This is a genomic window from Mucilaginibacter sp. (assembly GCF_041663085.1).
Classification (GTDB): Bacteria; Bacteroidota; Bacteroidia; order Sphingobacteriales; family Sphingobacteriaceae; genus Mucilaginibacter.
Genome location: NZ_JBAZRC010000006.1, coordinates 1 through 57671, shown reverse-complemented (window position 1 = coordinate 57671; position 57671 = coordinate 1). Strand labels below are relative to the sequence as shown.

The following is a 57671-nucleotide window of genomic DNA, read 5'->3' as shown; positions in this document are numbered from 1 at the left end:
CTGCAAAATCGTTGGCTTGATTTCTGTGTATGTAGTAAAAATTTTAAACCGCATGAAACTTATCTCGCCAAAGCTGCACGGCATTATCGATTATATACTGATCATATTCCTTTACACGTCGCCAACGTTTTTTGCCATGCAAAAAGATGTGGCTACTTACGTTTACCTGCTGGCTACAGCGCAGTTAATACTTACGGTTGTTACCGATTATAGTTCGGGGATGTTTAGGATGGTGCCTTTAAAGCTGCACCGGTTTATAGAGTTAGCCATTAGTTTAGGGATGATGGTTGCCGCGTTCACGCTTTTTCAGTACGATGAGCGCACCAAACCATATTTTGCCGGCCTGGGGATATTTTGGCTAATAGTGGTAATATTTACCGATTACAGTAAAAAACGCGATGGGGTTAAAGCGCCAATTCTATAGCCGGGTCCCAAAAAATATCTTTAAAGTTTTGCACCTGGTTATCTATAACCTCAATACCTTCGCTTTGCAGCATTTGCTCCATAGTATCACCCCCAAAATGGAATTTACCGGTTAGTAAACCCTGTTTGTTTAATACCCGGTGTGCAGGTACGGGTGGGTTTGCAGTGCCGCAAGCCATCATGGCGTAACCTACTATGCGCGATGATTGCTTCGAGCCCAGGTAAGCCGCTATAGCACCATAGGATGTTACCCTGCCCTTAGGGATCTGCCTGACCACATCATAAACGTTGTCGAAAAAGTTATAGTCGGGCATGGCGGTGGTTAAAATGAGAACTTAAGGTAGTTGATGTTCTTATTATGCTGAAGGTATTTTTTCTCATAATAGGTTTTGATGGATAATACCTCATCAGCATGTTCAGAATGATAAAGGTCTTCGGTCTTAACAAAAAGCTGCAGGTTAAGTTCGGCTATCTTTTCGGCGGTATAAGCGTGCAGGCCGTCGTTATCGGTTTTCAGGTTCATGTAGCCGCCGGGTTTCAATACAATGCGGTACATATCTAAAAAGCGTGGCGAGGTAAGGCGTTTCTTTTCGCGGCTTAATTGCGGCTGCGGGTCGGGGAAGGTGATCCAGATCTCGTCGACCTCGCCGGGGGCAAAGTAATCAACCAGGTTCTCTATCTGCATCCGCAAAAAAGCCACATTGTTTACGCCTTCTTCCAGCGCGGTTTTTGCCCCGCGCCAAATGCGGTTACCCTTATAGTCTATCCCGATAAAATTTTTACCGGGAAACATCTGCGCAAGGTTAACGGTGTATTCGCCTTTGCCGCAGGCCAGCTCTAATACAACAGGGTTGTTGTTCTTAAAAAAACCTGCAGCCCAGTTGCCTTTAAAAGGTTTCCCGGCATCTAACTGTAAAACATTGCTGAATGTTTCTATCTCGGCAAAGCGCCTAATCTTATCTTTTCCCATAAAAATGCAAAAATAAGTATTTGCCGGATAACATGAATGTTTTTTAACCACAGAGGGCAAAGCGCAGAGTGCACAGAGGTTTAGAATTTGATTATGATGTGGGGTGGTATGTGCGATTCTTCCCAGCGGGAGGGTGCAGGGAGGGAATCGAAAATAAGTTTAATAGGCACATCATAGCAAAATCCCTGCGCCTCTGCGTGAAAACCTCTGCTAACTCTGTGGTTAAACCCAAACCCCGGCTAAACTAAAAAGGGATAAACCCTGTAGGTCTATCCCTTCTCCATTAAAACTGTGTTTCGCAACAGGGTTTTAAGATTTTTAATATGGCTGATATGCCGGTACGTCATCTTTTTCAAGCACTATCCCGGTTTCTTTATCTTTTTTATCTTTCTTTTTAAAAAGGTTGTTAAACAAACCCTTTGCCTTGCCCCAAATACCACTAACATTGTCTTCGCTGATGTAATGCGATGCCTTTTGCGACAATATGCCCACCAGTGTTTTAACAATGAAGTTAGAATGCCTGAACAATGTTTTGTTTAAGGCCAACGGCAACGCAAACCTCGATACAAGGCCTAACAGGTCCTGGTTAAAAAAGCCTGCGCCTTTTATGCCGTCAACTGTTGGCGATTTTGGGAACAGCGAGAGTACTGTTGTAAAAATAGCCGATGGCCCGCTAAACCGGGCTTTTAAGGCCACAGCCTGCTGGGCTTCTAAATTTTTCAAGCGGCCAATTTCGCCCTGCAACTCCAATATATTTCTGATAGGTGTTCCCATACGTTATTTAAAAAATTTTCTGACCATTGCGTTTATAATTGGCCTTTCAAAACTGCGCTTGGCAAATGCTATTATCGTTGCAATAAGTGCATACAAAACGGTAACTGATGCAAAACCCTGCCAGTATGAATGCAAAACATCGGCCATGAATAACGCCAGCGTGAAACTTGCGAATAAAAAGGTTAACACCAATACCACTATAATGGCCAAATCGGTTATAACATCGGCTATGATAGACGTACTGCGCTCAATAACTTCGTATTTTAAGAGTTTAAAGCGTGTTTCAGCATACTCTTTTAGCTGGTCAATAATCGGGCGTGTTGGTTCTTCTTTTTCGGGTTCCATATATTATAGTTTGTTGCGGGTTAATTGATATATACCTGCAACGGTAAATTATGCGTGTTCAAGGTCGTCCTGGTATTCTTCTTCGGCGCCTCTAACTTTGGTTTTTATATTATCAACCACTTTGTCTTTTAAGCCAACCAGTTTATCAATTTCTGCAGCGGCTGTTTCTTTTATCGAATCGCCAAGGTTAATTAATGATTCTGAAAGCTTGTCGCGTGTTTCGGTGCCTTTGTCAGGTGCAAATAAAATTCCTAATGCCGCTCCTGCCGCTAATCCTGCCAGCAACGCGACAACCACTTTTGTGTTATCGTTCATATTGTATTAATTTATTAGTTGAATATTTGTTTTTATAATTATTAAATAAGTTTATTTCTTGTGTGTTTATTGCGTTTCGGGCCCGGTTCGTATACGCTCCAACCTGTCGGCGGCCATGCGGTTGGTTTCATATATCTCCAATAATAGCAAAAAATATGACAGCAACACAGGCCCAAAAACCAAGCCAAGAATACCAAACAGCGGTAACCCAATAAATACCCCTATAACGGTTATAATGGGGTGGGTATTGCCAATACGGCGATTAATGACCATGCGCAACACATTATCAACATTGCCAATAAATAATATACCGTATAATAATAATATTACGCCTTGTACCTTTTCGCCATTGGCATAAAGCATAATACTGGCGGGAATGCAAAGGGTTGGCGCGCCCACTACCGGCAAAAACGATATAAAGGCGCCTATAACGCCCCAAAAGATAGGGTCGGGGATGTGGAAGATCCAGAAACCGTTGGCCAGTAAGGCGCCTTGTACTAATGCTATTATACCCTGCCCCAGTACGTTTGAGTAGGTAGAATTGCGCAGCTCGGTGGCGAACTTTAAAGCGTGCTGCTCGCGGAAAGGCGCATATTTAAGCAACCCTATTTCAAACTCGCGCATCTGCACAAACATAAAGTACAGCAAAAAGTACATTACAAGCAGGGTAAGTATAATGTTGGCGGCGCTGCCTAATATTGATGGAAAAAGATCGGCGGCGTAGGCCCCTAATTTTTGCAGGGTGTTTTCGGCAAAGTGCGGCTGGTTAAGGTTGGCGCCGGTAAACGCGTCAATTTTTTGTGTCCATTTATCAATATTAAGTTCCTCGCGGTTAATGCCTGATATTTTGCCTATCACCATAATACTTAACGACAGGAACGGGATAACAATAACGACGAGCGAAATAAGAATTATGATCATCGCCGAAAGCGCCTTGTTAAACCGGCGCCGCTCTACCATATACAAATAAAACGGGCGGAAGATAGTGAACAGCACGATGGCGCCCAGTATAGAGCTGAACAGCTCGCTTAAGGCATACAGTAAGAAACAGCCAAGCACAACTATGCTTACCAGTATAATATTATTGCGCTGCTTATAATTAAAAATGGACATTGGTTACCCCTTGAAGAGCTAAATTGTGATACTAATATATAACAAAAAAGCACCAATAAGTTTTGGCGCTTTTGTATAAAATTTATTCAAACCCATCCAGCAGCTTATCTATTTTTTTGGCCGATTGTGCCAGGCTGTCAAAGTATAAATTCAAATCGCCTTTTGAATCATCAACCTCATACTTAAGGCCTTCTAAAGCCAGTTGTATATTTGATAACTGGTTGCGGATATCGTGCTTCAGTAAATCAAAAACCTTGCTGTTTGCCGGGTTGGTTGCATCATGGTGCGCCATAATTATTTCAGGTTGATGGCTTTCATTTTATTGTAAAGCGTTTTACGGTCGATGTTCAGGATCTCGGCGGCCTTGGTTTTATTGAAGTTAACCTCGCGCAGCACTTTTAAAATAGTTTCGTGTTCGGCGCCAAGAGCGGCGTTCTTCAAATCGTGTTTGGGCTCTTTAGCATCGTTTGCAACAGAAGTATTTGCCGGCTCAAACGATGAGGACACTTTAAAATTAGAGATCTCAAGCGGAAGCGTTTTCATGCTTATTTCGTTACCCTCGCTAAGCAAAGTAGCGCGGCGTACCACGTTCTTCAGCTCGCGGATGTTGCCCTGCCAGCGGTAGTTCATAAAGCACTCTACTACTTCGGGGGCAAAGCTGGTTACGTTACGGTCAAGCTCGTGATTGGCAATTTTCAGGAAATGCTCTGCCAGCATCATAATATCGTTACCACGCTCGCGCAGGGGCGGCATGTAAATACTGAACTCGTTAAACCTGTGGTAAAGATCTTCGCGGAAACGGCCTTTTGAGATGCCATCCTGCAAATTCTCATTGGTGGCTATAATGATGCGCACATCCAGGTCAATCTCTTTTGTACTGCCTATGCGTTTTACCTTGCGTTCCTGCACAGTACGCAGCAAGGCGGCCTGTATCTCGTACGATAGGTTACCCACCTCATCCAAAAACAAAGTGCCACCGTTAGCCATTTCAAAGTGGCCTATCTTGGTATATAACGCCCCGGTGAAAGATCCTTTCTCGTGCCCGAAGAACTCACTTGCGGCCAGCTCTTTGGTAAGCGACCCGCAATCCATAGCTACAAAGGGCTGGTTATGGCGGGGGCTGTTTAAGTGGATGCTTTTAGCTACCGACTCTTTACCCGTACCGCTTTCGCCCAGTATAATAACGCTGTAGTTGGTTGGTGCAACCAGCTCAATCTGTTTCAGTAATTCTTTTGATGCCCGGCTGGTGCCTACCACAAACTCGCCCGATAGTATTTGCTTTTTACCTTCTTTAGGTGGTTTATCAAGCGTGGTATAATCGTTTGCGGCCATTTCCTGCAGGGCGTACTGGGTTTCAATAGCCTTGTTAATGGTGTTCAGGATCTCGTCGGGGTATAGGGGTTTGGTAATATAATCATAAGCCCCCATCTTAATAAGTTCAACGGCCATCTTAATATCCGAGTAGCCGGTTATAATAATAACGCCAGTTTTTGGATAAAGCGCTTTGATGTTTTTAAGCATCTCACGGCCATCGGTATCCTCCAGCCTAAAATCGCACAGTACCAGGTCGAAGTCGGTTTTTTTCAAAAAATCCATCCCTGTGCCACCATTTGCAGCCGTGCTTACCTCAAAACCATTACGTACCAAAAATTTTGATAGCAACAATCCAACATTAACTTCATCATCTATGATGAGTATTTTTTTCATAGCAGCAATTACTGTTTACAGGTAAATATATTAAGCAGGTTAAGGTACAAATATTTGCTAATTTATCAGAATTATTATTAACTACGGGTAAAAATATGGCTTATAAACAAAAAAAGGAGGCCATAAGCCCCCTCTTTTTTAATGATGTTTTTAATAGGCAAATGCCTTGGTTTTAGAAACCGTAAGCCACGCGTAAACCTAAAAAGCTTACTTTGCTATCATCTATACCAGTTCTGTATTTGGTAGTAGCTTCGTAGCGTACACCTGCATCAATAAAGTTACCGCTTGCGCTAACCGGGAACTGAACACCTACCTGCGGAGCATAAACAAACGCGGTTGATTTATTAAATCCTAAATCGTTTTTGTTTAACAGGAAAGCTGCACCGGCTTCGCCCTGTACGTAAAAGTTTGGTACAACAAAGTATTTTAAACCTGCTTTTACCGGGATCAACTGCATGTTTGGTACATCTGCACCGGCAACACCTGCGTAATCCTTTTTGCCAAATATGTTGTTGTAACCTGCGTTAACAGTTACGAATAATTGTGACGCCACAGGGATATCTGCCTGTACCGAACCACCAAGGTTCCATGTGTGGGTGTTTTTAAGGTTGCTTACAGGGATGCCTGCTTCAACGCCAATGCTGTAACGTATACCGTCTTTAGTTGTAGTAGAAGTAGAAGTTGTTGTTTGGGCTTTAGCGGCTACAGATAAACCTGCGAATGCTAAAACAAGAGCTGCGATTTTTAATGATCTTTTCATGATATAATAATATTTAGATAACGTGCTTTTTTGTATTGCACAGGGCAAAGTAAAGCATGAAATCATATATTATTTTTCATCCAATTGTCACGATTATTCAATCAGTTGATTGATAGCGAATTAAATTTGACCCGATGGCGCAAATGGTCAGGATAGTGTAAATTATATGTTAAAAAGTGCCCTGTAGTATGAAATTTGGATGAAAATGCAAGAATGCGGTTTTTTACCACAGCGGCCACAGTGAGGAAAAATGCACAGAGGGAGCGAAGGTTTTTGGGTTTTTGGCGGCCTCGCTAAATAAGACGTCATTGCGAGGTACGAAGCAATCTCCTGACTATGCCTAAACGCGTTGCATCTTGACAGCCTATCGGGAGATTGCTTCGTACCTCGCAATGACGTTTGGATTTTACTTCCCCTTAAACTCAGGTTTCCTTTTCTCTAAAAAAGCCGAAACCCCTTCCTTAAAATCTTTTGTGCCAAAGCAGCGGGCAAATTCCTCAATCTCGGTATCAAAGCCGTTAGCGCCATCGGCATGGGCATCATTCACCGCGCGGATGGCCGCTGCAAGGGCCAGCGGGGCGCGGGTTAATATTTTGTTTAGCAGCTCTTCGGCTTTTGGTAATAATTCATCCTGGGTAACTACGTGGTTAACCAGCCCTAAGGCAAGGGCATCGGCAGCCGTAACCATATCTGCGGTCATGATCATCTCCAGTGCTTTGCCACGGCCAACCAGCTGTGTTAACCTTTGCGTGCCGCCGTAGCCCGGTATCAAACCCAGGGTAACCTCGGGCAGGCCCATTTTAGCGTTATCAGATGCTATGCGGATATGGCAGGCCATGGCCAGCTCTAACCCGCCGCCCAGGGCAAAACCGTTTACCGCCGCTATTACCGGCTTATTGCCGCCGGCTATCACATCAAACACGTTCGATTGCCCGTCGTAGGCTATCCTGCGGCCGCTGTCAACATCCTTACCGGCAAACTCGCTGATATCAGCCCCGGCTACAAAGGCCTTGGTGCCCGCGCCGGTAATAATGATACCCCCAACGTTGTTGTTGCTAAAAGCCTGTGTTAAGGCGGTGTGCAGCTCGGCAAGGGTAGCCTGGTTAAGGGCGTTAAGCTTGCTTTCGCGGTTAATGATGATATATTGAATGCGGTCTTTATCCTGTATAAGTATATTCTGAAAACTCATTGTACGGTAGTATTAAAAATTGCGGTTGGTATGTACCCAGTTGGTAATATAGGTAACAATATCGGCAGTGCTGGTACCCGGCGGAAAAAGCTCGCCCACGCCTATCTTCTTCAGTTCGGCTATATCATCGGCAGGGATAATGCCGCCGCCGGTAAGCAGTACATCGTCCATCTTTTTCTCTTTGATCAGCGCCATCACCTTGGGGAAAACCGTCATGTGCGCGCCTGATAGGATGCTGATGCCAATAGCGTCCACATCCTCCTGCAGGGCCGTGTTCACCACCATTTCGGGGGTTTGGCGCAGGCCGGTGTATATTACCTCCATACCCGCATCACGCAGGGTGGTAGCAATAATGCGCGCGCCGCGGTCATGCCCGTCAAGGCCTACTTTGGCAACTAAAACACGTATAGGGCGGTTAAATTGGTTCTCGCTCATATTTAGCAAATGGCGTTAAAAGCTCATCAAAGTTAGTAGAAATTAGTTAATTGGTGAGTAGTTAATTAGTGATTAGTTGGGTGGCGGGGCAAATCAAATCCCTCCCTTGGGAGGGGTGCGATGGGCAGTATGGTGGCAGGGAGGGGTTGTTGGTGAGGCATAGTCGCCTAAACCCCTCCCTGCACCCTCCCGGGGGGAGGGAATAGCGCCGGCTGAAGCTTTATATTTAACCCTGCCCTACGTGAAGTTATTCCCCTCTTGAGAGGGGTTGGGGGTGTGCTTAAGCGCAATGCCCCCGCAGTCACCAATAAACTAATGAACCAATGAACTAATGAACTAATGAACCAGCCTACGCCACCATTTCGGTGTGGATATCAAACAGCAGGCTTTGGTTATCCATGGCAATATCATACGGGTATTGCAGGTTCATATAATCGTAATGCAGGCCTTTGGCCATGCCCTGCAGGGTTTTAAAGTACAGGGCATCTATGGCTTCTATACTTTGCAGGTAAAAAAGTATGGCACAGTCGCGCTCAATGGCAAGCGCGTAACGTTTATGGCCGCGCTGTAGGCTTCCAGGTTCATGGCTTTAGCCGCAATAATATGCCTTTCGGTAATATGCTCGTTAATTGAGCCAAACATGGCGTAAATGTTATCTATCTGGCTCAGGTTATCGGCGCCGGTTTCGTCAATAGCCAATAGCAGGGTGGGGTTGGTGGCCAGTTCGCGCATCTCTAAAAAAACCGACTTTAAATAGCTTTTGTTACTATAAACAAGGTTTAAATATTCGATGAATATTTTTTTGCGCGTGGCAAAACTTACAGGCTGTAACATAAAGGAACGGATTTGAATAACAACGTTGTTACCATATACAAGGTATGGTTAATTAATAGTATAAAGGTAGAATGTGCGAATTAAATATAGCTGCACGTTGTTTGCGGGGGTGGTGCGGGTGCGAAGAGCGGCTTTTATTCCCCTCTTGAGAGGGGTTAGGGGTGTGTTAGCCGCCATGCATCACCGCCCTGTTATGGTGAGCCTGTCGAACCATTAACCTATTTGTAAAGCAAGGCCGGTGGTGCTTAGGCCACGGCAGCCCCGTTATCCGCTCATACGCCCGCAGGCCTTAGGCACAATGGCCGGTATCCGCTGCTACCGGGTTTAGGGTTGATGGGGCAGCTCAACTACTCACCAATTCAACCATTCACTGCTCACTAACCCTTGTCCGTCCGCTTAGGGGTGCGGACATGGTGGACAGAGGGCTTTGTTTGCAACCATTCTCACCACCCTGTCATTTCGAACGAGGTACGGGGAGAACCGACCGTAGCGAGCTCATCGCAGATAAATCTTGTTAGAATGACAGGCGGCAAACTTTGCATAATGAACAGGATTTCTCCTCTCGCCCTGTCGCAACCCACCCCTTGTTCGTTCGAAATGACACCGTTTATTAAGCACACGCGGCACGCGTGCGCCAGCGGTGGAGAGACTAATTAAAATAAGAAAAACGGACCAACCCGGAATAATACGCAGAAACACAGCTATTTGGCAATTATCTACTTTTAGGTAATGTTTTAACTGCAGCAATATTTAATTATAACGGAAGAACACGACTTGCCCCAATATGCGGTTTCGGCTGTATTTATATTGCCGGGGTTTATTTGGGGTGGGGTTGGTAGGCGGGTTTTAATCTATAATTAATTGAAAATCAGGTATTTTTACGTATTGTTAACAGAGGCTGTTATTAATAAATTTATGCTTTAAAACTTCTTTAAAACATAATAATGAGATTACTACATTTTTCTGATTTTCATCTTGATAATAATACTCTGATTAAGGATGGGTTATTTACCATTCAACCTTTCCTAAATTCGATTGAAAAAATAAATAATGAACAGCAGGTCGATCTCGTTGTTTTTTCGGGGGATTTAATAGACCAAGGGGGGAAATCTTTTAACTCTCCAGAACAAGCGTTTCTATCATTTTATGATAATGTGATAAGAAAGATATGTAGTAAACTAAATATAGGAGATGATAAATTTATTATTTGTCCGGGAAATCACGATGCAGTTAGAAACCTTGATACAGAAATAACAGAGGCAGGGTGCTTAAATATATTAAAGAGTTCTGTTAAAGTAAATGATTTTATAAAAAAAATACGTAATGGCGGAGACATGTCGGGTGCACTCAGAATGAAGCCTTACAAAGACTTTTTAGATGTATTATATACTCCCTCAGAAAATTTATATGTCTCTTTTTTTGAATCTGGGTTTAAATACAAGTTTGACAATAAAAAAATTGGTATAATATCTTTTAATTCTTCTTGGAGATGTTATGGTGACACAGATAAGGGAAATTTATTGTTAGGTGAAGATCAATTAATAAATGGGATTGATTATCTGAAGGATTGTGATTACAGAATAGCGGTTATGCACCATTATACCGATCAATTATTTGACTCAGATAAATTGATTAGTGAGAAATTATTACAATCCGAATTTGATATGATGCTTTGCGGTCATGTTCATAGCGCAAGCAATAGGTATATAATTGAACCGCAGGGTAAATTGCTAACACTAATCGCTCCCGGGACTTTAACGGCAAACATAAATACAGACTACAAAAAATATTCTAATGGCTTTTCAACTATTGATTTAAATTTTTTGGAATCAAAAATTTTTATAAAATTTTATGAGTATACCTTCCCGAATTCAGCTTTTAGTATAAATACGGCTATGGGAAAAGATGGGTTATGGATTTTAGATTTGCCGAAGTCCGAAGAAATTGAAAAGGAAATAGAAAGACAAAGTTTAATAAAAACCATTAATGAAGAGCACATCTGTAAAATGGATATGCACATGTTGACATACAGCACAGATACTGATGCGCCTAAAAGTTTAATAGAATTATTTGTTCAACCAAAATTAGCTCTTAAAGCATCAATTAATAGCGATAAAGAAGAGGTTGTGGAAGACCTAAACACATTATTAAAAAACAAAGAAAATTATTTACTCTTTGGCACTAAAGAATCGGGTAAAACAATTCTGTTGGATAAACTTATACACGAATGCTTAAATCCGTTAAATAATGCGAATTATATACCGGTGTATGTTGAGTTTTCAAAAATATCTTCAGATCTAATTTCTAACATCAGAGACTATTTACTTGTATCAAAAGAAGCGACAAAAGCAATTTTAGATACACATCCTATCCTATTGCTTATTGACAATTTAAAAGCATCAAATGATTTTATCGATTTATTAAAAATAAAACAATTATATGATTTGGCTGCAGAATATCCCAAGTTAAAAATAATTGCTACTTATAATATTTTGTATGCTGGTGAAATCCCAGAGCATTATACTTCACTCGATAAATTTAAATTCAATAATATTAACATAAAAGATTTTCAATCAAAGCAGATAAGAGAACTTACAACTAAGTGGTTTAAAGATAAAGATTTAATTGATAAGCCTCAGAAAGTAGAAACTCTAATTAATGGATTTTTGGCTTTGTCTTTGCCCAGAACCCCCTTTACTGTCTCCATGTTTCTTTGGATTATCGAAAAACAACAAAATTACAAGCCTATTAATAACTCTACTTTAATCGAAACATTTATAGAAAAGTTATTAAATAAACATTCTAAATCGGGTATTTTATCAGAGACTTTTGATTATCAAAATAAGGTACGGCTACTTTCAGAAATTGCGTATAAAATGTTAAAAGAAGATGGTGAAAATTACTCAGATACTCACGTCAATATTTTTCAATTTATCAACTCTTACTTAAAGAAAAAAGACTTTTCTTATAACGTCGAAAAAATTTTAGCTGAACTAATTGACTCCGGAATTTTTATTAAAGAAGATAATTCCATTAGATTTAGATTCACTTGTTTTTTAGAATACTTTTTAGTTAAAAAAATGGGATTTGATCCAAAATTTAAAAGCGAAGTATTAGATGAGGCTAATTATCTAAAATTTATAAACGAAATAGATTATTTTACGGGGTTAAATAGAGACGATGTTGATATATTGAAGTTAATAGTTGAGAGGTCAAGTGCTGAATTTAAAGAAATTAAAGAGAAAATTAGGGCTCTCGGTCACTCGGTAGACGATTTTTTTAAACAATCAGTTTCTAAAATAAAAATCCCAAAGAACGAAGTCACAAGTCTTGTTTCTGATTACAAGGCTACGGAGGAAGATCTTATTAACATGGACGATGCAAAACTTTTATCTCAAAAGACAGAAAATGGGATTCAAAAAAAAGCAAAAGATACAGCACCGGATGCAATAGCTAAAAGTTTTATATTGTCTTTAAAGGTCTTAAAAAACAGTGAAGAAGTTGAGGAGCAAAATCTAAAACTTAATTCATTAAAAAGTATTTTAGATAATTCGATCTATTTTGCAATTTTCTACAAAATCTTTGTTTCGCAGCTCATCGAAAATAAATTGATACCAGATAATGAAAAAGAAGAACAAATTCAAATTTTACAGTTTTTACCTTGGTATCACCAAGCACTAATGAATGATAACATGGGTACCCAAAAATTATCACAAACGCTTTATAGAAAAATTCAAGAGGATAAATCTGATAATAGAATATCAGATTTTGAAAAATTCCTCTCGGTTTTTTTATATGCAGATGTAAAAGGTCACAATTATTTTGATGTTTTGGATGAGTATATAAAAAATACTACCAAAAAATATATTTTAGATATGAGTTTTATTAAAATAATGAACTATTACAACATTCGTTCAAAAAATCCAGATTCTGACTTAAAATATTTAAATATGATAGGCGATATTCTTATAAAAGCGAAAGGTTATTCAAAGGAAGATAAGAGTAATCTCATGGCTAAGTATAAAACGAAAAAACCGGAAAAAGACGTTTAGTATAATATTCCCAGTTGGCGCAAACGTGCCTTTCTACTTAGTAAACAATCATTTCCAGGCACATAAAAACAGGCCAATTTCACTAACCCGATAGCAGCATTAAACACCACATAAGCCACTCCATAAATCTGAGCATCCGGCTTACAAAAGCCTGTTCCATTTTCGTTCCATTCGGGAAAAAACGGAACAAGCCTGAAATTCTTAATTGGCTATAAATCAGTAATTTAATATAAAAAATACCTTTTTATTTACGGCTACCCTTGCCGCCTAAACAGGCCGAACTGAGGCCGAAAAAAGGCGAAAAAAATGCTGTTTTGTTGGCTTTGTACCGGCTTATTCCCGGGAAAGCCGGACAAAATTTCAGCCCTGCCCCGTTTTGTCCCATTTCTAAAAAATGGAACAAAATGCCAATTTTATAAAATGCTGTATATGAGTATTTAAAAGCAAAACCGCAAAGCTTTTATTGAACTACTGACAAGATATTGTCAGTAATAATACGCTCATTATCAATGCGTTCCGTTTGTCCCATCTGTCCCGTTTCCAAAATGGGACAAGGTGGTTCAACAGGCTCACCATTACAGGGCGGGTATTTTGCACATCGGCAAACACACCCCTAACCCCTCTCAAAAGGGGAACCAAACCCATAATATGATGGGGCAGCTAAATTCCCTCCCTGGGGAGGGGTGCGATGGTAATGTGTTGTGGCAGGGAGGGGTTTATACGTGAAGCATGTTGCATAAACCCCTCCCTAACCCTCCCGTGGGGAGGGAATTGAATTGTGTAACCACTCACCAACACCTAATTAACCAGCTTGCCGGTAATATCAACCGTGCGGGCAAAGGGGTTAAAAAAGCGGTTGGCCAGTACGGCAAACTCGCGGCGTGTGGCGGGGCGTTTGGGGTTAAAGGGGGTGTTAAAGTGGTAATACGTTTTCCATGTACGGCGGGTGGCTTCCTGTAGTTCGGTTGGGTCGCGCAGGGTAATTTCGCTGATGTAGCTGAGCAGGTTGCCCAGGGTAAAGGCATCGCCCGGTTTTTCTTTACCAAACCATATAAAGGCCCGCGAGTACAGCTCGGTAAGAAGCGGCTGCACCTCGGCTGTACGGATGGCGCTATCGGGCATAAACAATACCTGCGCTGTCTGGCCGTCGGGTTTTTGTATGCCTTGCAGCATACCTGTAGCGGCCACCTGCTGTATAGCGCGGAAGTGGCGGTCGGTTTGGGGGATATCGGCAAAGGGCAGCAGGCTGCCTTTATGGTCCAGTATCTCGCCCTGTATGGTGCGCACATCAAGCTGTTTAGTAGTGCGCTTAAAAAATATGCAGAAGGCCGCGGCAGCCCCTGCCCCCTGCCCAATGGTCATTTGTACGGCGGGGCTGGTAACAGCGCCATTCACCAAATGCGTTACCGAAAGGGCTTTTTCTAAAACCAGCAGGTTCTCCTGGTCTTTAGCCACCACGGCACCCAGCGGCACACTAAACGCCGGGAAGGGCGGGTAGGCAATATGCGGCACACCGGCTACGCTGTAATGCTGCCCGGGCAGTGCATCGGCCACGCCAATACTGGTGCGGTACAGTTTGCTTTGGCGGTTGTAGGGGGTGTAAATATCATCAAGCACCATGCGCACCATGCCTGCGGCGCGGCGGTTCTCGCGGATGTAGGGGAGGTACGGCAGGTGGTGGGTGGTTTTAAAATCGTCGGTAAGGCTAAGGTTTTTGTAGCCCAGGGCGGTTTGCAGGTAATAGATGAGCCCCAGCGTACGCAGTCTTGCCTTAGCGAAAGTGGCTTCGCGGTTCTCGGGTTTCAGGTCGTCGGCGGTAACGGAGTATTGGTTGCCGCAGTTTTCCCAGTTTATCAGGTATTTATCATTCGGCAATACGGCAGCAGCAAGCAACTTTTTTACGTCGGCAGCCTTCAGGCAGGCGTACAGGGTGGCGTTATAGCCTTCGGGTTTGGTAATGGTGCGGTCGGCAGCTTTACCAAAATCTTTCAGGATGGCCAGGTAGCTGATGTCCTGTATCTGGTTGGTAGCGTTCCCGGGCGCAAGGGTTTCTTTGGTATCATCGCGACTATCAAACCCCGCGGTAAGCAGCACACCGCTGGCAGCGGCTACATCGCCCAGCTCGGTAGCATCAACTACTATTTTTGCTTTGATGATGAGCGGTTTGCCGTTGTCCATCACGGTAACTACCCAGTCGGTACCGTCTTTTTTGATGGATGTAAAAGGCGTGTTAAGTTTTACAGTAAGGTTTTTAACGGTATCGGTTATTTTTTTGAGGATGGATGCACCGGTGGAAGGCTCAAACACCAAAGGGGCATTACGGGTGGTATCGTACCCTAAACGGGGTTTGTAAAACTCGCGGATATGGTTCCTGAATTCGGCATAGATGCCCGATGCAAAATTGCGGTTCTCGGGCATAATGCACATGCCGCCGCTGGTAGCGCTGCCACCCAGCCAGGGGCCCTGCTCAACCAGTAAGGTTTTTATTTTGCTGCGGGCGCTTTGTATGGCCGCGGCAACCCCGCCTGCGCCGCCGCCAACCACTAAAACATCCGTGCGGATGGTTTCGGCAAAGGTTGTGGTACATTTAAGCAGCAGGCATATCAGCAGTAACTTTTTAATCATCAGTAAACCAAAATAACTGTAAAACGCTAAATTAGCCCAATTCCTTACGGAACAATAAAATTTAACATTTTAAGCACCATGACAGACGAACAAATGCGCTACCCGATAGGGAAATTCGTACAGCCGGTATCATACACGGAAGATGATATGCGCCGCTGGATCCACGAAATAGCCACCCTGCCGGGCCGTATCCGCGAAGCCATTATCGGTTTAACATACGAGCAGCTGGATACCCAGTACCGCACCGGCGGCTGGACCCTGCGCCAGGTTGTACACCACCTTGCCGACAGCCACATGAACTCGCTTTGCCGCTTTAAACTGGCCATTACCGAAGATAACCCAACCATAAAACCATACGACGAGGCCGGCTGGGCCATACAGCCCGATTACCGCCTGCCCGTTGAGCCATCCCTAAAAATGCTCGACGGCATCCACCAGCACATGGTTGCCCTTTTTGAAACCTTTAGCGAAGACCAATGGAACCGCACCTTCATCCATCCGGAGAGTGGCAGTGTAACGCCTTTGAAAAAGAACCTGGCCCTGTACGCCTGGCACGGTAACCACCATTTGGCGCATTTAACAGAAACGGTTAAGAAGATAAGGAAGTAGTAGGCTTTGGGCGATCTTCCCTTCTCCGAGTGTCATTGCGAGGTACGAAGCAATCTCCAGATGGACGGTAGCGCATGTATGGCGTTTATGCATAGTCTTGAGATTGCTTCGTACCTCGCAATGACGCGTGGAGAGAATTGTCCACCCATGTCCGCACAAAAAAACGGACGGACACAAACATAATTAAAACCAACACCCTACCTTTGCCCGCATGGAAACCATTACTTGGAACGATTTTGAAAAGGTTGAACTGCGTGCCGGTACTATACTGGAGGTGGCCGACTTTCCCGAGGCGCGTAAGCCTGCGTATAAACTGAAAGTTGATTTTGGGCCGCTGGGCATTAAGCAAAGCAGCGCGCAAATCACTAAACACTACACCAAAGAAGAGTTGCCGGGCAAACAGATCCTGGGCGTGGTAAACTTCCCGAAGAAACAGATAGCTACATTTATGTCGGAGTTTTTGGTGACCGGTCTTGCCGACGAAAATGGTGATATTGTACTCACCGCGATAGATAAACCCGTACCCAATGGCAGCAAACTGATATGATATTTGCAAACTGGATAGTTGGCCCACACCTGATAGGTGTAATATTCCTGCTGGCGGGGCTTATACAAAAGCGCTATCCGCCAAAAGAGATCAACAGTCTTTATGGTTATCGCACCACGCTATCAATGAAAAACCAGCAAAACTGGGACGAAGGCAACCGCTACTCTACCGCACTTATTATCAAATGCGGATGGGTGCTGGTGATAACGGGCATAATTATTACAGCATTATTTATGCTGTTACCGATAAGCCCCGAAGCACGTACCCTTACTAAAATTGTTTTAATGCTTGTAGGTGCTTTTGCCACAGTAATTATACTTTTTAGGGTAACCGAAAAGCATTTAAAAAACACATTTGACCAAACCACCTGATGCGATATATAACTTTTGGCGATGAACAGCCCGCCATCTCTCCCGACGAGTTTTTCATGAACGAGGCCCTTAAAGAAGCCCGCCAGGCACTGAAAGAGGATGAGATACCCATTGGCGCCGTTGTGGTTTGCAAAGGGCAGATCATTGGTCGTGGCCATAACCTTACCGAGCGGTTGAACGATGTAACCGCACATGCCGAAATGCAGGCGCTTACCGCGGCCGTAAACTCAATGGGTGGCAAGTACCTGCCCGAGTGTACCTTGTATGTTACCATGGAGCCTTGTGTGATGTGTGCAGGGGCAAGCTACTGGTTCCAGATAGGGAGGATAGTTTTTGGGGCTTATGATACCCAACGCGGTTTCGGCAGGCTTAACCAAAGCATCACTCACCCAAAAACGCTGGTAACCGGCGGCATTAATGAGAATGAATGCTCGCAATTGGTAAAGGACTTTTTTAAAGGGAAGAGAAAATAGCAGATGGTTAATAGTTCATAGACGAAACTACCATGAACTATCAACAATGAACTATCCCCTTAACAAAAACTTGACATTCATATAGAACAATTACCTGCTTCAACCCTTATATTTGCTACATCACACGAAACAGTTTAACCTTAAATTTTAAATATTATGGCATTTACACTACCGGCGTTATCTTACGCTACCGATGCTCTGGAACCACACATTGATAAACTTACTATGGAAATTCACCATGGTAAGCACCACCAGGCTTATGTTACCAACCTTAACAAAGCTTTAGAAGGTAAACCAGAGGCTGATGGTAAAATTGAAGACATCATCAAAAATATCTCAAAGTTTCCGCCTGCTGTACGTAACAATGGTGGTGGCCACTATAACCACTCATTATTCTGGACGCTGTTATCACCAAACGGTGGTGGCGAGCCTACAGGTGCGTTAGCCGATGCTATTAAAAGCACTTTCGGTTCATTCGCCGATTTTAAAACCAAAGTATCTGAAGCTGGTGCAACCCGCTTTGGATCAGGCTGGGCCTGGCTTATTGTTACTGCCGATAAAAAACTGGCTATTACATCAACCCCAAACCAGGATAACCCTTTAATGGATATTGCCGAAGTAAAAGGCACCCCGGTTTTAGGTATTGATGTGTGGGAGCACGCTTACTACTTAAAATACCAGAACCGCCGCCCTGATTACCTGGCTGCTATCTGGAATGTTATCAACTGGAACCACGTTTCAGAATTGTATACAAAAGCTATCGCTTAATTTAAGCAGGCATTATATATTTTAAAAGCGGCAGATAATTATCTGTCGCTTTTTTTATTTTTACAATTACCATTACTACTGTGTCATTGCGAGCGATAGCGCGGCAATCTCGTCGCATGCTATACGTTCATGCATTGGCTACGAGGTTGCCGCGTAGCTACGCTCCTCGCAATGACATGGTGGTTTAGAACATTACACCATGAAAGCCATCGTCCTTGAATCCGCAGAAAACCCTTTGGTTATAAAAGATGTTGCCAAACCCACACCCGGCCCGGGCGAGGTACTGGTACAGATAAAGGCAGCAGCCCTAAACCGCCGCGACTGGTGGATAACCCAGGGCAAGTACGCCGGTATCAAATACCCAACCATCCTTGGTGCCGATGGCTCAGGCATTGTTGCCGAAGCTGGTGAAGGCGCAGGCGACTGGCTCAACAAAGAAGTGATCATTAACCCATCGCATAACTGGGGCGAGCACCCGGAGTTTCAATCAAAAGAGTTTAAAATATTAGGGCTGCCCGAGGATGGCACTATGGCCGAATATGTATTGGTAAAAGCCGAATACCTTTACCCAAAACCGCCCCATTTAAACTGGGAACAGGCAGCGGCATTGCCTTTGGCGGGGCTTACGGCATACCGGGCATTGTTCACCAAAGCGCATATCAAAAAAGGCGACAAGGTATTAGTGGTTGGTGTTGGTGCAGGTACCGGATCGTTCACCTTACAGTTTGCAGTAGCCGCCGGGGCGCAGGTTTTTGTAACATCGGGCACGGGCGAAAAGATAGACCGGGCTAAACAACTTGGGGCTTGCGCCGGTGTAAACTACAAAGCGCAGGATTGGGCGCAGGAGCTGAAACACTTTAGCGGCGGTGGTTTTGATATTGTGGTGGATAGCGCCCTTGGGCCTGATTTTGCCAGGATCCCGGATATTTGTAACCCCGGTGGCCGCATCGTGTTTTTTGGTGGCACAGCAGGTAATATCCCCGAGCTGAACGCAAGGCCTATCTTTTGGAAACAACTGCAGATATTGGGTACAACCATGGGTACGCAGGATGATTTTAAAGCCATGCTTGCCTTTGTTAATCTGCACCAAATAGTGCCTGTGGTTGACGAGGTTTTCCCGCTGACAGATGCTAAAAAGGCTTTTGATAAGATGGGAGCGGCTAAACAGTTTGGGAAGATTGTGATAGCGTTGTAGATTAAATCTTTTGCAATCGCTCGGCTCCTGCCGAGTGATGATTATGATAAGGCCTCCGGCCGCCAAATTAATTTATGACTGCGGCGGGACGCCGTATAATAACGGTCACTCGGCGGGAGCCGAGCGACGGCCATGGTAGATAGTCATAAAACCCTCACGTTTCTCCCTTGCAATCAGTATTCATTAGGCTTTCAAAAATAATCTACTAATTTTGTAGGCTTAATTGTAGTATGATCAAAAAACCTATCGAGCTATTGCTCCGGGAGTCGAAAGAAGAAGGGGAGCACTCATTAAAACGTTCGCTTGGCCCGGTTAACCTTATCCTTATTGGTATAGGCATTATTATTGGCGCGGGCTTATTCTCATTAACCGGCATCGCCGCAGGCCAGCATTCCGGCCCGGCGGTAACCATATCATTTTTAATAGCCGCTTTGGGCTGTACATTTGCAGCCTTGTGTTATGCCGAGTTTTCGGCCATGATACCTGTGGCGGGTAGTGCCTACACCTACTCATACGCAACCATGGGCGAGCTTTTTGCCTGGATAATAGGGTGGGACCTGATGCTGGAATATGCAGTTGGTGCTGCCACTGTGGCCATTAGCTGGTCGCAATACCTCACCAAGTTTCTTTCGTGGTTTGATCTATACCTGCCTCCGCAGCTTATCCTGTCGCCGTTTGAAACCTCAAAGGCAGCCAATGGCGATGTGGTGCGTGGCATTATGAACCTGCCTGCCGCTTTAATTGTGGTGCTGGTTACCAGCGTTATCATTAGGGGTACAAAAGGCTCGGCGCTCATCAATGCCATCATTGTAAGTTTAAAAGTTGGCGTGGTGCTGGTGTTCATCGCGGTGGGCTGGTCGTTCATTAACCCGGCAAACTATCATCCTTACATTCCGCAAAACACAGGCGTTTGGGGCGATTATGGCTGGTCGGGCATACTGCGTGGCGCCGGTTTGGTATTCTTTGTTTTTATCGGTTTTGATGCCGTATCAACCGCTGCTCAGGAGGCCAAGAACCCGCAGCGTAATATGCCTATCGGGATTATCGGTTCGCTGGTGGTATGTACCATCCTGTTTGTGATCTTCGCGCATGTGATGACGGGGATGGCTAATTATAAAGAGTTCATTGGCTCGGGAGCACCGGTTGCCATCGCTATAGAAAAAACACATTACCAGTGGTTAAGCAAGGCCATTGTACTGGCTATATTGATAGGTTATACCTCGGTTATATTGGTTGATCTGCTGGGCCAGTCACGGGTATTTTTCTCCATGTCTAAAGATGGGTTGTTGCCAAAAGTATTCTCTGAAGTGCACAGCAAATTCCGCACACCATGGAAATCGAACATCCTGCTTTGTGCGTTCATCGCTATTTTTGCGGCATTTGTACCCATAAAGGTAGTAGGCGAAATGACCAGCATTGGCACCCTGCTTGCCTTTGTGATGGTATGCGCGAGCGTACTTATTTTACGCAAACAGCAGCCCGATGTACACCGGCCGTTTAAAACACCGTTTGTGCCTTTGGTGCCTATATTAGGGATATTAACCTGCTTTGCCATGATGACATTTTTACCGGGCGATACCTGGTTAAGGCTGATCATATGGTTAGCCATTGGCTTAGTCATCTATTATACCTACGGTAAAAAGAATAGTGTATTAAGAAAAAGGATGGCGAAAGAGTAAATTTGCGCATGCTTCAATTACGGGTTGACGGAATTAAATGGGAATCGCCGGATACGGCTACTTTTTACCTGGTTAGGGCGGTTGGCAGTACGGTGCCTTATAAAGCAGGGCAATTTATTACGTTGGTGTTTAACCACCATAACCAGGAGGTACGCCGTTCTTACTCGTTAAGTTCATCGCCGGATGATGAGCGTATGGCTATTACGGTAAAACGGATCAGCAATGGCGAGATCTCGCGGTTCCTGCTCACCAAAGTTAATGTAGGCGATGTGCTGAACGTTGTTGAGCCTGCCGGGGTATTTACAGTAAAAGAGTATGCAACACCAAAAGACATTTTATTTTTTGCTGCCGGGAGTGGTATCACACCAGTTTTCTCCCAACTCAAATACATCCTGAACCGCCCCGGCGAGAGCAAGCTGCATTTGATATACAGCAGCCAAAGCCCCGAATCGGTATTGTTTAATAACGAACTAAATGAGCTACTGGCAGGCTATCCCGACAGGTTTACTATTACCCACCTGCTAAGTAGTGAGGCCAACAGGCTAACCAATATCCAAGTAGAGCAACTGGTGAACGAGCAGCTGTCATTTTCCAAAGATAAAGCCGAATTTTATCTGTGCGGCCCATTTGTGTATATGCGAATGATCAGGCTTACATTGCTTTACATGGGGATTGATGCGCAACAGATCCACAAGGAAAACTTTGTGCTGGAGACCGTACCGGTTACGGGCAGTCAAACTAATTATCCGCCAAAAAATATCCGCATTAATTTTAATAACGAGCTGCATGATATTGCTGCGGGAGAGAACCAATCCATATTGCAGGCCGCCTTGCAGAATAACATTCAGCTACCTTATAGTTGCCGTAGTGGCATTTGCTCGGCCTGTGTTGCCTTTTGTAAAACCGGCAAGGTAGAGATGGCCAAAAACGAAGTATTAACCGATGAGGATATCGCCAAAGGCTGGATCTTAACCTGTACCGGCCATGCTTTGACGGATGATGTGGAAGTGGAGTACAGATAGCCATACTAACCGTTCACGTTCACTGCCGTGAACACTTTGAATTTTTATAAGTATCTTATAATAAGTGATTTAATTTTGGCCCTTGTTGGTGTTGTCACCAACAAGCCGCCATGCATCCAAGTTTTGCAAGTTTTAGCCGTCCTAAATGTTGTTGGTGACAACACCAACAACGGCCGGGATAAACCAAAGGCCACAAAGAGTAAATCTCCGTGGCCTTTGTGGTTCTTTCTTTGTGCCCTCTGTGGTTGAAAAAATCAGGCTTGTTGCACTACGCGCTTATGCGTTTTATGATGCACCGCATCCCGCACTTTCTTACCTTTCGATTTTGATTTTTTGCGTTTGCCCAGCCAGATGATAAACCCGGTTATGGGTAAGCTGGCGCAAATTAAGCTGGCTAAAAACGCGATAATCTTGGTGGTTAAGCCACCTATCTGGCCCACATGGATATCATAGTTCATCTCGTTCAGCTTCAGGCCGGGGCTTTTTTTATCATATATATATGATTTAAGCAGCTTGCCGTTGTATTTATCAAACTCGAAACCATTGGCATTTGAGTAGTGCAGCGATTTGGCGTAAGCGCCAACGCCAATAGCACCTGATAAAGCAGGGTCGTTATGGATCAAAAACATTTCAGCCTCGGGGGCTTGTTGCCTGGCGTATGCAAATGCAATATCAACAACCGGCTTATTGGCAATCCCGGCCCTTTTAAGCGAGTCGGACTTCGGCTCGGTTACTTCGTCCTCGTATTTAATATTTCTGCCAATATTTGCAGTGTTGTAGATGGCTTTACTTACCGGCTCAAAAGCTATAGCCAGGCCGGTTATAGACAATATAATGGCGATGGATGTTGCATAAAAGCCAAGCACATTATGCAGGTCATAATTAATCCTGCGCCAGCGGCCGCCCCATTTAATGGTGAAACTACGTTTGCGGTCGCTTTTGCGTTTAGGCCACCAAAGGATAAGGCCTGTGATCATGATCACCATAAAAACAATAACCGATACACCAACTATCCACTTACCAATGGCCGGCGGCAACAGCAGGTACAAGTGAATATATTCTACAATGATGAAAAAGTTTGTTTGCGGTTTTTCGTGGTAAGTTATCTTGCCCGTGTAAGGATTTAAATATACAATTTCATACCCATCCTTACCCAGGTTGGCATATACGCCTGCAGGTCTTTCTGTGCCGAAGTAATAAATAAAATCGGGGCTTGCCTTAGGGTAAGCTTTTTTTACCTCGTTTATCAGTTGCGATGGCTGTACGTATGGCTTACCGGTATTTTGTACGGAACGGTGATCGTGTATCGCATCCTGTATCTCATCCTGAAAACAAAAGATACAACCGGTTATGCTTACAATAAACACCACAAGCCCGGAGATAAATCCGAGCCAGCGGTGGCAAAAAAGCAGTACTTTTTTAAATGGGGTCATACTTACAGTTTATATGATGCGCTTAACACAAACTGACGTAACCTTTGCGGGTTAATGGTTGTGTAACCGGTATAATAATGCTTATCGGTTAAGTTGTTGCCGCTTAAGCCAAAGCGGTACTTAGGCCTGTCCAGATATACCGAAGCATTTAACAAGGTATATGATGGTAACTCAAAAGTGCCCTGGCTAACACTGTTTATTATTTTATTGCTACTGGCGTAATTGCCACCAACACCAACGCCTAAACCTTTAACAAAACTTTGTGGCAAACGGTAACTAACATAAACGTTGGCCAGGTAAGGCGAACCTGCGGTGTTTGGGCGTAAGCCTTGTACATCGGCATCGGCTTTGGTAAACTTTGAATTGTTGTAAGCAAAACCGGCTACAATGTTTACTGCAGATACCGGGTTAGCAACAACTTCTAACTCAAAACCCTTGCTTTTTTGCGTGCCATCCTGAACAAATGCGGTATTTGACCCGGGTACGTTCCTGATGATATTGGTTAAGTTAATATCGTAATAACTAATTGTACCGTTCAATTTTCCATTAAATAAGGCTGCTTTAACACCTCCTTCAATTTGGGTTGCATTTTGCACTTTAGGTGTAACGGGCAGATTGTTTGCATCTAAGAAAACCTGGGTGTTCTGGAACCCGTTTTGGAAGTTGGCAAATAACGAGATCACATCCTTAACCGGTTGAAAGATCAGGCCGAATTTTGGCGAGAAAGCAGTTTGGCCGTATGGCTTGGTTGATTGTGTGCCATCAAGCAGGTAATTTCCCTTATTCTCAAAACGGTCGACACGTAAACCAACAGAAGCTATTAACCTGTCGGTAAGGTTTACAACATCAGACATGTATGTGCTGTAGGTGTTGGTTTTGTAAATGTAAGGATAGGTATTAGCCGCAGTAAGCGGGTTGGCAGCATTTGTAGCATCAACCAATGCTTTGTTAAACGATCCGTAATCATAGTTAGGGTCATTTATTGGCGCTATACCATAAGCGTTACCAAAATATATCTGGTGAGAGTTTTGATGTTGATAATCTAAGCCAAATACAAAACGGTGGCGAATTGAACCGGTGTTAAAATCACCGTTAATGTTCTCCTGTATCTCGGTAGCGCCAAATTTACTGTTAGAGGTAGATTGGTCGTTACGGTAAATATAGTTATGCTCGCCTGCAGGGTCTGGTAATGTTATGCCATCAGCAGCTGCAATGCCAATTGCCCTTGCATCGGTAACCAAATAGTAGTATGGGCTTGGCCCGTTAGAGAAACTATTTGAATTTGAGAATACCGTTTGCGAGGTAAACTTATCAGATATTTTGTAATTGGCTTGCGCAAAGTAATTTAAACTGCGACTATACGAAGTAATGTCGTCGTTTGAATAAGCGTTTTTATAGTCGATGTTTAATTGACTAACCTTGGTTATACCCAAAGCTTTCGGCGAATCGTAGAAAAAGAAGAATGGCTTAGCGGCGTTACGGCCATAAAACATTTCGGCTTCTAATAAGAACGATAATTTGTCGTTAGCTTTAATTGACAAGCTTGGTGCAATTGCATACGTGCGGCTCTTACCATAATTTTGAAAACTGCCCTCGTAATTGTAAGCAGAGTTTAAACGAAAGGCAACTTTTGAGCCGATTGGTGTATTGAGGTCAATAGTAGTACGGTTAAGATCATAACTGCCTACCGATTCTCCAACCTCAAGGCCAAACGTTTCATAAGGTTTTTTAGTAACCCTGTTTATCAGGCCACCAAAAGATGTTAAAGTACTCCCGAATAATGTAGCAGACGGGCCTTTTATCACTTCAATTTTATCAATGTTAACAGCATCAATGGTGCTGGTAACTAAGCCGGCAATGCCATTACGTAAACGTGTTTGCGTAACAAAACCGCGTAGAGTAAAGTAACCACCGCCATCGGCTACGCGGTTGGTTGCATCCCACATTTTTTGGATGCCCGGGGCATTTCTTAAAGCCTCATCAACAGAAAATATTTGTTGCTCTTTGATAAGCTCGCTGCTAATGGTAGTATAGCTTTGTGCGTTTTCCAGATTATCCAAAGGGATCTTACCTACATCGGTACTCACTTTGCGTGCAAAACGATTTGACCTGCTTGCGATAACATTAACTTCTGTTAACTGCGACAGGTTAGCATTAATGGTAATAGTAGGCACAACGGTTGCCTGATTTGCAGTAACAGTAACAGGTACTTCAACAGTTTGTACACCAACATATGATATGATAATGGTATAACTACCGGCAGGTGCTTTAAATGAGAAATCGCCATTATCTGAAGTGCTGGTACCTATGCGGGTGCCGCTTAGGCCTATAGAAACATTAGCGGCAGGCTCATTTTTTTGGGTTACCACTTTACCTTGTAAGGTGCCCCTGTTTTGTGCAAACAGGCTTGCGGGGTTTATCAGGGTTAGCAGCACTACAATTGCCGCGAATAGCTTAAATAAATTAGGGAATGATGTCTTCATTATATGAATTGAGTTAGGGATATTAAAATTTATAGCCAACGCTTAAACGTACTGTTGTTGGTGCTTCGGCCTGCCAGCTGTAAACGGTTTTGCCCGTAGCGCTCAGGTAATCTTCATGACCGCCGGAGTACAGGTAGGTATTTAAAACGTTGTTTACATTTACCGCGAAGCTCATTTTCCTGAGCTGGTAAGATGCACCGGCGTCTAAACGGAAATAGTTTGGTAGGTCTGAAGTGCCGGTGCCAAGGCTCCACGGCAAACGGTCTATCTGCCATTGGTATCCGCTCGAAAAACCTAAGCCTTTTAATACACCGCGTTGTATGCGGTAGGTTAACCATGCATTGGTTACCTGCTTAGCAAAGCCCGGTACCGGGTTGCCTACGTTTGCAGGGTCGGCATCTTTAGAGATCTTAGAATCCGTGTAAGCGTAATTGATCATGAAGCTTAAACCGGTAATGATCTCGCCGCGGGCATCAAACTCAATACCCTGTGTTTTAGTTTGGCCTAATTGTACAACTTCATTTGTGTTGCCCGGCACGCCAACTAACTGGTTGTTCTTAAGTATCCTGTAAGCAGATAATGAAGTGCTCCATTTACCATCAAACCAATCGCGCTTAACGCCTAATTCGAAATTGTTACCTGTAATTGGTTTAACCTTGCCGCCACCGGCAATATTTCCGTTTTGCGGTAAAAATGCCTGGTCATAAACACCATAAACGCTGGTTGCCGAATCAACAGAATAGCTTATACCAATACGTGGTGTTATCTTTTTGTCGTTAGTGTTTTTAAAACCCTCAGCAGCGCTGGCGTCAAATGTGGTAGCATGGGTAAACCGTCCGCCAATGGTTAAGCGCAGTTTATCATTAAAAAAACCTAATTCGTCCTGTACATATACAGACTGGTATTTCTCTGTGGTATACCAATCTTTGCCACGTTCGCTAAGCGGGGTATCTCTGTCAAATACAGGTAAGGTAACCGGGCCGTTATTAGGGTTATGAATATTAAACATATTAGCCGGGTCAGGGTCAAGCGAGCCTGATTGGATATAATCGGGGATGTAGTATTTATCGCCAATATCTACACCTCCCAAAATACGGTGATTAATAGCACCGGTTTTTACCTCGCCGTTTACAAATGCCTGGGCAAATTTATTTTTGTTAATAGCATCCCATAAACCAAGGTTCCGGTCAATATCGCCATTGTCGGCAATGCTGTTTATCCAATAGCTGTAGCCCTTTTGTGCATAGTTAAAGTAAGCGCCTTGTGCGGTTACCTTCCATTTATCATTGAATTTATGTTCGTAAGTTAAAAATGCGCTATGGTCTTTGATGTTGGTTGCCGGAGAATTTGATGGGGCATTGGTAAAGTTACGGGGCAAACTTGCGTAACCATCGGTAGAGAATAAGTACGCCGAACCAAAAGCATTCATGCGCTGAAACTGGTAGGTGTATTCGGCAGTTAAAGTATTTTTATCATCAAATTTATAACGCAATACGGGTGCTATGGCAACGCGGTTCGTAAAATCGTACGGGCGCCATGATTCTGACATTTGCCCCATCAGGTTTAGGCGGTATTGTAATTTGCCATCACTGGTCAGTTTGCCGTCAAAATCGGCCGTGGCGCGGTAGTTGTTAAAGCTGCCCGCAGTAAAATTGAACGATTGGCTGGTTAAACCTGTAGGTTTTTTAGTAACCACGTTGTAAAAACCGGATGGGTTGCCGTTGGCCAGCATAAAACCTGCCGGGCCTTTTACAAACTCAATACGGTCAACAAACGACATGTCTTCTGTCAGTGGCCCCCAGGTTGCCTCAATATTCATCCCGTTACGGAAAGCTGCAAGCCTGTCGCCACGGCCGTTAACACGGGCGTAGTTACCCCAGTGCTCCTGCATGGTTAAACCACTTACGTTGCGCGATACACCTTCAAGCATGTTAAAGATCTGCTGCTCTTGCAACTGATCGCCGCTTACCACCTGTATATTTTGCGGAATTTGTAACAGCGGTTCGTTTAAGCGCAGCGTTGGCGATGGGTTATCAATTTTAAACTTGCGCTTATTATCTGAGATGGTAACTTCTTTTAACTGACTGGAGTTTTCCCTTAAGCTAAAATTAACAATAGTGGTGTTGCCTGCAGTAACTGTTACTGATTTTTCTTCACTTGCCAAACCTATTGCCGATACATGTATAATGTAGGTGCCGGGTTTTAGTTTAAATTGAAAATCGCCATTAATATTGGTCATAGCACCTATCGAAGTGCTTTTAACCCCTACAGATACTGCTTGGGCCGGTTGACCGTCGGATGTTTTTATTGTTCCCTTAACAATAGCATTTTGTTGTGCCAATGTAATGGTTGAAATAGTAAAGAATAGGAAAAACAGTAAAGCTGATTTTGATAAGAGGCAGGTATTCGTTATCTTCATTCTTATTAAGACTAATTATAAATAATGGCCAAAAGTACATTCTAATGACTTGTTATCCAAATTATTTAGAATAATTATAAATAAGTTACTGATTTAAAGACTTTATATTTGTGTACTAATGACACACTATGAAGAGAATAGCTATTGATATGGATGAGGTGATAGCTGACGCTAACCATCGTTTTGCAGAATGGTACAAGCGCGATCACAACATCGAATTTACCCTCGAAGAACTTAACTCTAAAAAATTTTCAGAACTACTGCCACATGATCATAGGTACCTGATACAGGAATATGTATATCATGATGACTTTTTTAAAGACCTGGAGGTTATTCCCGGTTGCCAGGAGGTAATTAAAGACCTGTATGAAAAGTATGAGATCTTTATCACCACTGCTGCTATGGAATTCCCTAATTCCCTGTTGCCCAAACTGGATTGGCTGGGCAAGCATTTTCCGTACATTTCGTGGAATAACATCGTTTTTTGCGGCGATAAAAGCATCATCAACGCCGATTACCTGATTGATGATAACGTAAAGCATTTTAAACGTTTTATTGGGCAGGGCATATTATTTACCGCCAGCCATAACCACGATGTGGAGTGGGATATACGCGTTGATAACTGGGCGGATGTACGTAAGATGCTACTATAGCAATACTATTTTTTGGGGATAATACTTACCCTGGCGGCATTATCTTTTACAAATGCCTCCCAGCCCGAGTGGCTTTTTTTACTGGTGACCTTGCCCCCGCGTGATACCTGTATTTTTTGAAATGAGTGGCACACGGCTACGGCCAATCCGTCGGTAGCGTCAAAAAAATCGGGTGTTTCGGAGAACTTTAAAAGGGTTTGCAGCATGGCCGATACCTGCTCTTTGGTGGCGCTGCCATTACCGGTGATGGACTGTTTTATTTTACGGGGTGCATACTCGGTAATAGATACATTGCGCGATAGTGCAGCGGCCATACAAACACCCTGCGCGCGGCCAAGCTTTAGCATTACTTGTATGTTTTTGCCGTAAAAAGGGGCCTCGATGGCCAGGCAATCGGGTTTGTAGTTATCAATAAGGGCAACGGTTTTTTCAAAAATGCGTTGCAGTTTCAGCATGTGGTCGTCAATCTTATCCATCTTAACCACACCCAGGCTTATCAGTTCAATTTTGGGGCCTTTCTCCAGCACCAGGCCGTAGCCCATTACTGCTGTGCCCGGGTCAATCCCTAAAATAATACGCTCTTTGTGATTTGCCTGCTCCATCTGTTTACAAAACTAATGTTTAGGCAACGGTTTTATGCAGTATGCTGAGATAATCTTCGCGGGGTATCATACGCGCACCCATGCTCTCCAGGTGTTCTGTATAAACCTGGCAATCTATCAGCTTATATTTACCGGTATTGCAAAGCCATATCAGCGCGGTTTTTGAGGCGTTACTCACCAGGCTAAACATACTTTCGCCGCAAAATACATCGCCGGCGTGTACGCCATAAAGCCCGCCAACAAGTTTGCCATCAAGCCAAACCTCAACCGAATGGGCGTAGCCCTCGCGGTGTAGTTTGGCATAAGCGGCCATCATATCATCAGTTATCCAGGTGCCGTCCTGTCCTTCGCGTTTTGCAGATGAACAGGCAGCAACAACATCGCTAAAACAGGTATCGGTAGTAACAGTGAATTTATTTGAACGTAAAACCTGCCTCATTGATTTTGATACATTCAATTCGGCAGGGTAAAGCACAAACCTTTCGTGCGGCGAATACCACAGGATAGGGTCGTCGTCGCTATACCATGGGAAAATACCATTCTGATAGGCCAGCAGCAAACGCTCTGTAGAAAGATCTCCGCCTACTGCCAACAACCCATCCTCTTCGGCAAGCGAAGGGTTGGGGAACAGTAAACGGTCATCAAGCCGGAAGATCATGCAGGCAAAATTAAGCCTTCTTGCGTATCACCAGCTTTTTATTTTGCGCTTTGGCAATGTTATCCATGTATTGCTGCATTTCGTTGTATTTGGCAGCAGGTATTACGTGGTTTGTTAGGTTAAATTTAGTGGTGCTTATTACCTGGTTTTTTACAGCGTCGTAAACGTATTTTACATCATAGCTGCCATAAGTAAAAGTTAAATTTTGATTAACAGGCAGGGTTTCTACCTCAAAGCCGGCAGGCAGGTCAATAGTAGTTACGCATGATTTTTGCATAGGGTGCGAAAAGTAAAAATCGTTTCTTCTTTTCTCCAAAACAGGTATGGTTGTTCCCCACAGGTCGAACGCGCGGGGGCGGTAAAACATTTTATTGCCTGCGGCTATGTCGCAAAACTTATCGTATTCCAGGTCAATGCCTATCTCTTTGGTGCCGTCTTTATCGGTAGCGGGTTTAACATCTATTATGGATGGTTGCTTCATGTTCAAAGCCCTTATCAGATACTCTTTCTGCTCATCAGTTTTTAAAGATGCCAGGCCAATATAATCATCGCGATAGCCGCCAGTGCTTAAAATCTTCACTTCGGCTTTCGCGCCACCTTCCGGGTTAAGTGTAAGGTGCACCTCGCTGTTAAACTGGTTGTCCTGCATAGTGCTTTTTGGGGTATTCATCAATACACCGCCGTTTTCGGTAATAAGCAGGGCGTTGCGGTTTTCGGTAAACGATCCAAGCTTACCAAAAGGTTTGGTGTTGCTGGTACATTCCAGCCAGGTAGTATCGCCCTTAAAGGGGATACACAAAATAACATGGTTAAAAGGATCTGACGGGAACGAGGTTGTAGCGGGTTCCTCATTTTCGCCGGCGCGGATCATGGCATAGTATGACGGGATGTTCACCGCCTTTAACAAGGCCGACATGTAATTTGACAAAGCTTTACAATCACCATATTTTTTTTGATCAACAAAAGTAGCGGGGAAGGGTTTAAGGCCGCCAATACCCAGCTGTATGCTTACATAACGCATGTTTTGCTGCATGTAATTGTACAGGAACCGGGCCTTTTCCTTATCGGTTTTTAAATCGGCGGTCATAGCCTTTATCTCTTCAACACGCTGCGGAGTAAGTGTACAAACGTCGGCATTTAAGGCCTGCTGCCACTTGCCGTAACTTTGCCAGTTGCTTATATCGCCGGGCAGGCCATCAAACTGAAAATATTTGGTAGCAAAAGCAATGTGGGGAAATACCTGCCAGTTAACCGCATCCTTTTCGGGTTTTATAGCTTTTAGGCTACTAACTTTCCAAATGTATTTATCAAAGCCGTCTTCGTATGTTTTTTGCGGTTTTATAGTGGTATTTTTATTGATATATCTAAAGCCGCTTTCGGGAGTTGTGCGTACAATGTATTCGGCATATTGCACTGCTTTTTCGGGTTCCAGGTATTGCCACTCTCCCAAATCAAGATAACTGTTCCTGCTGGTTTCGTAAGTAACCTCAATGGTGGCCGGGTATGACGCTACAGTGTGCGATAATGCAAGCAAGCGGTAATCAGTTATGATAGACATGCCATCAATAGCTGCCCTATCGTACATATCGCTTTTGTGGTATTTTTTTAATTGCGTACCCGCAGCGTTATACGCCACTACCTCTACACTATTTACGGTATTGAATTTTTTGTCGTAATACAAGATCAACCGCGATTCATCATCCCCTTTTTCATTTAAAATGGTAATAATGCTGTGGTGCCTTGTGATAATTTTATCCTTGCCTTTGATGTATAATTCATCAGATGAATAACGCACCACAGAGTTGGCCTTATCCTTTAAAGAATCGGGTATAGTAGCTGCAATATAAAGGTCTTTTGATAGTTTATCTTGTGCAATAACATAGCCGCTATTAAAAAACATGATAGTAGCCGCGCAAGCCAGCAGCTTAAGAATGGTGTGTTTCATTTTTAGGTTAAGATTTTTTTAACACAACCTGCTCGTTCAGCATCTCATACATCTTTTTATAAAACTCACGGAAATCCGGGTAGCTATCTTTAGGATAAAGGGTGCTTTTATGATCAATAACATAGCGTACCATTAAAGTGCCGTTCTCTGTGGCCACATAGCGTTTAAAGGTAATGCTGCCATCGGGCATGGTCATGGTAGCGCTTTTTGGCAGCGCATCAATTTTATAATTTGCGGGTAATGTATAGGTGCCTATAATAGAATAGCTATTACGGTAACCAAATTCAATATCAGTGCGCCTGTTTTCGCTTAAAAACGGATTGGTGCGTAACGAACTAAAGATATTTGGTACAAAGTAGATGTAATTATCATCAGAACTGGTCAGGTCGAGGTTGAAATTAATGTTTTGCGTTAACGGCAGGGTATCAATTTCCATGTTATCAAACTTAAGCGATGTTACCTTCAGGTTATTGTTATTCTCCCTTAAATAGTCGGTATATTTTTGCTCGCCATCTGTTTTGTAGCGCGATAGGGTATGGATACGGTTATAGCCAAAGCTGCTTATTTGTGCCGTGCCGTTCATTTTTCCATCCGGTTTAACTTCGCCCCTTACAATCACTATCTGCCTAACGGGGTCTTTCCTTTCCAGGTAAACCATATCATACTGTTTCTTTTCCTTGTCAATATACAAAGCGTCAGAGTTCAGCAGGTTGTCGGGCAGTTCATTATAAATATTATACTTGTTTGTTGCATCAAGCACATAGTTGCGGGTACTATCTATGGGTATATAAACCACCGCCCTGTTAAACTGGTATAAAAAAGTATAGTAAGGTACTACCTTGCCATGTTCGCGCGTGCTTACTACCATTGGGTAAGCTTTAACGCCGGCCTGTTTTAATAAATGGTATAGTATCAGGTTAACTTCGGCCGAGTTGCCGGTTTTCTTTTCCCAGGCTTTTGAAGTGCCGTCATTGGTGTACCAGCGGTCAACGCCATCCCATTTCATGGTGTTTTTTACTTCGCCAAAAATGTATTGTATCTTTTGGTCGTCGGTTTTAAGTGCCTTGGCTTTTGCAATGATGGCTTCCTCGCCGGTTAGTTTTCTTTTTAGCTGAAGGCCAAAATCTTCATCATCGGCCAGGATGCCCCCAACCTTTGCCCAGGTATCAGAAAAACTTTTGATGATACCCATGGTTGGCCTGATAGAGGTTAACTGGTATATAATAGACTGCAAATTATCAGTAGTAGCAGTCATGTAGGGTTCATCCGTTAATGATGGTACATTTGCCATTCCCCTTGTGTTTCTTTCAAGGGTGTAAGGTACCATGTTGGTACCAGTGCCCATACTACGGCCTTCGTCTTTGCGGGTGTTTACAATTAGCGGCTGTACTATATTTGCTTTTTGCTTAAAGTACAAAAAGTCGGGAATAGAGGTGGTAAGCTCGCTGTAACGTGTTGGTAGTTTGTCCTGAAAGTACCAATCGGGGAAATTGCTCAGCGAGTTGGTGTTCCAAATATATTTGTATTCAATTATAGACCCCTCTTTTACATTGGGCATACTAAAAACAAGGGCCGAGCGCATTTTATCAATACGTTCTGTAAACACCAGTTTTTTATCAAGCTTGGTTATTTCGGGCTTGCCGTTAACTAAGTTAATGGTTTGTGCCTGTAGCCCGGTAATATATTCCACATGGTTGCCGCTATAATATTCAATACGGATATTGGCGTTATCTTTTCCATTGGTATTATATATTTTTATTCTTTTATGCCTTTCCATCCCAAGGTCAAGGTTGGCATCATAATATATCTCAGCTTTATCAAAAAGGATCTCAGCGTTAGCATCTTTCTCAAAATCGCAGCTTTTTGATTCAAGGTCGGCAGCATCAACTTTACCGAAGGGCTGGGTAAGGGGTTTTGTTTGTGCATTAGCTAATGAAATACTAAGGCACAATACCAGGGCAGTAAAAATCTTATTCATTTAAATTAAGGTTAGGCGACACGAATATAACACTTGTTGGGATGATTTTAATAGTGAATTAAAAAAATTGCCGTTAGGGATTAAACCACTCCCCGGCATGGTTGTCATAACTATAATGGATGGCATAAAAAAAATAGCGCATTTGTATGCAAGGGCGGGTTTTGGGCTGCGCTTTGCAGATCTGCAACAAGCGCAGCACCTCACTGTAAAACAAACTACCGACCAGCTTTTTAAAGCTTCCGGAGAAATAAGACAGCTTAATGTGGTGGCTACTAACAGTAGCTATAAAGATGCTGATGATGCATTAACCAAAAAGATGTTTTTGCAACAACAACGCCAGCTGGAGAAAGATCTGAACATTGCCTGGGTAACTCAAATGAGCAGCGGCGATAGCCAGTTACGGGAGAAGATGACCCTTTTTTGGCATAATCATTTTGCCTGCCGTACACAAAACCCCTGGTATGCCCAGCAATTGAATAATATACACAGAGAGCATGCTCTTGGTAATTTCCGCACCATGTTGTTGCAGGTTTCGCAGGCCCCGGCTATGCTCCAGTTTTTAAATAATCAACAAAATAAAAAGGGCCACCCTAATGAGAACTTCGCCCGCGAGTTGATGGAGCTTTTTACCATTGGTCGAGGAAATTATACCGAGCAGGACATTAAAGAATCGGCCAGGGCTTTTACCGGATGGGGGTTTAACAATAACGGCGAATTTGCTGAACGTAAGTTTTTGCATGATGCCGGGCCAAAAACTTTTATGGGTAAATCCGGGAACTTTACCGGCGCTGATATTATTGATACCCTGCTGCAAAAAAAGGAAACGGCAAATTTTATTTGTACTAAGTTGTATAAATACCTGGTTAATGACACCCCCGACCCTAAGCATATTAACACCATGGCCGATGTGTTTTACAATAGCAATTATGAGATAACCCCGGTATTGAAATTGATTTTTACTGCCGACTGGTTTTATGCGGATAAAAATATAGGGAACATTATTAAATCGCCTGTTGATTTTATTGTTGGGCTTAGCAGGCAGTTTTATGTTGATTATAAAAACCCGGATGTGCTGCTGCAGTTTCAGCGTACTTTGGGGCAGGTGCTGTTTAATCCACCAAATGTTGCCGGTTGGCCCGGTGGCAAAAGTTGGATTGATAGCTCATCGCTCATGTACAGGATAAAGATACCATCAACGGTTTTAAGTGATGGTGTAATTGATTTTAAAGGCAAAACTGACCCGGAAGACGAAGCGGTACTGGCTGCTATACCAAACACTAATGCCCGTAAGGATGTAAATACACCGGCGCAAAGCCAGCCAAACTGGGATGATTTTTTGGCGGCTATACCACCCGGCACCTCTAAAGCAGCAATTGCACATGTATTGTTGGCTACGCCGATAAGTAACAACTTAATGCAGATGATCAATAAGGCCACCAATATAAAGGCAATGGCTATTGAACTGGTTTCGACACCCGAGTATCAACTATGTTAATTGGATAAAGTGATGAAGAGAAGAGATTTTTTAAAAAGCACAACGCTGGCATCGGGCGCGTTTTTAATACCATCATTTTTAAAGCCGTTAGAGGCTATGGCATCCGCCGATATGACCGGGTATAAAAACCTGGTGATCATACAGCTATCAGGCGGTAACGACGGGCTGAATACCATTGTGCCTTATGGCAACGATATTTATTACCAGAAACGTAACACCATCGCCATAAAAAAAACGGAGATAGTTACACTAAATGATATGCAGGGCCTTAACCCCAACCTCTCGGCCCTAAAAGAAATTTACGATCAGGGCTGGATGAGTGTGATCAATTCTGTAGGTTATCCCAATCCCGACAGGTCGCATTTCCGTTCGATGGATATATGGCAAACCGGGAGTGAAGCTAATCAGTTTTTAACTACCGGCTGGATAGGCCGGTACCTGGATGCCAATTGCGCTGTTAATAAAGACCCATACACCGCCGTTGAGGTTGATGATACCTTATCACTTGCCATGAAGGGAGCTAAAATGAAAGGGATTGCGGTGCAAAACCCGGCGAAGCTATACCAAAACACCCGGGAGCCTTTTTTTAAAGAGCTGGTTGATGAACACAACAGCGCACATCTGAATGAGGATAATTTAGGTTACTTATACAAAACCATGATAGAAACCTATTCATCGGCTAACTATATACAGCAAACCTCAAAAACATATAATACTACTGCAGAATATCCGCAAACGGCGTTTGCAAAACAGCTAAAAAGCGTGGCTAAGTTTATAAATTCAGGATTAAAAACAAGGGTTTACTATGTATCATTAAGCGGGTTTGACACCCATACCCAGCAGCAAAACCAGCAAGGGCGCCAGCTTAAAATTTATGGCGATGCGGTGGCCGCCTTTGTAAAAGACCTTAAACAAGCCGGTAAGCTTGATGATACCCTGGTAATGACCTTCTCTGAATTTGGCCGCCGGGTAGAGCAAAATGCCAGTAATGGCACCGACCATGGCACGGCAAACAACGTTATGATATTTGGCGGTAAGCTTAAAAAGGCGGGTATCTACAACAACGCCCCCAACCTGGCCCAATTAGATAACGGCGACCTGAAATATGAGATAGATTTTAGAGATGTTTATGCCACACTGCTTGATAAATGGCTCAATGTAAATAACAGCCGGATATTAAACAGGGACTTTGCCGGGCTTAATTTTGTATAAGTGTTAATAATAAGGCAGATGGGTAAAATTAGAAATGCCTATTAATCAAACTTATATCTTCTTAAATTGTCGTATATTGGGTTACCGTTTAGCATTATCCAATACCCCTGATTGATGGAGAATATTTATAAGATCATTCTTGAAGAAACCCTTGCGGGGTATTGGGATTGTTATCTGCGGGAAGATAAGGTGATCTATAGCAGTGCCTTTAAAAATATATTTGGCTACCAGGATGATGAACTGCCAAACACTACCGAAACATGGGCAAACCTGATCATACCCGAAGACAGGCCGCGCATGGATGCTTGCCTTCGGCAACATTACGAAAGCCACGGTAAAAAACCATTTAATATTGATGTAAGGTACACCCACAAAAACGGCTCGACAGTTTGGATAAACAGCACAGGCCGTGTAATTGAATGGGATAATGATGAGCCGGTACGTATGGTAGGATGCCATATTGATATCAGCGATAAAAAACTCACCGAACAAACCCTCGAAATAAGCGAAGAAACATTCAGGAACGCTTTTGTGTACTCGCCTATTGGGATGGTGCTTGTATCGGTAGAAGGAAAGTTTTTAAAAGTAAACAAAAGCGTATGCGATATGCTGGGCTATACGGCCGATGAACTGATAACAAAAACTTTCCAGCAGATAACGTACCCTGAAGACCTTGAGGCTGATCTTGCCCTCCTGCAAAGAACGCTGAACAAAGAGATAAGCGGGTACCAGTTGGAAAAAAGGTATTTAAAAAAGGATGGAGGGGTTATTTGGTCATTGTTAAACGTAGGTATTGTACGCGACAAGTCTGAAGTTCCGCTGTATTTTGTTTCGCAGATAAAAGATATTACCGGGCGTAAACAGGCCGAAGCAGAATTAAAAGAAAGCGAGCGAAGGTGGATCTTTGCTTCTGAAGGGTCGGGTGGTGGCATTTGGGACCTTGACCTGGTTAATAATACTGTTTTCCACTCAAAACAATGCCTGAGTATGATAGGCCTTGAGGAAAATGAGTTTAGCAACATCCCCGGGCAATGGACAAATAGGGTGCACCCTGACGACCGGGATAAATATGTGGCAGATGTTAGGGCCTATATAAGCGGCAAGTCGGATTTTTACTCGAACCAGCACCGGGTTTTGTGTAAAGACGGTACCTACAAATGGGTGCTTGACAGGGGCAAGGTTATTGAATATGATGCAAATAACAAGCCTGCGCGTATCATTGGCACCCATACAGATATTACCGAGCAAAAAGAGCAGGAACAGCGCCTGCGCGCAACTTTAGAAGTAGTAAGCGGGCAAAACAACCGCTTGCTTAATTTTGCCTACATCGTATCGCATAACCTGCGCACCCACGCCAGCAATTTTAAAATGCTGATGGATGTACTAACCGACCCGGTTACAAACGAAACGGAAAAGCAGGAACTATCTAATCATCTGGCAAAAGTTTCTGAACAGTTAAACGAAACTATTACTAACCTTAATGAGGTAGTATCTATACAAACCAACCTCAATATTCAAACTGCTAAAGTTAATTTACTAAACTATTTTAATAGGGCTATAGCGTTACTGGCAAATGATATTAAAGCATGGGATGTAGATATCGAGAACCTTATCCCGGCCGAATGTTCCCTCATTCACAGCCCCGCTTATTTAGAAAGTATCATCTTTAATTTAATAAGCAACGCTATAAAATATCGCCCTGCTACTACCCGGCCTAAAATAACCCTGAGCTATTTTAAAGATGCCGGTGACAGGGAGGGGTTTATAGTTGCTGACAATGGCATTGGCATTGACCTGCAAAAGCATGGCAGCGACCTTTTTGGCATGTACAAAACCTTTAACGGTAACCGCGATGCGAAAGGCATGGGCCTTTTTATCACCAAAAACCAGGTAGAGGCACTGGGCGGTAAAATTGAGGTTGAAAGCCAGTTAGGCAAAGGCACAACTTTTAAAGTGTATTTAACGTAAGTATTATATGATTATAAACCGGTACTAATAATAGAATATATCTTTAAGCATCTAATAACTATTGATAATTGCATGGCTAAAACCAATAAACAAAGTGAAGTAAAATTAAAAAAGGTTTTAGGTATTGTATTCGGGGTATCAATAGTTGTGGGTAGTACCATTGGCGCCGGTATTTTGCGCGCCCCGGGCAGCATTGCCGCGCTTTTGCCCAATAAACTGCTTATACTTAGCTGCTGGCTTTTAACGGGCATGTATATTTTATTATGCGCAAGTTCATATGCCGAACTAACCGCTATGATGCCAAAGGCCGGTGGCGCATTCAATTACATAAAAAAAGCTTTTGGTACATATATTGGCTTTGCCGCCGGCTGGTTTGATTTTATATTGAATGTAAGTGCTCCCGCATTTTTCTGCATTGTTTTAGGCGAATATACCACCTTGCTTTTCCCGCAATTACAGGGGTATGATAAGGCCGTTGGTATAGGGTACTTAACCGCATTTACATTGCTTAACTTGCCCGGCATAAAAACAAGCAGCGCCACGCAAAAAATAACAAGTATTTTAAAGGTTATTTTACTTTTATTTTTGGTTGCCGGTTGTTTTTTGGCAAAGCCCCAGCAATCATCAGGCTTATTGGTTCCAGAAACTATTGTATTTAATGGAGCGCTGATAATTGCCTTTTTTAAAGCCATGCAACTAATTTTAGGTACTTACGACGGTTGGATGGCAGTTTCCTTTTTTGCAGAAGAAGATGAGAACCCCGGTAAAAATATAGCCCGGTCTTATTTTATTGGTGCTATTACCATCATTACCCTTTACCTGCTTATTAACGGGGCCATTTTATATGTGCTTCCGCTTAGTTCAATCGCTAAATCGCCATTGGCTGCTTCTGCCGCCGCCGAGGTTGCTTTTGGCAGCTGGAGTTCTGTCATCATCAATATAATAGCCATCTTTTCTGTCATCAGTATATTAAATGCGTACATGCTGATACCCTCGCGGATACTTTTTGGCTTAAGCCGCGAAGGCTTTTTTATAAAGCAGGGTGCCTTATTAAACAAGGGGGGCACCCCATACGTTTCTTTGCTGGTTTGTTATGTATTAACGCTTATTTTTATACGGTATAATACTTTTGAGCAAATCTTCTCCCTTGCGGCGGTAATGTTAACCGTTGTTACCGCTTTTTCTTTTGCATCATTATTAATGCTGCGGAAAAAAGAACCGGATCTTCATCGCCCGTATAAAGCATGGGGCTATCCTTATTTAACTATTCTTGCGCTTACGGTTAGCCTGGTGTTGTTTGTTGGCTTTGCAATAAGCGATACCAGGAGCTTTATATTTGTTGTGGCCCTTTTCCTGGTATCGTACCCCTTATACAGGCTTGTAACCAAAATAAATGGTAGCCCGACTAAAGGGCTATAATTATCGTTTGCTATCCGGGTATAAAATCACTCATCTAAATGATTACTACCAGGCGCTGTCCGCCCGGTACGTCAAGGTTCCATAGTTCGGCAATGTCCTGTAATTTAACTTGAGTAGTTTCTATTTTAAGCGCGCCTTGTGTTGCCAGCCGGAACATCTCTGGTAATATCTCACTTATAAGCTGCCCAACCTGCTGTTTAGACCAACTGCCAAGGCCTGAGCCGGTTAATTGCAGATTGACACTCCTGAGGTTTGCTGCCGATAGCTGGATCAGGTCACCGCCCATGCTACCTATCGATACGTATCTTATTTTGTTGGTGAATGAGCCATCTCCTTTTATGCAGGCCAATATCATTTCGGCGGTATGGCTCCACAGGTAATCGATTATAATATCAATCGGGGTAGTTTGATGAATTGCAGTGATCTGCGCTTTGAAGCTTTCGTCATCCTGCAATACGGATATAATTTCATCTGCACCAAGCAATAGCAGGTCATCCAGCGATTGTTGGTTGCGGCCGGTTACTATCACCTTTTTTGCGCCATAGTATTTGGCTATCTGTACCGCAATGCGGCCGGTAAAGCCGGTAGCGCCGTTTATTAGTACTACATCGCCTGGTTGTATATCCGCTTTAAATTTTAGCCCCATGGCTGCGCCCATAACACCATTTGGCAGGGCGGCCGCTGTAGCATCGTCCAACCCATTGGGCACAGGTACGGTATAGCCTTTACGGATGGTTGCTTTTTGGGCCAGCATGCCGCTTACGCCAATAGCATAAACTCGTGTGCCATCGGCAAGCAGGCAAACGCCATCGCCACCAATTATACGGCCATTGTCTTTTGGTGCTTCGCTTGAGTAATGACTGCCGGCAGCTACGCCTTTATCAAAGTGTTTAATAGCCACTGCCTTTACGGTAACTAAAACTTCATCATCGTTCTGAACGGCTGGCTCCGGGAAATCGATATATTGAGGTAATCCTCCCTTTTGGTATATTACTGCTGCTTTCATTTTCTTCTGTCTTTTTGTTAAGACAAAAGTAGGGTAGCGCTAAGCCCCTGTACGATAACATATGTTATCAAGTTTAGAAATGCGCGTTGCCTTTGGCTATTTTACTTTTTATACGGCTAAGGTGTACGGTGCTTACACCCAGGTATGAGGCGATGTAATGTTGTGGAACCCTTTGGATGATATGAGGCCGATTGTTCAGCAGGTTTTGGTAGCGTTGCTCGGGCGTATCGCGGATAAAGGAGAAAAACTCGTTCATGTAATGCATTTGCCGCTGTGCAAACATGCGCAGCATTAGTTGAACAAACTCCGGTTCGCGGGTTAACTCTTCTACCAGCCGGAGGACGTGTTTTTTAGGCAGTAAATAAACAACCGACGGCTCAATAGTTTCGATAGTTATTAAACTGGGGACGTTGTTTGTAAAACTATCAAAGGAAGTAAGCCCTTCGTTCTCGAAAAAGAACTGGACGGTTTTATCGTCGCCGTTATTGTTAAAGAATGCCCTTACGCAGCCTTTTTCTATGAAGATGTAGTTTTGTGACACCTTGCCTTCTTCCAGCAAAATTGTTTTGGCCGGGATCTCCAACCGTTCTTGATAGGGCAGGTACTTGTCCCAAAAGAAATTGAGCTGCGGGAACTTGTTTCTGAAATGGAAGATCATAGCTTCATCAGTTTTTAGGGAAATATAAGATTTCGCTTTTTAACCTGTTTAAGAGTACCACCTCATTATTAAGGTTTATGGCCACATGGCCATTGGCCGCTATCCATTTATAGTTTTTAGAAAGTACAGTAACTCCTTTATTGTTTATGATGTTATATAGCCCACGTGTTTTATAAATAAACACATCATCTGTAAATGAAAGTGGTTTGTTTTTGTTTTTAAATAACAATGTGCCTTTGTTGAAATAATACCAGAATAAGCCATTTTTAAGCGCGTATAAACCGTTGTATTTCCAAAAGTCTTTTGGTGCTGCAAAATCGTCATAAATCAAAGGAATGTCTGTTCGACTTGTGTCAAGTAAATAGAAATACCTGCCTTTTTTAATTGCTGGATACTCCCGTATCACAGGTTCACCATCGAAGTAATCTTTATCAGACAAGACCCCTTCTATTAGGTTGAAATTTTTTTGAAAACCGAAACTAATGCTCGGGCGCGGCAAAGAGACCTGGAAGCTTGTGTAAACTGCTTCTACAGCCATTTGTCCGCTTTTTTTGATGATGCCATATTTGCCATTGATTTTAACTAACCCAAACCCATTATAAAACGGATAGGCTTCTTCAAAGCCCTGGCTCAATATTTTTTTACCTGTATAGGAATTAATATAGTAATATTTTGAGGCCTGATAAGTTGGAACAATTGTGTCGTTTACTATTAAATCTTGAGCCGCATAGCCCAGGTACTTAAAATTAAACGGATATACCTTGGCGGGTAATTCAATTTGGGCAAAGCCGTAGCTTTTAATAACAACAATAAGCAGAAGTGTTATAAAAGCTCTGTGCATGTAATTAATATTATTGCTGAAGCTTGTCCAAAATGTCATCTGCCGATAGCTTCTCCTGTTCACCACTTTCCATATTTTTAAAAGTAAGCAGGCCGCTCTGCATTTCGTCGCTGCCAATTAAAACGGTGTAGGGGATCTGCTTGTTATTGGCATACTCCATTTGCTTTTTAATTTTGGCGCCGGCGGGGTAAAGTTCGGCATTGATGTTTTGGCCGCGCAGGTTTTGCAACAGGGGCAGGCCATATTTTTCGCCCTGCTCATCAAAACAGCAAATAAGTACCTGCGTACTTTGCTCTGCCGATTGCGGGAACAGGTTCAGTTCTTCCAGTACATCGTAGATCCGGTCGGCACCAAAAGAGATACCCGCGCCGGTAAGGCCTTTTAAACCGAACATGCCGGTAAGGTCGTCATAACGGCCACCGCCGCCGATGCTGCCCATGGCCACCTCGTTGGTTTTTACTTCGAAGATAGCGCCGGTGTAGTAGTTTAAGCCACGTGCAAGGGTGATGTCAAGCTCAAGTTTGGCGGTTAATGGTTTGCAGGCTGCTACGTAATTAAATACGGTTTCTATTTCATCACAACCTTTCAGGCCGATCTCTGAATTTTGTAAAGCGGCGCGTAGACTGGCAAGCTTTTCATCGTTTGTGCCTTCCAGCAGGATGATAGGTTTGATATGATCGATATCTGCCTGGGTGAAGCCACGCTCAAGCAGTTCTTTTACCACGCCGTCGAAACCTATCTTATCCAGCTTGTCGATAGCTACGGTCATGTCAATAATGCTATCGTTTTTGTCTATCACTTGTGCGATGCCCGATAGTATTTTTCTATTGTTTATTTTGATGCTGAAATCCTTTAAACCAAGCAGGCTTAAAGCTTCGTCATAGATCATGATAAATTCCGCCTCGTTCAGTAATGATGCCGAGCCAACTACATCAGCATCACACTGGTAAAACTCGCGGTAACGGCCTTTTTGCGGCCTGTCTGCCCGCCATACCGGCTGCACCTGGAAACGTTTAAAAGGGAATGTGATTTCGTTTTGGTGCTGTACAACGTAACGGGCGAAAGGCACAGTAAGGTCGTAGCGCAGGGCTTTTTCGGAGATAGATGCAGTTGCCTGGTTTGAGTTGCGCGCGGCTAATGCCTGCTCATCTGCCTTGGCTAAAAAATCACCGCTGTTTAAGATCTTAAATATCAATTTATCACCCTCATCACCGTATTTGCCGGTAAGGGTGCTGAGGTTTTCCATCGAAGGGGTTTCTATCTGCTGGTAACCGTATTTCCTGAATACGCCTTTAATGGTATCAAAAATAAAGTTACGCTTTGCCATTTCGGCGGGAGAGAAATCGCGGGTGCCCTTTGGTACAGATGGTTTGATGGATGCCATGCGGCAAAGGTACAAAAAAGCACAGAAGCTTAAAGGGCGCTTTGCAAGTCAACTCACCCGGTCATTGCTTCGCTCGACCACCCTCTCTCCGCAAGCGGAAAGGGGTTTTGCCATTCTCTTCACCCGCTACCGTAAGCGTCCCGCTTGTGGCCGCATGCCCGGTAAACGCATAGCATATTGTGTAAACTTAGCTTAGTCAAGCCGTCCTAAACCCACAAGCGGGACGCTTGCGGTAGCAGAGTTAATTGTACGCGAAAACAAAAAGACGTTTTTACCCCCGCCTAATAAGACGTTTTGAGGGTATTCCCGTTAGTTGTATTTTTTAATATTTACGTACTGGTTATCAGTAATTTATAGCATTGTTGAAATTGCAGGCTGTAAGCCTTGAAAGCCAAACTTAACAACCTTTAACCAAATCACACTCAAAATGAAAAAACAAGTATTGATAACCGCATTGCTTTGCCTGCTGGTTGTTGTATTATGGCGCTGCAGCGCACCAAAAACAGAAGCCACCGCATCTTCTGTAACCAAAAACCTGCTGCCCGATGATGTAAACCCCGTTTGCGCCATTTCCGATTCGGAATTTGCCGGCTGGTTTGCCGATGGTAAAGTGTCTCTTAACGGATTGGTTACGCCGGCAAACAGTGTTGACTTTTCTGTAACAAAGGGCAACTGCGATTTTTATGATTGGTCTGAACATATGCTGCTTTGGCTTACCTCGCCTGTAAAACAGGGCGGGTCTGTACTGGAGTCGTCATTGTTTTATGATGTTTCGGCCATTGTAAATAACGAGCGCAGGCTGGTGCCGCACGATGCAAAAAGGGTTTTAAACATGACTAACAACATCAACAAAACCGGCCCTAACGGTTTGCCTGTAATGGAAGACAGCACCGGCAGATTGCTGGAGATAGAAAATGCCGGCCCTGAAGAAAATACACCCGCCTTAGTAAAGAGTGATAAACCCGGCTCGCAGGAAGTGGCCAGCGTTCAACAGGATGCCAGGGGGATACTTCATTTTAAAGACAGTAAAAATAATGAGATAGCCCATCCAAAAGCACTTATTCGCCATGCGGTTAAAGAGAATTTTGTGGCGCGTTTTAAAGTGGGCAACCATTTTGTGTTCCTTGACTCGAAAGGCAAGCTTACACAATCAGAAGTGGGCCAGGCTACCGGCCACGTGCTGATGTCTAAACAGGGCTCGCTGGTTTACTACCTGTCGTCGGTAAATGACGTATATGCTTATTATATGACCGGCGTTAAAAATGGCGTACTGAACGGCAACCACTTCCCCATAACCGCCGCCGAACGGGACAGTGTTACGGCCTATGCACGTAAAACCGGCCACACGCTGCCCGATTCTAACGCGCTTGCGCTGGAGATTAAAACATCGTGGGTGGAAGCCAGTTCTTTGCCCGATGCAGCTCAATACTTCCAGGTGAAAGCTACCATCCCGGTTTACGATACCACCAGTAATACCAAATGGACGCCAAAGGGTGAAAAAACGGTTATGATGGCGATGGTGGGTATGCACATCGTGGGTAGTGTCGCCGGCCACCCGGAGATGATCTGGGCTACTTATGAGCATAACGGCATCACACCAAACACCGCTTATGACTATATTACTAAAGATGGTAAAACAGCCACGCAACCTGCGGATACCGGTACCGGATGGGTTTTTTCAAGCAATGCGTCTGCCACAACTGTAAACGTTCCGCACATGGGTAACCGCGATGCGCAACGCAAAACGGTGCCTTACATCACTGCTGAGACCGGCCAAACTATCAGTGCAAGTAACACGCAGCGCGTTTTTGCCTGGGGTGCTTTCGGGATAGCTAACCCAAGGTCTAAATCTGCGGCGGCCTCTAATACCGAATTGATATCGATCAACAAAACAGTTGAGGCATTACTTTCGCCGGGTGATGTGCGGGCAAATTACCTGCTGATAGGCGCTACCTGGACAGAAAAAGGTGCGGCACCAAACGGGAAAAGTTACAGCGCCGAATTTTCTGCACCAGGATCGGCAGTAGGTACCAACGTTTTGGCCAACAGTACTATGGAAACCTATTTCCAAACATCCAGCAAATCGTGCTTTACCTGCCACAGCAATAGTGTAGTGAATGGGGTATTGCCTGCAGATCTGAGCCACTTTTTTAAGTCGCTGCAACCGATGATAGTTGCAAAAGCAATAGGTAAGTAATGATAAAGGCTTCTTTGCCCTTACATGGTGCCTCTTTCAAATAGGGTAAAAATGTCTTTGTGCGATTGACTCACCCGGTCGTTGCTACGCTCGACCACCCTCTCTCCGCAAGCGGAAAGAGGGTTAAAACTGTATGTGTTTTCTCACCCTCTTTGCGCAGCAGAGAGGGTCGACCAGCGAAGCATAGTCGGGGTGAGTAATAACGAAAATATTATTAAAATAAAAAAGCCCTTGCTATGCACAGCAAGGGCTTTTTTGATTAACTATTAACTTATCTTAAATTAGTTGGTTGCTTGTTTAGCTTGGTTTTTCATGGCATCATTTGCCACTATCACAATTTCAACCCTGCGGTTTTGGCTGCGGCCTTCAACGGTATTGTTATCTGCAATTGGCTCGCTTTCACCTTTGCCGCTTGTGCTTAAACGTGAGTTAGCCACACTATTTGCAGAGATATATGCTTTTACAGATTCGGCCCTGCGTACAGAAAGGTTTTGGTTATACTCATCGGTACCGGTATTATCTGTATGGCCCACAATTAAGATGTTTGTTTGTGGGTTGTTTTGTAATGATGCTGCCAGGTTAGCAAGGTTTGTACGTGCAGCGGGTTTTAAATCTGATGAGTTGGTATCGAACAAGATACCTGAATCAAATTTAACCAATATACCTTCACCTTCGCGGGTTACGGTTGCGCCCGGTACGGTTTGTTTAATTTCGGCAGCCTGCCTGTCCATGTTACGGCCAATAAATGCACCGGCTGTACCACCAACGGCACCACCAATAATTGCTCCTAATGCAGTGTTCCCTGCTGCCTTACCAATAAATGCACCTATGGTACCACCGGCACCTGCGCCTATAGCCGCGCCTTTTTGGGTTTTGGTTAATGAATCGCAGCCAGAGCCTAATATGCCTAATGAGGCTAATGCAATGCTATACGTAGCAATTTTTATTTTTAGTGTTTTCATTTTTAAATTGGTGTGTGTAATTAATTGATTATTTGCAAAGCGAATGCCAAAGACCAAAACTATATATTATTAAAATATTACGGATATTTTGAAAACCAATCCATACTATAACAACATATTTTTAAGATTTGAGAAAATAACGGTGCGTTAACAATAATACGCTAAATAATAAGCTATGCAGTGCTGCCTTTTATTTAGTACAACAATTATAGTATGGGCGCATTGCCGGTAAGTTTTATGGGGAAAGTTAAGGTAAATGTACTGCCAACCCCTTTCTCAGAAACTACATCTATACCTATCTGGTGAAACCCCGCTATAGACTTTACAATAGGCAGGCCCAGCCCGAAGCTATCCTGGGAAAGTGATTGCTTCATTTTTTTAAAACGGTTAAATATATACGGCAATTCTTCGGCTGCAATACCAATGCCGGTATCTGTTATTTTAATGGTGTAATTGTTTCTTACCCACTGCCCCGTAACTGTTATTTCGCCATCGGGGCGGTTATATTTAATAGCGTTATTAATCAAATTGAACAGCAGGTTAAACAACAGGAATTTATTTACGCCAAGCAATTCTACATTATCTATAACCAGCATGGCCAGGCTAATGTTCCTATCCTGCAGGCGGATGGAGATCTCTTCATAAACATCCTGCAGCAAGTCGTTCACAGATATGATATCTTCCTTCAAAAACTGGTCGTTCTCTATCTGCGATATCAGCAGCAGGGTTTTGGTAATACTTTTTAACCGGTTCAATATTTTTTGCATCTCCAGCAGGCGCACTTTTAGGTCGTCGGCAATATCATCCTGCTCAAACATATTCTCAATTTTTGATTGCAGGATAGAGATAGGGGTCATTAGTTCGTGCGATGCATTGGATATAAACTCCCGTTCTTTCTGGAAGGTAGTTTCAATGGTTTCCACCATTTTGTGTATGCTCAGGTCAAGGTGTTGAAAATCAGAGGTGCTGGTTTTAACCTCCTTGTAAACCGTAAGCTTGGGGAATTTGTTGCCAATAAGCTTGGTGCGGATAATGATGCTTAACGGGCGCAGGATGTAGTTAGAGTAGATCTGATCTGCCAGGATGGTGAGCAGTATCATCCCCAGTAATATCTGGAAAGCTATGTTTTGCAGCGGCCCGGTGGTTTCGCCAATGGTTTCGGCACTCTTGCCTATCTCAAGCAAATAATTTTTTTTACCGGCTTTAAAAGTGTGGCTTAATATGCGGTAGTCAATGGTGTCGCGCTCCACAATGCGCCGCTCGTCCCTAATCGTATCTAAATCATAGTTTACTATCTCCAGGCTGATGAACTCTTCTTTCAACGGCAGGTAACTGCCATAGTTATCTCCGTCTTCTATATAGTATTTAATGCCGTTATCCCTCACCTTTTGCAAAAACTTATCCTTTTGCTTTACCAGGCGGTTATCGGTATAGTTTTTATTTATTTTTTCGATAATATTGGGCAGCAGCAGGATAAAAAGGGTTACAATAACCAGTTTTGATATGGCATTAAACAGTGTAAGTTTGGTTTGGAGTTTCAAATACTTAAACGTTTGTTTTAATCCGGTAGCCCAGGCCGCGTACGGTTTCCAGCCAATCGGCGGGGGCAAATACACTTAGTTTTTTACGTATATTTTTTATGTGTGCATCAATAAAGTTCGAGTCGTAGTCATCATTAATAACGCTGCCCCAAATATGCTCGCTTAACTGGGCGCGGGTTAGGGTGCGGTTTTTATGCAGTAGTAAATAAGCTATCAGGTCAAATTCCTTTTTAGTGATGGTGTTTACCGGGTTAACATGATAAAGGATGGTACGGTCGGTAATATTCACCAAAAAGCCATCCAGATCTATAACCGTTTGGGTAATGCCAAATTTTCTGCGGGTGATGGCCTGCATGCGGCTCTGCAGCTCTAAAAGCGAAAATGGTTTTGCCAGGTAATCATCTGCGCCAAGGTCAAGGCCCTTTACGCGGTCGGTAACTTCGGCGCGGGCAGTAAGGATAATACACGCTGCCTCGGGGTTTGCCTTTTTTGCCTCTCTTAGCAAATCAAGCCCTTCGTAATCCGGCAGGCCAAGGTCAAGCAGGATAAAATCATACAGGTTAACAGCGATTTTTTCTGACGCTGATGCGCCATCATAGCAAATTTCGCAGATGTAGTTATTCTTCACCAGGAAAAATTCCAGTTCGTGGGCAAGTGCCTTTTCGTCCTCAATGATCAATACATTCATCTAATAAAACACGTAATAAAAGGTGAAATTAAAAAACGATTCGCGGCGATTTTTTAAAACCCCTTCCACGTTTACCGGGATAGAATATTTATAGGAAGCCTCCAGCGTATAGTGCGGCATATTATAAGCCAGGGGTATTTTAAAGCTATAATTCAGCATATTAAATTTAGCATTTGCCCTGGCGCGGCGGCCATTTTCATTTACAACAGCAATGTTGTCAACTTCTAAGCGGGTATCATGGTCAACTGCGTATCGCTGCACAAAGTTTTGTGTGCCAAAAATGAGGTTAACGCTTGGGTTAACAGAAATAAAATCCTGATCGTTAAAAATATTAAAGCTGCTTTCGAAATATTTGGAGTTGCTGATGGTCGTAAAAACATCGTACGATTTGCCGAAAAGGTAATCAACCGTAGCGCTTGTTTTAAGGTATTTCCAATCAAAACTATTCTTCCAGTTAATATCGTTAGATGCGGATGATTTGATGATATTGGCTTCTTTGTTAAATATGAAGCGTGTATAACTTACCGTACCGGTGAATTTTTTAGAGAGGCGATAATAATAGCCGCCGCCAAGGTCTATCTCATCAACCAGGGGCTTGTAGCCCAATACTTTTACAGCCGAACCATATACAAAAAAACCGGGCTTTGTATTAATAATAAGATCGGTAGACATGAACGGGTATTTAATGGGGCCCGTACGGCCGAAAAAAAGCGCATCGCTGCCGTAGCTTATCCCTGCAGATACCGAGGTTTTACGCACAACGGTATCCGTATCTGCAACTGCATACCCGTCGCGGTATTTTACCATAAACGGCTTTACTGCAGCGGCATGTAATGCATTGCAAGTAATAATAAATAACAGGGCGCCAAAATATCTCATTAATGTAGCTGTAATATTAGTCGTTTCTCCTTGGTATTTCGGGTGGCCGTTCCAACCCTTCGGGCCTGCGCTGCCGTTTAGGTTTTGGTTTTGCCGGGTCAACAGTTTCTATCTTTTCGGGCTTCGGCTGTTTTTTGGCCTTGGCAACCTCCTTGATTTTCTTTTTGTCTTCTTCTGATTGCTTTTGTTTGCCTTTTGTTAAAGTTGTATCTTGTTGTAACGAATAAATTGTGTTAAATGATACAGTACTGTGAGCATGAAAAAGATTACTGTGAAAGCGTGCACTGCTTTTAGCGTATGACAAACGTGGTGCGAATATCAGTAAAAGTACAATATACAAAAACCACTTTATCATTTGAAGGGGAGAAACACTTTAATATTGCAAAGATACGCAGGCAACCGCGTATAGGTGTATTAAATTATTGTATGTAAAAATGCGCTAAACACACGGGGCTTTATCCCTGTTTATTTAGCGCGTTAAAGTATTGTATAATAGGTTTATGGTAAAGGTAAGCATTGGGCTTACATCATCACACTTATATTTTTTGATGTATATACACGTGCATGGTCATCAACAATGATGCACGCTATTTGGTTAAGCTTGTTTATTAAATATAAACCGGCGTTTACGCCCATGGCAATAATAGGGGTGGCCATGGCATCGGCAAGTTCGGCACCGGGTGTAATAACGCTTACGCTTTCAATTTTACTAACCGGAAAACCGTTCTCGGGGTTAATATCGGTTTTAGCTTTGATGTTATTGATACTGGTATATTTTTCTGTATTGTAAGATGTTGCAACCGCCATGTTGCTGATATTTACCGCAGCATAAGGCTGGTTGGCCTGTGAGGGATCGGCAGTGGCAATGGTCCAGGGGGTATTGTCGGGTTGCAGGCCCCAGGTAAGCAGGTCGCCACCGGCGTTAATAACACCGCTGCTAACGCCTTCCATTTGTAATATGTATTTTGCCCTGTCGGCGGCATAACCGCGGCTTATGGCGCCAAAACCTATACGCATACCTTTGTTTTTAAGAAATACGGTTTGTGCATCAAAGTTTAGCACAACATTGGTATAGTTGGTAAGGCTTATTTTCTTTTTTAACTTTTTAGCAGGGGCAACAGCAACAGGGGTATACATATCGTCGGCATCAGTATTCACCGTGTTGTAGGTAATATCAAATGAGCCATCAGTAAGGGACGATATTTGTATAGCCCTGTCAATTATCCTGAAGGTTTCTGCATCTACGCGTACCGGCTGCACGCCCGCATTACGGTTAATGGCATTTATAGAGCTGTCTTCATTAAACGTGCTTAATAATTTTTCAACCCGGTTTATTTCGCTAATAGCGCTATCAATACGTGCCAGCGCCCAAATATGGTCATTAGCTACTAAACTGATCTCGAACCTGTTGCCCATTAAACGAACCTCGCGGTTAAAAATGGTTGAAGTGCCTGTTAAATTTTTTACTGCCAGCATAAGTAATAGCGTTATAAACAGTTAAGTTGTTGTATTTACAATTACGTAACATAATATGTAAACGCAACTCCACAAACGCTAAAATAGTGGGGCATTATGAAATTGGCATGAAATGCGGGTTTCTATAAATGAAAAAAGCACCATATAGGTGCTTTCAATTTTATAATTATAATAATTTTTTAGGCTGCTGTACCTTCTTTTAACCTTTCGGCGTTCTCTGCAAATTGCAGTGCTTCCATAATTTCCTGCAAATCGCCGTTCATAACACCGGTTAAATTATAGATGGTTAACCCTATGCGGTGCTCGGTTAAGCGGCCTTGCGGATAGTTATAGGTACGCACTTTAGCGCTCCTGTCGCCGGTGGCAACCATGGTTTTACGCCTTTTAGAGGTTTCTTCCAGGTGCTTTTGCAGTTCCATTTCGTAAACACGCGAGCGTAATACGCCTAAAGCTTTATCATAGTTTTTTAACTGCGATTTTTGATCCTGGCACTGTGCCACTATACCTGTAGGGATGTGCGTTAAACGTACGGCAGAATAGGTGGTATTTACCGACTGGCCACCCGGACCAGATGCACAGAACAAGTCCTTGCGGATATCACTTACCTGTAAATCAATATCAAACTCATCAACCTCGGGCAGTACCACTACCGATGCAGCAGATGTATGCACACGGCCCTGGGTTTCGGTATCGGGCACACGCTGTACACGGTGCACGCCGCTTTCATATTTAAAGTTGCCGTAAGCATCCTCGGCGTTTACACTAAATACGATCTCTTTATAACCGCCGGCAGTACCTTCGGTGTAATCAACCAGTTCGGTTTTCCAGCCGCGGCGTTCGCAATAACGCATATACATACGGTAAAGGTCGCCTGCAAAAAGCGCGGCCTCATCACCACCTGTACCACCACGTATCTCGATCATGGCGTTTTTAGAATCCTCAGGGTCTTTTGGTATCAGCATCAAACGGATAACTTCTTCCATTTCATCCTGTTTTACCAGTAACTCATCTAATTCAGCCTTAGCCATCTCGCGAAATTCTTCATCTTTCTCGGTAGCTAAAATTTCTTTGTTGCTTTCAATGTTGCTCATAATGTTTTTGTAAACATTGTACTGATCAACAATTTTGGCAAGGTCTTTATATTCCTTGTTCATCTGGGCAAAACGCTTCATATCAGTCATGGCATCAGGACTGCTTAAGTCGCCTTCTACGGTTTTCCAGCGTTGAAATATTAATTCTAATTTCTCTAACATCTTCTTATTTGAAAATCAATTGCAGTGTTTAATAGGTACTGCAGCCCCGCTTTTCACGGCAAGCTTTTTGCCTGCCCGCTAATCAATCACACAAAGCTTTATGTTACAATCGGGTTTAGCGTTGTTATTGCAAGCAAAAAACATGCAAAAATACGCATTTATCGGCACATAATAAATTCAGCCAATTGTAAAGAGATTTTAGGAGGTAGGCAGGGTGCATACCAATCGTACCTACGGCACGAAAACTTAGGCATTAAACGGGATGCTACCGACCAGTTGCTCCTACGGAGCAAGGGGAATTATTCCAATCAATCGTACCCCGGCACAAAAATTAAGGGCTCAATGGATTGCTACCCGGCCAATTGTTCCTACGGGCAAGGGAAATATTCCAAACAATCGTACCCCGGCAAAAAATCACGTGCTCAATGGATTGCTACTACGACTATCGACCAATTGCGCTTACGGAGCAAGGGAAATATTCCAATCAATCGTACCTCGGCACAAAAAAGTAGGGGCTGAATGATTGCTACTACTACTACTACTACCGGCCGATTATTCCTACAGAAAAAGAAATATTCCAATCAACCGTGCCTACGGCACAAAAATCACGTGCTCAATGGATTGCTACTACGACTATCGACCGATTATTCCTACAGAAAAAGAAATATTCCAATCAACCGTACCTACGGCACAAAAATCACGTGCTCAATGGATTGCTACTACGACTATCGACCAATTGCGCTTACGGAGCAAGGGAAATATTCTAATCAATCGTGCCTCGGCAAAAAATCACGTGCTCAATGGATTGCTACTGCGACTATTGACCAATTGCTCCTACAGAAAAAGAAATATTCCAATCAATGGATTGCTACCGGCCAATTGCGCTTACGGAGCAAGGGAAACATTCCAATCATCGTACCTCGGCACAAAAAATTAGGGGCTGAATGGATTGCTACTACGACTACCGGCCAATTGCTCCTACGGGGCAAGGGAAATATTGTATTTTCTATAATGCTATTATTACCCCATCGGGGTTACAGGTAGGTAGAAATATAATAAGTAAGGTTTTTCGTGCCGTAGGTACGACTGATCGCAAATAATTCCAGCATGGTCGCAGTTTTAAATTCGAAATGATACTGTAATAACAAAACAAACGTTCTTTAATGCACCATGTGTAAAACCATTGTTGTATATTAACCGTAGTTACAGTATCTATCAATTTAAATAAACTTATTATGGGAGCACCAGAAATTATATTGATCATTATTGCCATTTTAGTGTTATTCGGCGGCAAAAAAATCCCCGAAATGATGAGAGGCCTTGGCAAGGGCATTAAAGATTTTAAAGCCGCGCAAGAACCGGAACCTATCCCGGTAGAGGTTAAAGAAACAAAGATCTAAAATAACTAATGGCTGCTGTAAAGGCGGCCATTTTTATTAGCAACCTGGTCGAAGCTTTTAGCTTCGTCCTAAAATGAGTTAAGCTTTCGCCGTTGTTGGTGTTGTCACCAACAACCTTTAGACAGGTAGTAAGCAAGCATGGCGGCTTGTTGGTGACAACACCAACAAGGGCGGAAAGGCGGCCATTTTTGTTTACTATACCTATGCAACCTGGTCGAAGCTTTTAGCTTCGTCCTAAAATGAGTTAAGCTTTCGCCGTTGTTGGTGTTGTCACCAACAACCTTTAGACAGATAGTAAGCAAGCATGGCGGCTTGTTGGTTACAACACCAACAAGGGCGGAATCTTGAATTTCAAAATCTGACATTACTTCATCATTCAAAATTCGATGTTCGTTATTTCCTATCCCTTTTCAAACCACTTCAATTCCAAATTATCCCCATCAAAAACCGCATAGGTATTATAATTCACCCATTCGCCAAGGTTTACATAGCGGCTGTTATCGGGCAAGGCAATATCCAAAGGCAGGTGCCTGTGGCCAAAAACAAAATAATCGAAGTGCCGGCTTTTAAGTACTTCAAGCGAATACGCCTCCAGCCATTCCTGTTGATGCTGTATTTTTTCGGTATCCTGTTTACCGGCTATCCGGCTTTGGTGCGACCACGCATTGGCAATACCCACGCCCAAATTGGGGTGCAGCCTGGCAAAAAGCCACTGGCATACCTTACTGCGGAAAAACTTTTTCAGGAATTTATAAAACTGATCGCCGGGGCCAAGTCCGTCGCCGTGGTGCAGGTAGAATTTTTTGCCGCCACGCTCCATCTCCAGTTCGTTGGTGATGATGGTAGCGCCAAGTTCCTGTACAAAGTAATCAAACATCCACATATCGTGGTTGCCCTTAAACAGGTATAGCTTTACGCCTGCATCAGTTAGCTGTGCAAGTTTACCTAAAAAGCGGATGTACCCTTTAGGCACCACCGTTTTGTATTCAAACCAAAAATCAAATACATCGCCCATCAAAAAAAGCTCGGCAACATCATCTTTGATCATATCCAACCAGCGGATAATACGGTCTTCCCGTTCGCGCGACGAAGCGTACCCAGCGGCACCCAAATGAAAATCAGAAGCGAAATATAAATTTTTACCGGTTGGCATATATTTTCAAAAGTACGGGAATAAATGGCAGCTGGCAAATAGGTTTGTTTACGCAAGCACTAAACAATTATGTCAGTCTGAGCCTGTCGAAGACCTGGACGTCATACAATGTCTGCGAATGGTTCGACAAGCTCACCATGACATAGCCCGGGTTGTAAGGATTAGGAAAGGTCGGTAACATGCCTATCGGATACGCGAAGTATCGCGTCTCTACGGGTACAGTAATGTAGAGACGCGATACTTCGCGTCTTTAACCGCCCTGTTAAACCTAGATGCATATTTTAATATTTGTCAATTACAAACTCGCGTTCTCCTGCGGGATAAACTGCAGGCGTTTAGCAAAATAAATATCCCAGCTGTGTTGTTGCTGCCGGTTGGTCATGTGCTCGGTATCCTCGTCGTAATCCTGGTTTAGCTGTTTGTATTTGGCATCAATACGGTTAAATATAGCCATTGCTTCGGCATTGTAGTTATACGTGAAACGGGTACGCTCAATAGCCCTTAAAACTTCCTGCTGCTCTAAATAGGCAATGGTATAATGCCCCTGCTCGTGTTTTAAAACTTCGGCTAACTGATCGGCGCCGGTAATGCGAGATCTATCCATCCACGATTTATAGTTGTTCATGTACAGGCGCACATTGGCATGCAAAATATAATTACCATCGTTACGGCTGGCCTGGTATGTAAAATTGATAGTGCAATTGGTGTATGCAATAACCCCGCGCCCGTTTACCCGCGGCGCCCCCTGGAAATCATTAACCGTTAACATACGGTGCGGTTGCGCCAAAGCAGGGTTTAACGCAAAGCATAGCAGTGCACAGGCGCAAAAAACGCGTAAGTATTTTAATATCATGTAGCCAACTTGTAAAGTGAAACTTTACTTTTTGACTGCCTCGCTATGTAAATGGTTTAAAGCCATCATTTCTTTCATGGTGTGCTGCATGCCCTCGGTAGAGCCATCCAGGAAAATAACGTTGCCTTTTGAGTTTTCGGCGAAGTGTTTGATAGATTCTGTCCACATGGTGAAAAGGATAACTGAGGTATCCATATTGGCACCCTGCATCTCTTTGGCGGCAACCGTCATACCCTTGGCCACTTCCTCGCGGAATAAGGCGATACCCTGGCCACGCAACTGTGCAGCCTGGCGCTCGGCCTCGGCAGAGATTTTTATCGCATTACCCTCAGCTTCGGCAGCTTTGGTTTTGGTGATCAGCAGGGCCTGGCCTTCGTTCTCGGCAGCAGCCTTAAGGTTGTTTGATGCCACCACCTGGCTCATCGATTTCATGATGATATCATCAAAGGTAATATCGTTCAGTTGCAGATCCTGCAGGTGATAGCCCCAGCCTTCCAGTATAGTGTCCAGTTGTTCTTTTACGTGTTCCACAATGTCGCGGCGAAGTATCAATACTTCACTTTGGCGTTTGGTGGCTACAAAGGCGCGGATAGAGCCTTCAACGGTGCGGATAAGCGCCTGCATCAGGTTACGCTCATCAACAAACTTAAAGGCTACGTTTTTAATGCTTTCTTCCTGCTGATCTAATACCGAATACAACAGCATGGCCTTGAAGTAAACATTGGCCTGGTCAAAAGTTACAGCCTGGAACTCCAGTTCAACAGAGCGGTTCTGGATAGATATTTTTGAGTAGATCTGCTCTACCAGCGGTATTTTAAAGTTTAAGCCCGGCGTAAGTATGCGGCGATATTTACCAAATATGGTGACTACGGCAATGGTACCCTGTTTAACGGCTACAAAGGATGATAG

General features: G+C 43.4%; 51 protein-coding genes. 17 read left to right on the top strand and 34 right to left on the bottom strand.

Annotated features, from left to right (window positions below; genetic code table 11):
* Positions 1–52 precede the first annotated feature (52 nt).
* Positions 53–424 carry a hypothetical protein gene (locus WC615_RS03325; RefSeq protein WP_372976725.1) on the top strand — a complete coding sequence of 124 codons (372 nt, stop codon included), beginning with the start codon at positions 53–55 and terminating at the stop codon, positions 422–424.
* Here the strand turns inward: WC615_RS03325 and WC615_RS03320 are convergent.
* The 12 genes from WC615_RS03320 to WC615_RS03265 form a co-directional block, all read right to left on the bottom strand.
* On the bottom strand, positions 405–737 hold the full coding sequence (locus tag WC615_RS03320) for an MGMT family protein (RefSeq protein ID WP_372976724.1): 333 nt from the start codon (positions 735–737) through the stop codon (positions 405–407). The two genes, WC615_RS03325 and WC615_RS03320, sit on opposite strands and share 20 nt — an antisense overlap.
* 8 nt (positions 738–745) lie before the next feature.
* Complete coding sequence (gene trmB, locus WC615_RS03315) at positions 746–1393, bottom strand: tRNA (guanosine(46)-N7)-methyltransferase TrmB (RefSeq protein ID WP_372976723.1); 648 nt, start codon at positions 1391–1393, stop codon at positions 746–748.
* A gap of 318 nt (positions 1394–1711) precedes the next feature.
* Complete coding sequence (locus WC615_RS03310; RefSeq protein WP_372976722.1) at positions 1712–2167, bottom strand: hypothetical protein; 456 nt, start codon at positions 2165–2167, stop codon at positions 1712–1714.
* Between the two features lie 3 nt (positions 2168–2170).
* Entirely contained in the window at positions 2171–2512 is a 342-nt protein-coding gene (locus tag WC615_RS03305; protein WP_372976721.1) for a phage holin family protein, read from the bottom strand.
* Between the two features lie 48 nt (positions 2513–2560).
* Positions 2561–2827: a YtxH domain-containing protein gene (locus WC615_RS03300; protein WP_191174998.1), complete on the bottom strand. Its 267-nt coding sequence runs from the start codon at positions 2825–2827 to the stop codon at positions 2561–2563.
* A 66-nt stretch (positions 2828–2893) separates the two neighbouring features.
* The gene (locus WC615_RS03295; RefSeq protein WP_372976720.1) at positions 2894–3940 is read right to left on the bottom strand and encodes an AI-2E family transporter; all 1047 of its coding nucleotides are present in this window, start codon (positions 3938–3940) and stop codon (positions 2894–2896) included.
* A gap of 82 nt (positions 3941–4022) precedes the next feature.
* Positions 4023–4232 (bottom strand): hypothetical protein, encoded by a 210-nt coding sequence (locus tag WC615_RS03290; protein ID WP_372976719.1) that lies wholly within the window; start codon positions 4230–4232, stop codon positions 4023–4025.
* Between the two features lie 2 nt (positions 4233–4234).
* The gene (locus WC615_RS03285; RefSeq protein WP_372976718.1) at positions 4235–5647 is read right to left on the bottom strand and encodes a sigma-54-dependent transcriptional regulator; all 1413 of its coding nucleotides are present in this window, start codon (positions 5645–5647) and stop codon (positions 4235–4237) included.
* Positions 5648–5819: 172 nt separating this feature from the next.
* The gene (locus WC615_RS03280; RefSeq protein WP_372976717.1) at positions 5820–6407 is read right to left on the bottom strand and encodes an outer membrane beta-barrel protein; all 588 of its coding nucleotides are present in this window, start codon (positions 6405–6407) and stop codon (positions 5820–5822) included.
* Between the two features lie 406 nt (positions 6408–6813).
* Entirely contained in the window at positions 6814–7596 is a 783-nt protein-coding gene (locus tag WC615_RS03275; RefSeq protein WP_372976716.1) for an enoyl-CoA hydratase/isomerase family protein, read from the bottom strand.
* A 12-nt stretch (positions 7597–7608) separates the two neighbouring features.
* On the bottom strand, positions 7609–8031 hold the full coding sequence (locus tag WC615_RS03270; protein WP_372976715.1) for a cobalamin B12-binding domain-containing protein: 423 nt from the start codon (positions 8029–8031) through the stop codon (positions 7609–7611).
* Between the two features lie 495 nt (positions 8032–8526).
* Positions 8527–8865 (bottom strand): hypothetical protein, encoded by a 339-nt coding sequence (locus WC615_RS03265; protein WP_372976714.1) that lies wholly within the window; start codon positions 8863–8865, stop codon positions 8527–8529.
* A 944-nt stretch (positions 8866–9809) separates the two neighbouring features.
* Between WC615_RS03265 and WC615_RS03260 the strand changes: the two genes are divergently transcribed.
* Positions 9810–12917 carry a metallophosphoesterase gene (locus tag WC615_RS03260; RefSeq protein ID WP_372976713.1) on the top strand — a complete coding sequence of 1036 codons (3108 nt, stop codon included), beginning with the start codon at positions 9810–9812 and terminating at the stop codon, positions 12915–12917.
* Positions 12918–13715: 798 nt separating this feature from the next.
* On the opposite strand, the gene WC615_RS03255 is transcribed toward WC615_RS03260, so the two are convergent.
* Complete coding sequence (locus WC615_RS03255; protein WP_372976712.1) at positions 13716–15542, bottom strand: FAD-dependent oxidoreductase; 1827 nt, start codon at positions 15540–15542, stop codon at positions 13716–13718.
* A gap of 78 nt (positions 15543–15620) precedes the next feature.
* On the opposite strand from WC615_RS03255, the gene WC615_RS03250 reads away from it, so the two are divergent.
* From WC615_RS03250 to WC615_RS03215, 8 genes are all read left to right on the top strand, one after another.
* Positions 15621–16151 carry a YfiT family bacillithiol transferase gene (locus WC615_RS03250; RefSeq protein WP_372976711.1) on the top strand — a complete coding sequence of 177 codons (531 nt, stop codon included), beginning with the start codon at positions 15621–15623 and terminating at the stop codon, positions 16149–16151.
* 211 nt (positions 16152–16362) lie between these two features.
* A complete protein-coding gene (locus tag WC615_RS03245) occupies positions 16363–16698 on the top strand; it encodes a tRNA-binding protein (RefSeq protein ID WP_372976710.1) in 336 nt (111 codons plus the stop codon).
* A complete protein-coding gene (locus WC615_RS03240; protein ID WP_372976709.1) occupies positions 16695–17069 on the top strand; it encodes an SdpI family protein in 375 nt (124 codons plus the stop codon). The genes WC615_RS03245 and WC615_RS03240 overlap by 4 nt, the downstream gene beginning before the upstream one ends.
* Positions 17069–17542 carry a nucleoside deaminase gene (locus WC615_RS03235; protein WP_372976708.1) on the top strand — a complete coding sequence of 158 codons (474 nt, stop codon included), beginning with the start codon at positions 17069–17071 and terminating at the stop codon, positions 17540–17542. The genes WC615_RS03240 and WC615_RS03235 overlap by 1 nt, the downstream gene beginning before the upstream one ends.
* A 156-nt stretch (positions 17543–17698) precedes the next feature.
* Positions 17699–18310, top strand: a complete 612-nt coding sequence (locus WC615_RS03230; protein ID WP_372976707.1) for a superoxide dismutase — start codon at positions 17699–17701, stop codon at positions 18308–18310.
* 199 nt (positions 18311–18509) lie between these two features.
* Complete coding sequence (locus tag WC615_RS03225) at positions 18510–19505, top strand: zinc-binding dehydrogenase (protein ID WP_372976706.1); 996 nt, start codon at positions 18510–18512, stop codon at positions 19503–19505.
* A gap of 230 nt (positions 19506–19735) precedes the next feature.
* Complete coding sequence (locus tag WC615_RS03220) at positions 19736–21184, top strand: amino acid permease (protein ID WP_372976705.1); 1449 nt, start codon at positions 19736–19738, stop codon at positions 21182–21184.
* A gap of 8 nt (positions 21185–21192) precedes the next feature.
* Positions 21193–22206: a 2Fe-2S iron-sulfur cluster-binding protein gene (locus WC615_RS03215; RefSeq protein ID WP_372976704.1), complete on the top strand. Its 1014-nt coding sequence runs from the start codon at positions 21193–21195 to the stop codon at positions 22204–22206.
* Positions 22207–22460: 254 nt separating this feature from the next.
* Here the strand turns inward: WC615_RS03215 and WC615_RS03210 are convergent, their stop codons facing one another.
* From WC615_RS03210 to WC615_RS03200, 3 genes are read right to left on the bottom strand one after another with little or no spacing between them, the layout of a single operon-like run.
* Positions 22461–23639 (bottom strand): PepSY-associated TM helix domain-containing protein, encoded by a 1179-nt coding sequence (locus WC615_RS03210; protein ID WP_372976703.1) that lies wholly within the window; start codon positions 23637–23639, stop codon positions 22461–22463.
* 2 nt (positions 23640–23641) lie between these two features.
* Positions 23642–26122 (bottom strand): TonB-dependent siderophore receptor, encoded by a 2481-nt coding sequence (locus tag WC615_RS03205; RefSeq protein ID WP_372976702.1) that lies wholly within the window; start codon positions 26120–26122, stop codon positions 23642–23644.
* A 22-nt stretch (positions 26123–26144) separates the two neighbouring features.
* Positions 26145–28541, bottom strand: a complete 2397-nt coding sequence (locus WC615_RS03200; RefSeq protein ID WP_372976701.1) for a TonB-dependent siderophore receptor — start codon at positions 28539–28541, stop codon at positions 26145–26147.
* A gap of 128 nt (positions 28542–28669) precedes the next feature.
* On the opposite strand from WC615_RS03200, the gene WC615_RS03195 reads away from it, so the two are divergent.
* Positions 28670–29194 carry a 5'(3')-deoxyribonucleotidase gene (locus tag WC615_RS03195; RefSeq protein WP_372976700.1) on the top strand — a complete coding sequence of 175 codons (525 nt, stop codon included), beginning with the start codon at positions 28670–28672 and terminating at the stop codon, positions 29192–29194.
* 5 nt (positions 29195–29199) lie between these two features.
* Here WC615_RS03195 and ruvC read toward each other — a convergent pair whose 3' ends face one another.
* Genes ruvC through WC615_RS03175 form a run of 4 tightly spaced genes read right to left on the bottom strand, consistent with a single transcriptional unit; the run spans position 29200 to position 34377 of the window.
* Positions 29200–29796, bottom strand: a complete 597-nt coding sequence (gene ruvC / locus WC615_RS03190) for a crossover junction endodeoxyribonuclease RuvC (RefSeq protein WP_372976699.1) — start codon at positions 29794–29796, stop codon at positions 29200–29202.
* A gap of 19 nt (positions 29797–29815) precedes the next feature.
* Positions 29816–30454: a leucyl/phenylalanyl-tRNA--protein transferase gene (aat, locus tag WC615_RS03185; RefSeq protein ID WP_372976698.1), complete on the bottom strand. Its 639-nt coding sequence runs from the start codon at positions 30452–30454 to the stop codon at positions 29816–29818.
* Between the two features lie 10 nt (positions 30455–30464).
* A complete protein-coding gene (locus tag WC615_RS03180; protein WP_372976697.1) occupies positions 30465–32399 on the bottom strand; it encodes a DUF3857 domain-containing transglutaminase family protein in 1935 nt (644 codons plus the stop codon).
* Positions 32400–32406: 7 nt separating this feature from the next.
* Positions 32407–34377, bottom strand: a complete 1971-nt coding sequence (locus WC615_RS03175; protein WP_372976696.1) for a DUF3857 domain-containing protein — start codon at positions 34375–34377, stop codon at positions 32407–32409.
* Positions 34378–34492: 115 nt separating this feature from the next.
* Here WC615_RS03175 and WC615_RS03170 point away from each other — a divergent pair, with 115 nt between their 5' ends.
* From WC615_RS03170 to WC615_RS03155, 4 genes are all read left to right on the top strand, one after another.
* On the top strand, positions 34493–35872 hold the full coding sequence (locus WC615_RS03170; RefSeq protein ID WP_372976695.1) for a DUF1800 family protein: 1380 nt from the start codon (positions 34493–34495) through the stop codon (positions 35870–35872).
* Positions 35873–35884: 12 nt separating this feature from the next.
* The gene (locus WC615_RS03165) at positions 35885–37084 is read left to right on the top strand and encodes a DUF1501 domain-containing protein (RefSeq protein WP_372976694.1); all 1200 of its coding nucleotides are present in this window, start codon (positions 35885–35887) and stop codon (positions 37082–37084) included.
* A gap of 114 nt (positions 37085–37198) precedes the next feature.
* Entirely contained in the window at positions 37199–39052 is a 1854-nt protein-coding gene (locus tag WC615_RS03160) for a PAS domain S-box protein (protein WP_372976693.1), read from the top strand.
* 72 nt (positions 39053–39124) lie between these two features.
* Positions 39125–40471: an APC family permease gene (locus tag WC615_RS03155; RefSeq protein ID WP_372976692.1), complete on the top strand. Its 1347-nt coding sequence runs from the start codon at positions 39125–39127 to the stop codon at positions 40469–40471.
* A gap of 34 nt (positions 40472–40505) precedes the next feature.
* Here WC615_RS03155 and WC615_RS03150 read toward each other — a convergent pair whose 3' ends face one another.
* The 4 genes from WC615_RS03150 to hisS all read right to left on the bottom strand — a co-directional run bounded on the left by WC615_RS03150 (position 40506) and on the right by hisS (position 44360).
* Complete coding sequence (locus tag WC615_RS03150) at positions 40506–41477, bottom strand: zinc-binding alcohol dehydrogenase family protein (RefSeq protein ID WP_372976691.1); 972 nt, start codon at positions 41475–41477, stop codon at positions 40506–40508.
* Between the two features lie 73 nt (positions 41478–41550).
* Complete coding sequence (locus WC615_RS03145; RefSeq protein WP_372976690.1) at positions 41551–42135, bottom strand: Crp/Fnr family transcriptional regulator; 585 nt, start codon at positions 42133–42135, stop codon at positions 41551–41553.
* 7 nt (positions 42136–42142) lie between these two features.
* A complete protein-coding gene (locus tag WC615_RS03140; RefSeq protein ID WP_372976689.1) occupies positions 42143–42976 on the bottom strand; it encodes a WG repeat-containing protein in 834 nt (277 codons plus the stop codon).
* A gap of 10 nt (positions 42977–42986) precedes the next feature.
* Complete coding sequence (gene hisS / locus WC615_RS03135) at positions 42987–44360, bottom strand: histidine--tRNA ligase (RefSeq protein ID WP_372976688.1); 1374 nt, start codon at positions 44358–44360, stop codon at positions 42987–42989.
* Between the two features lie 427 nt (positions 44361–44787).
* On the opposite strand from hisS, the gene WC615_RS03130 reads away from it, so the two are divergent.
* Entirely contained in the window at positions 44788–46557 is a 1770-nt protein-coding gene (locus WC615_RS03130; protein ID WP_372976687.1) for a hypothetical protein, read from the top strand.
* Between the two features lie 281 nt (positions 46558–46838).
* On the opposite strand, the gene WC615_RS03125 is transcribed toward WC615_RS03130, so the two are convergent.
* The 7 genes from WC615_RS03125 to prfA all read right to left on the bottom strand — a co-directional run bounded on the left by WC615_RS03125 (position 46839) and on the right by prfA (position 53356).
* Positions 46839–47519 (bottom strand): OmpA family protein, encoded by a 681-nt coding sequence (locus WC615_RS03125; protein WP_372976686.1) that lies wholly within the window; start codon positions 47517–47519, stop codon positions 46839–46841.
* Positions 47520–47725: 206 nt separating this feature from the next.
* Positions 47726–49129, bottom strand: a complete 1404-nt coding sequence (locus WC615_RS03120; RefSeq protein ID WP_372976685.1) for a sensor histidine kinase — start codon at positions 49127–49129, stop codon at positions 47726–47728.
* Positions 49065–49748, bottom strand: a complete 684-nt coding sequence (locus WC615_RS03115) for a response regulator transcription factor (protein ID WP_191174965.1) — start codon at positions 49746–49748, stop codon at positions 49065–49067. Before WC615_RS03115 ends, WC615_RS03120 begins: the two co-directional genes overlap by 65 nt.
* Entirely contained in the window at positions 49749–50627 is an 879-nt protein-coding gene (locus WC615_RS03110) for a hypothetical protein (RefSeq protein WP_372976684.1), read from the bottom strand.
* 16 nt (positions 50628–50643) lie between these two features.
* The gene (locus WC615_RS03105) at positions 50644–50982 is read right to left on the bottom strand and encodes a hypothetical protein (protein ID WP_372976683.1); all 339 of its coding nucleotides are present in this window, start codon (positions 50980–50982) and stop codon (positions 50644–50646) included.
* A gap of 167 nt (positions 50983–51149) precedes the next feature.
* Complete coding sequence (locus tag WC615_RS03100) at positions 51150–52103, bottom strand: FAD:protein FMN transferase (protein WP_372976682.1); 954 nt, start codon at positions 52101–52103, stop codon at positions 51150–51152.
* 179 nt (positions 52104–52282) lie between these two features.
* Complete coding sequence (gene prfA / locus WC615_RS03095) at positions 52283–53356, bottom strand: peptide chain release factor 1 (RefSeq protein WP_372976681.1); 1074 nt, start codon at positions 53354–53356, stop codon at positions 52283–52285.
* A 1235-nt stretch (positions 53357–54591) separates the two neighbouring features.
* Here prfA and tatA point away from each other — a divergent pair.
* Complete coding sequence (gene tatA / locus WC615_RS03090; protein WP_372976680.1) at positions 54592–54756, top strand: twin-arginine translocase TatA/TatE family subunit; 165 nt, start codon at positions 54592–54594, stop codon at positions 54754–54756.
* Positions 54757–55156: 400 nt separating this feature from the next.
* On the opposite strand, the gene WC615_RS03085 is transcribed toward tatA, so the two are convergent.
* From WC615_RS03085 to WC615_RS03075, 3 genes are all read right to left on the bottom strand, one after another.
* Positions 55157–55909 carry a UDP-2,3-diacylglucosamine diphosphatase gene (locus tag WC615_RS03085; protein ID WP_372976679.1) on the bottom strand — a complete coding sequence of 251 codons (753 nt, stop codon included), beginning with the start codon at positions 55907–55909 and terminating at the stop codon, positions 55157–55159.
* A gap of 295 nt (positions 55910–56204) precedes the next feature.
* The gene (locus WC615_RS03080; protein ID WP_372976678.1) at positions 56205–56762 is read right to left on the bottom strand and encodes a hypothetical protein; all 558 of its coding nucleotides are present in this window, start codon (positions 56760–56762) and stop codon (positions 56205–56207) included.
* 24 nt (positions 56763–56786) lie between these two features.
* A partial coding sequence (locus WC615_RS03075) for an SPFH domain-containing protein (RefSeq protein WP_372976677.1) occupies positions 56787–57671 on the bottom strand: 885 nt, incomplete at its 5' end.

Coding starts and splice junctions, on each gene's coding strand:
- WC615_RS03325 (WP_372976725.1), top strand. CDS start 53: ATGAAACTTATCTCGCCAAAGCTGCACGGCATTATCGATTATATACTG.
- WC615_RS03320 (WP_372976724.1), bottom strand. CDS start 737: ATGCCCGACTATAACTTTTTCGACAACGTTTATGATGTGGTCAGGCAG.
- trmB (WP_372976723.1), bottom strand. CDS start 1,393: ATGGGAAAAGATAAGATTAGGCGCTTTGCCGAGATAGAAACATTCAGC.
- WC615_RS03310 (WP_372976722.1), bottom strand. CDS start 2,167: ATGGGAACACCTATCAGAAATATATTGGAGTTGCAGGGCGAAATTGGC.
- WC615_RS03305 (WP_372976721.1), bottom strand. CDS start 2,512: ATGGAACCCGAAAAAGAAGAACCAACACGCCCGATTATTGACCAGCTA.
- WC615_RS03300 (WP_191174998.1), bottom strand. CDS start 2,827: ATGAACGATAACACAAAAGTGGTTGTCGCGTTGCTGGCAGGATTAGCG.
- WC615_RS03295 (WP_372976720.1), bottom strand. CDS start 3,940: ATGTCCATTTTTAATTATAAGCAGCGCAATAATATTATACTGGTAAGC.
- WC615_RS03290 (WP_372976719.1), bottom strand. CDS start 4,232: ATGGCGCACCATGATGCAACCAACCCGGCAAACAGCAAGGTTTTTGAT.
- WC615_RS03285 (WP_372976718.1), bottom strand. CDS start 5,647: ATGAAAAAAATACTCATCATAGATGATGAAGTTAATGTTGGATTGTTG.
- WC615_RS03280 (WP_372976717.1), bottom strand. CDS start 6,407: ATGAAAAGATCATTAAAAATCGCAGCTCTTGTTTTAGCATTCGCAGGT.
- WC615_RS03275 (WP_372976716.1), bottom strand. CDS start 7,596: ATGAGTTTTCAGAATATACTTATACAGGATAAAGACCGCATTCAATAT.
- WC615_RS03270 (WP_372976715.1), bottom strand. CDS start 8,031: ATGAGCGAGAACCAATTTAACCGCCCTATACGTGTTTTAGTTGCCAAA.
- WC615_RS03265 (WP_372976714.1), bottom strand. CDS start 8,865: ATGTTACAGCCTGTAAGTTTTGCCACGCGCAAAAAAATATTCATCGAA.
- WC615_RS03260 (WP_372976713.1), top strand. CDS start 9,810: ATGAGATTACTACATTTTTCTGATTTTCATCTTGATAATAATACTCTG.
- WC615_RS03255 (WP_372976712.1), bottom strand. CDS start 15,542: ATGATTAAAAAGTTACTGCTGATATGCCTGCTGCTTAAATGTACCACA.
- WC615_RS03250 (WP_372976711.1), top strand. CDS start 15,621: ATGACAGACGAACAAATGCGCTACCCGATAGGGAAATTCGTACAGCCG.
- WC615_RS03245 (WP_372976710.1), top strand. CDS start 16,363: ATGGAAACCATTACTTGGAACGATTTTGAAAAGGTTGAACTGCGTGCC.
- WC615_RS03240 (WP_372976709.1), top strand. CDS start 16,695: ATGATATTTGCAAACTGGATAGTTGGCCCACACCTGATAGGTGTAATA.
- WC615_RS03235 (WP_372976708.1), top strand. CDS start 17,069: ATGCGATATATAACTTTTGGCGATGAACAGCCCGCCATCTCTCCCGAC.
- WC615_RS03230 (WP_372976707.1), top strand. CDS start 17,699: ATGGCATTTACACTACCGGCGTTATCTTACGCTACCGATGCTCTGGAA.
- WC615_RS03225 (WP_372976706.1), top strand. CDS start 18,510: ATGAAAGCCATCGTCCTTGAATCCGCAGAAAACCCTTTGGTTATAAAA.
- WC615_RS03220 (WP_372976705.1), top strand. CDS start 19,736: ATGATCAAAAAACCTATCGAGCTATTGCTCCGGGAGTCGAAAGAAGAA.
- WC615_RS03215 (WP_372976704.1), top strand. CDS start 21,193: ATGCTTCAATTACGGGTTGACGGAATTAAATGGGAATCGCCGGATACG.
- WC615_RS03210 (WP_372976703.1), bottom strand. CDS start 23,639: ATGACCCCATTTAAAAAAGTACTGCTTTTTTGCCACCGCTGGCTCGGA.
- WC615_RS03205 (WP_372976702.1), bottom strand. CDS start 26,122: ATGAAGACATCATTCCCTAATTTATTTAAGCTATTCGCGGCAATTGTA.
- WC615_RS03200 (WP_372976701.1), bottom strand. CDS start 28,541: ATGAAGATAACGAATACCTGCCTCTTATCAAAATCAGCTTTACTGTTT.
- WC615_RS03195 (WP_372976700.1), top strand. CDS start 28,670: ATGAAGAGAATAGCTATTGATATGGATGAGGTGATAGCTGACGCTAAC.
- ruvC (WP_372976699.1), bottom strand. CDS start 29,796: ATGGAGCAGGCAAATCACAAAGAGCGTATTATTTTAGGGATTGACCCG.
- aat (WP_372976698.1), bottom strand. CDS start 30,454: ATGATCTTCCGGCTTGATGACCGTTTACTGTTCCCCAACCCTTCGCTT.
- WC615_RS03180 (WP_372976697.1), bottom strand. CDS start 32,399: ATGAAACACACCATTCTTAAGCTGCTGGCTTGCGCGGCTACTATCATG.
- WC615_RS03175 (WP_372976696.1), bottom strand. CDS start 34,377: ATGAATAAGATTTTTACTGCCCTGGTATTGTGCCTTAGTATTTCATTA.
- WC615_RS03170 (WP_372976695.1), top strand. CDS start 34,493: ATGGATGGCATAAAAAAAATAGCGCATTTGTATGCAAGGGCGGGTTTT.
- WC615_RS03165 (WP_372976694.1), top strand. CDS start 35,885: ATGAAGAGAAGAGATTTTTTAAAAAGCACAACGCTGGCATCGGGCGCG.
- WC615_RS03160 (WP_372976693.1), top strand. CDS start 37,199: ATGGAGAATATTTATAAGATCATTCTTGAAGAAACCCTTGCGGGGTAT.
- WC615_RS03155 (WP_372976692.1), top strand. CDS start 39,125: ATGGCTAAAACCAATAAACAAAGTGAAGTAAAATTAAAAAAGGTTTTA.
- WC615_RS03150 (WP_372976691.1), bottom strand. CDS start 41,477: ATGAAAGCAGCAGTAATATACCAAAAGGGAGGATTACCTCAATATATC.
- WC615_RS03145 (WP_372976690.1), bottom strand. CDS start 42,135: ATGATCTTCCATTTCAGAAACAAGTTCCCGCAGCTCAATTTCTTTTGG.
- WC615_RS03140 (WP_372976689.1), bottom strand. CDS start 42,976: ATGCACAGAGCTTTTATAACACTTCTGCTTATTGTTGTTATTAAAAGC.
- hisS (WP_372976688.1), bottom strand. CDS start 44,360: ATGGCATCCATCAAACCATCTGTACCAAAGGGCACCCGCGATTTCTCT.
- WC615_RS03130 (WP_372976687.1), top strand. CDS start 44,788: ATGAAAAAACAAGTATTGATAACCGCATTGCTTTGCCTGCTGGTTGTT.
- WC615_RS03125 (WP_372976686.1), bottom strand. CDS start 47,519: ATGAAAACACTAAAAATAAAAATTGCTACGTATAGCATTGCATTAGCC.
- WC615_RS03115 (WP_191174965.1), bottom strand. CDS start 49,748: ATGAATGTATTGATCATTGAGGACGAAAAGGCACTTGCCCACGAACTG.
- WC615_RS03110 (WP_372976684.1), bottom strand. CDS start 50,627: ATGAGATATTTTGGCGCCCTGTTATTTATTATTACTTGCAATGCATTA.
- WC615_RS03105 (WP_372976683.1), bottom strand. CDS start 50,982: ATGATAAAGTGGTTTTTGTATATTGTACTTTTACTGATATTCGCACCA.
- WC615_RS03100 (WP_372976682.1), bottom strand. CDS start 52,103: ATGCTGGCAGTAAAAAATTTAACAGGCACTTCAACCATTTTTAACCGC.
- prfA (WP_372976681.1), bottom strand. CDS start 53,356: ATGTTAGAGAAATTAGAATTAATATTTCAACGCTGGAAAACCGTAGAA.
- tatA (WP_372976680.1), top strand. CDS start 54,592: ATGGGAGCACCAGAAATTATATTGATCATTATTGCCATTTTAGTGTTA.
- WC615_RS03085 (WP_372976679.1), bottom strand. CDS start 55,909: ATGCCAACCGGTAAAAATTTATATTTCGCTTCTGATTTTCATTTGGGT.
- WC615_RS03080 (WP_372976678.1), bottom strand. CDS start 56,762: ATGATATTAAAATACTTACGCGTTTTTTGCGCCTGTGCACTGCTATGC.